The 57671-nt window shown below is 43.0% G+C and carries 50 protein-coding genes (2 of these 50 cut by a window edge); 3 read left to right on the forward strand and 47 right to left on the reverse strand.

Annotated features, from left to right (window positions below; genetic code table 11):
- Together JZY04_RS06850 and JZY04_RS06855 are read left to right on the forward strand one after the other, a co-directional pair.
- A protein-coding gene (locus JZY04_RS06850) for a hypothetical protein (protein WP_032540833.1) crosses the window boundary here: on the forward strand, positions 1-736 show its 3' portion. The gene continues 539 nt to the left of window position 1, outside the view; the window shows 736 of its 1275 coding nt (coding positions 540-1275); its start codon lies beyond the left edge, outside the window; the stop codon is at positions 734-736.
- Between the two features lie 169 nt (positions 737-905).
- Positions 906-2054 (forward strand): hypothetical protein, encoded by a 1149-nt coding sequence (locus tag JZY04_RS06855; protein ID WP_122141629.1) that lies wholly within the window; start codon positions 906-908, stop codon positions 2052-2054.
- Positions 2055-2536: 482 nt separating this feature from the next.
- On the opposite strand, the gene JZY04_RS21235 is transcribed toward JZY04_RS06855, so the two are convergent.
- The 21 genes from JZY04_RS21235 to JZY04_RS06955 all read right to left on the reverse strand — a co-directional run bounded on the left by JZY04_RS21235 (position 2537) and on the right by JZY04_RS06955 (position 34552).
- The gene (locus JZY04_RS21235; RefSeq protein ID WP_005775568.1) at positions 2537-2671 is read right to left on the reverse strand and encodes a hypothetical protein; all 135 of its coding nucleotides are present in this window, start codon (positions 2669-2671) and stop codon (positions 2537-2539) included.
- A 32-nt stretch (positions 2672-2703) separates the two neighbouring features.
- Positions 2704-3819, reverse strand: coding sequence for a Rid family hydrolase (locus JZY04_RS06860; RefSeq protein WP_122141627.1), 1116 nt, complete (start codon positions 3817-3819; stop codon positions 2704-2706).
- A 17-nt stretch (positions 3820-3836) separates the two neighbouring features.
- Complete coding sequence (locus JZY04_RS06865; RefSeq protein WP_122141626.1) at positions 3837-5297, reverse strand: PD40 domain-containing protein; 1461 nt, start codon at positions 5295-5297, stop codon at positions 3837-3839.
- 6 nt (positions 5298-5303) lie between these two features.
- Positions 5304-7067 carry a DUF6057 family protein gene (locus tag JZY04_RS06870; protein WP_122141625.1) on the reverse strand — a complete coding sequence of 588 codons (1764 nt, stop codon included), beginning with the start codon at positions 7065-7067 and terminating at the stop codon, positions 5304-5306.
- Positions 7068-7136: 69 nt separating this feature from the next.
- Entirely contained in the window at positions 7137-8315 is a 1179-nt protein-coding gene (locus JZY04_RS06875) for an AGE family epimerase/isomerase (protein ID WP_122141685.1), read from the reverse strand.
- Between the two features lie 11 nt (positions 8316-8326).
- A complete protein-coding gene (locus tag JZY04_RS06880; protein WP_181996251.1) occupies positions 8327-9706 on the reverse strand; it encodes an MFS transporter in 1380 nt (459 codons plus the stop codon).
- A gap of 25 nt (positions 9707-9731) precedes the next feature.
- Positions 9732-10904: a 4-O-beta-D-mannosyl-D-glucose phosphorylase gene (locus tag JZY04_RS06885; RefSeq protein WP_122141623.1), complete on the reverse strand. Its 1173-nt coding sequence runs from the start codon at positions 10902-10904 to the stop codon at positions 9732-9734.
- Positions 10905-10940: 36 nt separating this feature from the next.
- Complete coding sequence (locus JZY04_RS06890; protein ID WP_122141622.1) at positions 10941-12065, reverse strand: glycoside hydrolase family 26 protein; 1125 nt, start codon at positions 12063-12065, stop codon at positions 10941-10943.
- A gap of 91 nt (positions 12066-12156) precedes the next feature.
- Positions 12157-13161: a uroporphyrinogen decarboxylase family protein gene (locus JZY04_RS06895; protein ID WP_122141621.1), complete on the reverse strand. Its 1005-nt coding sequence runs from the start codon at positions 13159-13161 to the stop codon at positions 12157-12159.
- A gap of 6 nt (positions 13162-13167) precedes the next feature.
- Positions 13168-13869, reverse strand: coding sequence for a vitamin B12 dependent-methionine synthase activation domain-containing protein (locus JZY04_RS06900; RefSeq protein WP_022011978.1), 702 nt, complete (start codon positions 13867-13869; stop codon positions 13168-13170).
- A 2-nt stretch (positions 13870-13871) separates the two neighbouring features.
- Positions 13872-14510, reverse strand: coding sequence for a corrinoid protein (locus tag JZY04_RS06905; RefSeq protein WP_181996239.1), 639 nt, complete (start codon positions 14508-14510; stop codon positions 13872-13874).
- 155 nt (positions 14511-14665) lie between these two features.
- On the reverse strand, positions 14666-15919 hold the full coding sequence (locus JZY04_RS06910; protein WP_122141619.1) for a uroporphyrinogen decarboxylase family protein: 1254 nt from the start codon (positions 15917-15919) through the stop codon (positions 14666-14668).
- 5 nt (positions 15920-15924) lie between these two features.
- Complete coding sequence (locus JZY04_RS06915; protein WP_122141618.1) at positions 15925-18369, reverse strand: glycoside hydrolase family 3 N-terminal domain-containing protein; 2445 nt, start codon at positions 18367-18369, stop codon at positions 15925-15927.
- Entirely contained in the window at positions 18366-19667 is a 1302-nt protein-coding gene (locus JZY04_RS06920; RefSeq protein WP_032540823.1) for a beta-galactosidase, read from the reverse strand. The genes JZY04_RS06915 and JZY04_RS06920 overlap by 4 nt, the downstream gene beginning before the upstream one ends.
- A gap of 121 nt (positions 19668-19788) precedes the next feature.
- Positions 19789-20904 carry a glycoside hydrolase family 26 protein gene (locus JZY04_RS06925; RefSeq protein WP_122141617.1) on the reverse strand — a complete coding sequence of 372 codons (1116 nt, stop codon included), beginning with the start codon at positions 20902-20904 and terminating at the stop codon, positions 19789-19791.
- Positions 20901-24119 (reverse strand): carbohydrate-binding protein, encoded by a 3219-nt coding sequence (locus JZY04_RS06930; RefSeq protein ID WP_122141616.1) that lies wholly within the window; start codon positions 24117-24119, stop codon positions 20901-20903. The genes JZY04_RS06925 and JZY04_RS06930 overlap by 4 nt, the downstream gene beginning before the upstream one ends.
- 2 nt (positions 24120-24121) lie before the next feature.
- Positions 24122-25903 (reverse strand): hypothetical protein, encoded by a 1782-nt coding sequence (locus JZY04_RS06935; protein WP_122141615.1) that lies wholly within the window; start codon positions 25901-25903, stop codon positions 24122-24124.
- A gap of 128 nt (positions 25904-26031) precedes the next feature.
- Positions 26032-27174 (reverse strand): glycan-binding surface protein, encoded by a 1143-nt coding sequence (locus JZY04_RS06940; protein ID WP_122141684.1) that lies wholly within the window; start codon positions 27172-27174, stop codon positions 26032-26034.
- Positions 27174-28841, reverse strand: a complete 1668-nt coding sequence (locus tag JZY04_RS06945; protein ID WP_044300147.1) for a RagB/SusD family nutrient uptake outer membrane protein — start codon at positions 28839-28841, stop codon at positions 27174-27176. The genes JZY04_RS06940 and JZY04_RS06945 overlap by 1 nt, the downstream gene beginning before the upstream one ends.
- A gap of 25 nt (positions 28842-28866) precedes the next feature.
- Positions 28867-32004, reverse strand: coding sequence for a TonB-dependent receptor (locus JZY04_RS06950; RefSeq protein WP_005775546.1), 3138 nt, complete (start codon positions 32002-32004; stop codon positions 28867-28869).
- 379 nt (positions 32005-32383) lie between these two features.
- A complete protein-coding gene (locus tag JZY04_RS06955; protein ID WP_122141614.1) occupies positions 32384-34552 on the reverse strand; it encodes a glycoside hydrolase family 3 C-terminal domain-containing protein in 2169 nt (722 codons plus the stop codon).
- A 177-nt stretch (positions 34553-34729) separates the two neighbouring features.
- Between JZY04_RS06955 and JZY04_RS06960 the strand changes: the two genes are divergently transcribed.
- Positions 34730-35731, forward strand: coding sequence for an aldo/keto reductase (locus tag JZY04_RS06960; RefSeq protein WP_044300150.1), 1002 nt, complete (start codon positions 34730-34732; stop codon positions 35729-35731).
- 70 nt (positions 35732-35801) lie between these two features.
- Here the strand turns inward: JZY04_RS06960 and JZY04_RS06965 are convergent, their stop codons facing one another.
- From JZY04_RS06965 to JZY04_RS07090, 26 genes are all read right to left on the reverse strand, one after another.
- The gene (locus tag JZY04_RS06965) at positions 35802-37349 is read right to left on the reverse strand and encodes an ATP-binding protein (protein WP_122141613.1); all 1548 of its coding nucleotides are present in this window, start codon (positions 37347-37349) and stop codon (positions 35802-35804) included.
- A gap of 147 nt (positions 37350-37496) precedes the next feature.
- Positions 37497-37589 carry a smalltalk protein gene (locus JZY04_RS06970; protein ID WP_005784981.1) on the reverse strand — a complete coding sequence of 31 codons (93 nt, stop codon included), beginning with the start codon at positions 37587-37589 and terminating at the stop codon, positions 37497-37499.
- A 21-nt stretch (positions 37590-37610) separates the two neighbouring features.
- On the reverse strand, positions 37611-38090 hold the full coding sequence (locus JZY04_RS06975) for an HU family DNA-binding protein (RefSeq protein WP_122130248.1): 480 nt from the start codon (positions 38088-38090) through the stop codon (positions 37611-37613).
- Positions 38091-38270: 180 nt separating this feature from the next.
- Positions 38271-38366, reverse strand: coding sequence for a helix-turn-helix domain-containing protein (locus tag JZY04_RS21480; protein WP_367271302.1), 96 nt, complete (start codon positions 38364-38366; stop codon positions 38271-38273).
- A gap of 106 nt (positions 38367-38472) precedes the next feature.
- Positions 38473-39606, reverse strand: coding sequence for a DegT/DnrJ/EryC1/StrS aminotransferase family protein (locus JZY04_RS06985; protein ID WP_122141611.1), 1134 nt, complete (start codon positions 39604-39606; stop codon positions 38473-38475).
- A 159-nt stretch (positions 39607-39765) separates the two neighbouring features.
- Positions 39766-40428, reverse strand: coding sequence for an acetyltransferase (locus JZY04_RS06990; RefSeq protein ID WP_122141610.1), 663 nt, complete (start codon positions 40426-40428; stop codon positions 39766-39768).
- Complete coding sequence (locus tag JZY04_RS06995) at positions 40425-41057, reverse strand: MBL fold metallo-hydrolase (RefSeq protein ID WP_122141609.1); 633 nt, start codon at positions 41055-41057, stop codon at positions 40425-40427. The genes JZY04_RS06990 and JZY04_RS06995 overlap by 4 nt, the downstream gene beginning before the upstream one ends.
- Entirely contained in the window at positions 41057-41806 is a 750-nt protein-coding gene (locus JZY04_RS07000; protein WP_122141608.1) for an SDR family NAD(P)-dependent oxidoreductase, read from the reverse strand. Before JZY04_RS07000 ends, JZY04_RS06995 begins: the two co-directional genes overlap by 1 nt.
- Positions 41807-41814: 8 nt before the next feature.
- Positions 41815-42576 carry an SDR family NAD(P)-dependent oxidoreductase gene (locus JZY04_RS07005; protein ID WP_122141607.1) on the reverse strand — a complete coding sequence of 254 codons (762 nt, stop codon included), beginning with the start codon at positions 42574-42576 and terminating at the stop codon, positions 41815-41817.
- Positions 42577-42580: 4 nt separating this feature from the next.
- Positions 42581-42799 (reverse strand): acyl carrier protein, encoded by a 219-nt coding sequence (locus JZY04_RS07010; protein ID WP_005820767.1) that lies wholly within the window; start codon positions 42797-42799, stop codon positions 42581-42583.
- A gap of 2 nt (positions 42800-42801) precedes the next feature.
- Entirely contained in the window at positions 42802-43866 is a 1065-nt protein-coding gene (locus tag JZY04_RS07015) for a 3-oxoacyl-ACP synthase III family protein (protein ID WP_122141606.1), read from the reverse strand.
- On the reverse strand, positions 43866-44096 hold the full coding sequence (locus JZY04_RS07020) for a phosphopantetheine-binding protein (protein ID WP_005820772.1): 231 nt from the start codon (positions 44094-44096) through the stop codon (positions 43866-43868). The genes JZY04_RS07015 and JZY04_RS07020 overlap by 1 nt, the downstream gene beginning before the upstream one ends.
- A 7-nt stretch (positions 44097-44103) precedes the next feature.
- Positions 44104-44907, reverse strand: a complete 804-nt coding sequence (locus JZY04_RS07025) for a GNAT family N-acetyltransferase (protein WP_005820774.1) — start codon at positions 44905-44907, stop codon at positions 44104-44106.
- The gene (locus JZY04_RS07030; protein WP_122141605.1) at positions 44900-46429 is read right to left on the reverse strand and encodes an amino acid adenylation domain-containing protein; all 1530 of its coding nucleotides are present in this window, start codon (positions 46427-46429) and stop codon (positions 44900-44902) included. Before JZY04_RS07030 ends, JZY04_RS07025 begins: the two co-directional genes overlap by 8 nt.
- A gap of 11 nt (positions 46430-46440) precedes the next feature.
- Complete coding sequence (locus JZY04_RS07035; RefSeq protein WP_122141604.1) at positions 46441-47055, reverse strand: sugar transferase; 615 nt, start codon at positions 47053-47055, stop codon at positions 46441-46443.
- Positions 47052-48182, reverse strand: coding sequence for a glycosyltransferase family 4 protein (locus tag JZY04_RS07040; protein ID WP_005801365.1), 1131 nt, complete (start codon positions 48180-48182; stop codon positions 47052-47054). Before JZY04_RS07040 ends, JZY04_RS07035 begins: the two co-directional genes overlap by 4 nt.
- A gap of 158 nt (positions 48183-48340) precedes the next feature.
- Positions 48341-49444 (reverse strand): glycosyltransferase, encoded by a 1104-nt coding sequence (locus JZY04_RS07045; protein ID WP_122141603.1) that lies wholly within the window; start codon positions 49442-49444, stop codon positions 48341-48343.
- Positions 49445-49446: 2 nt separating this feature from the next.
- The gene (locus tag JZY04_RS07050) at positions 49447-50535 is read right to left on the reverse strand and encodes a glycosyltransferase (protein ID WP_005795216.1); all 1089 of its coding nucleotides are present in this window, start codon (positions 50533-50535) and stop codon (positions 49447-49449) included.
- Positions 50532-51344, reverse strand: a complete 813-nt coding sequence (locus JZY04_RS07055; protein WP_122141602.1) for a phosphorylcholine transferase LicD — start codon at positions 51342-51344, stop codon at positions 50532-50534. Before JZY04_RS07055 ends, JZY04_RS07050 begins: the two co-directional genes overlap by 4 nt.
- A gap of 12 nt (positions 51345-51356) precedes the next feature.
- A complete protein-coding gene (locus JZY04_RS07060) occupies positions 51357-51647 on the reverse strand; it encodes an SDR family oxidoreductase (protein ID WP_122141601.1) in 291 nt (96 codons plus the stop codon).
- Complete coding sequence (locus JZY04_RS07065; protein WP_122141600.1) at positions 51647-52051, reverse strand: SDR family oxidoreductase; 405 nt, start codon at positions 52049-52051, stop codon at positions 51647-51649. The genes JZY04_RS07060 and JZY04_RS07065 overlap by 1 nt, the downstream gene beginning before the upstream one ends.
- Positions 52052-52118: 67 nt before the next feature.
- Positions 52119-52889, reverse strand: a complete 771-nt coding sequence (locus JZY04_RS07070; RefSeq protein WP_005795221.1) for an SDR family oxidoreductase — start codon at positions 52887-52889, stop codon at positions 52119-52121.
- Positions 52886-54229, reverse strand: coding sequence for a Gfo/Idh/MocA family oxidoreductase (locus JZY04_RS07075; RefSeq protein ID WP_122141599.1), 1344 nt, complete (start codon positions 54227-54229; stop codon positions 52886-52888). The genes JZY04_RS07070 and JZY04_RS07075 overlap by 4 nt, the downstream gene beginning before the upstream one ends.
- A gap of 8 nt (positions 54230-54237) precedes the next feature.
- Positions 54238-55311 carry an EpsG family protein gene (locus JZY04_RS07080; RefSeq protein ID WP_250717294.1) on the reverse strand — a complete coding sequence of 358 codons (1074 nt, stop codon included), beginning with the start codon at positions 55309-55311 and terminating at the stop codon, positions 54238-54240.
- A gap of 870 nt (positions 55312-56181) precedes the next feature.
- Complete coding sequence (locus tag JZY04_RS07085; protein WP_250706855.1) at positions 56182-56691, reverse strand: acyltransferase; 510 nt, start codon at positions 56689-56691, stop codon at positions 56182-56184.
- Between the two features lie 11 nt (positions 56692-56702).
- Positions 56703-57671: the 3' portion of a hypothetical protein gene (locus JZY04_RS07090; protein ID WP_122141597.1), read on the reverse strand. It continues 42 nt past the right edge of the window; 969 of the gene's 1011 nt are visible here — the last part of the coding sequence; its start codon lies beyond the right edge, outside the window — the gene reads right to left on this strand; it ends in the stop codon at positions 56703-56705.

Raw genomic sequence — 57671 nt, forward strand, 5'->3', positions numbered from 1 at the left:
TTATAAGTTCACCACAGAAAAAGAGTGCAACGGTTTCACCTTCTACGGTGTAGGAAACGGCACTACCCTCGAATATCTGGAAGCATACAAAGGTACGGATGACGGTTTCGAATGGTTCGGAGGTACGGTCAATGCCAAGTATCTGGTATCGGTAAGCAACAGTGACGATTCTTTCGACTGGACAGAAGGATGGAGCGGAAAAGGTCAATTCTTTGTCGCCTACCAGGAAGATCCCGCCACTTTGGGATATACATGTGACTGCCTGATCGAAGCCGACAACTATGACAAGAACATGGATGCCACTCCGATTTCATGCCCCACACTGGCTAACCTGACACTGATCGGCGCCAACAATGACGAAGGTAAAAGAGGCATCCGCCTGCGTGCCGGAACTCAGGCCAAAATCTACAATGCACTGGTTACAGGCAAAGCCAATAACCTGACTACTGAAACAGAACAAACCGAGAAGTACTTGGTGAATGGTCCTTCGGTATTGAACTACATCGCTATCGCGGGAGATATCAAAGCCAGCGGTGACGGCGGTTACTCTTCTGCCCTGTTCACTGCCGCAGAGAATCACAATGCCATCAACCAGACTTTCAGCTTCAGCAACACCTTCATCGGAATCCAAGAAGGAGGAGCCGACCTCTCGGCAGACAGCTTCTTTGAGAAAGCGGCTTATAAAGGCGCAGTGAAAGCAGACAACGAATGGACCAAAGGTTGGACAAAGTTATAAATCACATATACACTCACAGAATGAAGAGGTAGTGTCGAAACTCTTTTCACCACAGAGTAACACAGAGCATCACAGAGTTTTTCACTAATAATCAACAATTTAAAATTGTCTCTGTGTTACTCTGTGTCCTCTGTGGTGGATTTTGACATATTTACCTGTTTTTCAAACTATGAACAGATACAGACTAAGGATTATCGCACTGACAGCACTGGTTTGCCTGGCCGGCAGTAGCTGTACGGACGACGAGAACGGCGGACAGGGTAACAACATTGTTTACGGTGAAAACATCATCGGAAACGGAGAACAGACCTTTGAGATAAAAGATCATCAATACCTGAAACGAGGCACTTACCTGATGAAAGGTTGGTGTTACGTCACATACGGCTCCACACTGACCATTGAGGCAGGCACCGTCATCAAGGGCGACAAAGAGACCCGTGCCGCCCTGATCATAGAACCGGGCGGAAAGCTGATAGCTCAAGGAACAGTGGATGCACCGATTGTATTCACTTCCGAAATGCCTGCCGGAAAGCGGAAACCGGGCGACTGGGGAGGGCTGATTCTTTGTGGCTATGCCCGGAACAACGAAAACATCATGCAGATAGAAGGAGGTCCGCGCACCACGCACGGCGGTCCGAACAATGCAGATAATTCGGGCATCCTGAGTTACGTCCGCGTAGAGTTTGCGGGGTATCCGTTCAAGAAGAACCAGGAGATTAACGGAATCACTTTCGGCTCGGTAGGAAACGGTACGCAGATAGACCATCTGCAAGTATCCTATGCCAATGACGATGCTTTCGAATGGTTCGGCGGAACGGTCAATGCAGAATATCTGGTGGCCTATCATTGCTGGGACGACGACTTCGATACAGACAATGGTTACAGTGGTACGTGCAAGCATCTCTTAGGTATCCGCCATCCGCGAATAGCCGACATCACAGGTTCTCATGCCTTCGAATGCAGCAACAACGGTACAAACAGCCCGGGCACTCCCACCACAGCCGCCACCTTTGAAGATGTCACGATCTATGGTCCCGCCTCGGGAGACGCTTCATTCGTAAACCGTCCCGACTTCATCAATGGCGGCGGACTGCGGCCGGAGAATGAAAGTATGTTGGGATTGTTCGGTTCGGCACTGTATCTGGGGGCCAATACGTCAGTAACCTTCCGGAACTGCCGGATCAACGGATATCCATCGGACATAGAAGGGACACCTGCCGTAATGGAAAATGTAGTGTTCAGTGAAAAGGAAGAAATCAACTATCCGGAGTGGACAAAAGGATGGTGTAACTTTAATCCGCAGGAAACGGAGTATTGAATTCACCGGAATGAGGTGAATCAAAACCCTTTTCACCTCTGTGTTACTCTGTGTCCTCTGTGGTGAATCTCGGCACACTTCCTGCGGTTTTGACATTCTGTCAAAATGATACTTCAATCCTCTCAGATTGCTTTCTTTCGGCCCGTCATAAAGCCGCAGGACTAAAATCGCCTTCTATGGCGATCGCTGTTTTTACTTTTATCACCCGAACAGCCGATGGACGAACAAGATAACACCGTTTCTGCAAAAAGCAGGACCCATAGACGAAAATTGCCCCAAAGATCCGTTTCTTTGTCATTTTCACTTCGTTCGTTCCGGAGTAGCAACCAGGAGAATTCCACTCTCTTTTGGAGCTCCGATCGGAAACAATAAGAGTAATCCGGAAAAACATTAGGAGATATTTCAAAAAGAAGTAAGCATTTGCCCCGAAAGAAGTAAGCATTTTCGGCAAATGCTTACTTCTTTTTCCGGAAAGCCCGGCTCTATTCTCTCAACACCCCGGCTTTCGGAGCCTTCAAGCCCGGCTTTCCAGCTTCCAAAGCCCCTTTGAGGAAGGCTTCTTCTTCCGGATCTATCAAAAAAAAGAAATGCGCTGTTTGGCAAACAGCGCATTTCATATCTTTTAGAAAGCGAAATAGAATAAATTCTATCAAAACGATTGATAACTGGAGTTATCGTTTCCGGCTACTGCCATACATTCCATCTCGATCAGCCAGGTAGGGCGGCACACGGCAGCGGCAACGAACTGTATGGGTATTTGCGGAAAGCGTTCGGCAAACATATCCCGGACAACCGGATAATCGGAAGCGTCACGAAGATAGACAATTATTTGCGCCACATCGGCAAAACCTGCCTTACCTTCTTCAAGCAACTTCTCCACATTCTCCCACATCCGCCGGGTCTGTTCCCGGATATCACCTACATGAACGACTTCACCACGGTGATCGATACTGGCCGTCCCACTGATAAAGAGGTGACGACGGTCACCATATTCCACACAGGTTCCGCGCTCAAAGGTCACTCCATACAAAGCCGTCGGACTCAGGTGAGTCAACGCATGGAGGTAGGTCACCTGCTCCGGATTCAACCCTTTCACCGCATAGGCATCGAGCAATACATGAATCTTCGGATCGGCATGACGCCCTTCTATACCGGTACTGGCTATGTAATGCGTATGCTCGGTCAGCCCCTGCCCGACGAAATTCTCCCGGCGGGCTTTGACAATACCGGCATAATTTACATCTACGTTCTGCACAAAGATCCAGGTACGGATGCAGTCGGCTGCCAGCCTACAGCCTTCTCCTTCCAGACTGCTTTCATAAGCCTCGAGCAACTCACGCATCTGCCGTTCCGAATCGCCACGGGCAATTCCGGCCCCTGCCATCCAGTGATGCTGATAGGCTTCATTCTGTCCCGAAGTGAGATAAATCCATAAAGCAACCTTACTTCCATCCAACGGAGGTTGTTGCACGACAGAGATTGCGCAAGGAGTCTGCCCCTGCAAAGTTACTTGCAGGGTTGCCCACTGATTGGCTGCATCACTCAGGAAATAACGCCGGAACACCGGCATCAGGCCGGCCGGCAATTGCTCCCGGAGCAGCATATCCAGCGTGCCGTGCAAAGCGGTCAGCTGCTCCGCATAACTCCGTCCGTCCGCTTCCGCATGAAGCATGATATGATATTCCAAGGCCTTGCCTTCGCCACCAAAGCAGGAGACTTCGGCCGTTACCTTCTCTTGTTCCTGTTTATATCTTCTATATTTCATGTCCTGTCTTTTTTCATTTACTTCACCCGGGTGCGTTCTTTCGATATCAGTCCTTTCTCCATTTCACGTTTGTCCCATCGCACCGGAGCGGAAACAAACTCCGGTATATTATACGAATAGATCAATTGGTCATAGAATGTATACGGATCTTGCTGCGGCAAAAGGAAAGGCTTGCCGATGCGTCCCTGATCATCTACGGAAGCAAGATAGAGCCGGGTATACAGTCCGCCATCCCTCCGGCTGCTGAATACAAACCAGTGCGAATTGCTGCTCCAATTGTGATAGCTTTCCGTATCGTCACTGTTCACCTCTTTCAGGTTGCGGAAGGCCCCGCTTCTCAGATCCAAAAGCCAAAGATCGGCCTCCTTATGCCAGATGGAGAAGTTTCCATAATCCGAAAGCGTAAACATCAGATACTTTCCGTCGAACGAAGGTTTGGGAAAAGAAATGCTTTTATCCAGTGTACGGGCGGAGATCAACGTATCGATCCGTTCGCCAAATGTTCCGTCTTCAGGATGGAAAGCAATACTGCACAAGCTGTATTTCACCTCTTTATACCGGGCAGGCATCTCTTTCTGCTCCGCCGAACAGAAATAAAGTGTCCGTCCGTCGGGCGAGAAGGCGGGAAATGTTTCGAATGCGGCGGTACTCAGCAAAGGAGTAGTCAGTATCCGATGTGACTGCGGATGGTAGACTACCACATCCGAAGCCTGGTCAAAAACCTCGATAGGCTTCTTCCCTCCCAGATGGAAAGTCTGGTTGGTCCGGTTCACCGAATAAGCGATGTATTCGCCCGAAGGATGCCAATAAGGATAAACACAGGCAGAAAGCTGTCCGTCAGCCTTTGTATCGAGGAACTCGCTCTCTCCACCGATGGTCATCACCGTGGCTCCGTGTCCGCCTCTGACATGCAGGCTGGACGGATCGGGGTTCGTCTGATTGAAAGCATGGCAATTGACGCAGGCGGCCGTCACCTGAGTATTCTCAAACAAAGGGGTCTGGCGAAACGTAGAAAGTTCGCGCTCATAAATACCCATCTTGCTGTATATTTCGTATCCCGGCGCAAGCAGGCGGTACACCAATCCGTAATCAATGGGAAACGGGCTGATATAGAACGGGAAAGACCGATACGCTTTCCATTCTCCGTTTTGACGGATACATACTTTCACTTCAAGGCTGTCCCCTTTATTGTTCTCCAGCAACTCGCTCCATTTTCCGGCAGGGATCTCCACAGATTCTCCGCTTGTCCGGATGGGATCTCCTTTCTTTCCGGAAATCACGACATCTACCGCCTCCGCCCCGTCAGCAGTCACACGGAAGTTGAGCGGTGCAATGGTAGCGGGAATCGTTACCCCCGCATAGTTGGGCCATATCGGAGGAAGTGCATCTACCGGAATGGGCGATACCACCTTTTGCCGGCAGGAAACCACCGTTAATGATAACAGCAGGATACCTAAACACTGTTTTATCTTATTCATAATCTTTTATCTAAAATGTACATAGAACCAGTAAGTATCTCCAAACCGGGATGCCAACGCCTCCTCAGACCGTGTAGAAGTGTAAATGCGCGCATACTCCCGCAACCGCTCTCCTGTCTCCCGGTTAATCTTCCAGGGGATTTCCTCTCCCGGCGTATGCTTCTGCATACTCCAGCCAAACAGCAGTGCCTCCTGATAACTCTTCGGTATCGAGCGGTAGCCCAGTTTCTCTCCCAAAGGATAATAGTGAACGAATCGTCCCATGTCTTTCTTCAGCAGGGTAATGCCCATCAGATATTCATAGGCCATCCGGTTCTCCGGATTTGCCTGCAACAACAATGACAACGTCATCTCCGGTTCTGCCGGATTGAAAAACAGGTCGGTTTGCGGGGTGAGTTTTCTCAGGCGTCCGTACTCGGGATGTGCATCGATCCGCGCCTCATCGTCCAGACAAGCCAGCATCTCCGTGGCCCAGTCTTTATAAAAAAGGGTATGTTGCAGGATACGCAGATATTTGCCTGCCACTTCATATCTTCCGTTTATCAGATTTGTTTCGGCAAGCCGCTTAAAACAGCGGACGCTCTTCTGATAATCGGGGATGGCTTCCATCGCTTCAAAGACAAGTTGTTGGGCTGTGTTCACCATCCCCAGGTAATAATAGGTTTCGGCAGCTACCAGAGGAATTGTAAAGTCATTGACAAACGACATGAACAGCCCCTCTTTTCCACGCTGGCGATAGTGAAACATGCGGTCGGCCAATTGCCCCTTCATCCCTAAGGCAAGGTTGAGGTAGGAAACCGCCATGGGAGTATCGGGCAAATTCTTCCCGGCCAGGACAATGATACCGTCCCAATCCTGCATACGTACGTGATAGTCGTAGGCCATTACTGCCTCTTTATTCATCGCGATGCTGCGCTTGCCAAGGAGATTCATGGCCAACAGCATCAACAGGAACTGCCCCGTAAGGGCCACAACATAACGTCCCCGGGTAATCTTCCCGGGCAGGCGGGCTACTAACGGCGGAACCAACACGAGAGCTATCCAGGCAACCACTTGTGCTTTCGGAAAAAATAAAGGGAAACGATAACTTCCGATTCCCCACAACAAGCGGTCCATCGGATAAGGAAACAACCACCGGGAGGCCCAGATTGTGACTCCGGCAACAAGAATCGCTCCGCCTGCCGGAAGCCATAAGGAAGAGTGCTTCGTGCCGAAGCGCCAAAACTCAACCATCAAAGCCAGCGGGATGAACAACCAGGCACAACCTCCCGCCAACATATAGAGTACCGGAATGCCTGCCCAAAGGGAGATACGGCGTACGACAGGATTGAAAATACAGGTATATCCCGCAACTGCCCCCAACACCATGCAAGCGGAAAGGGCTCCCGAAAGGAGATAGTTCTCGTCACAAAGAAGAATAAAGAAACACAAAGAGGGCAGCAGGGTAAGCGGATACCACAAAGAGCACTCTCCCATACGTCCGGCAATAAATGCAACCAAACGTTGCATGCCCCACAATACACCTGCCAGAACAGCGGCTCCCGCCCACGAATAATAATAAAACTGAGTGAGGAAATTACCTAAATAATCCGCCACTCCACCGGGATGGGATGCCCGTTCGACAAAATACCCGGACGTGAAAAGAAACATCTGGAACTGTTCCTGATAGTGCAGATGATAAGGATAATATACTCCAAAGAAGATAAAGACACCTGCTCCCAACAGGATGGAGAGAAGCAGGTTCACTCTCTTGACGTGCTTGTTTTTCATATTCGCTAAATTGTGCCCAAAAGTACAAAAAGTTTGGAAAACAATCTAACGAAAGGGGAAACAATGCGTTTATCCGCCCAACAGCTCAATGCACATACGCCCGTTATGATAAGGGCATTTCCAGAATCCGGCTTTGTCATCATCCCGGTTGACAGTACCGTCGGCACGAAGGCTCCAGAACCATTCACCGTGGACATCGTCAATCAGATGTTGCCTGATGAATCGCCAACAGGCCACGGAACGCTGTAAAGCTTCGCAATCACCGAAATAGCGGAACAGGTTGTAGTATCCGGCTACGGTTTCGGCTTGTACCCACCAATGACGGTCGCCATCCACATGCCCCGTAGCGAGGTTCTTTTCATACACCATTCCTCCGTCGGGAGTGAAACCTTCGGATGCGGCCGCAGCGATCTTCTTCACAACAGGTTCCACTTCGGCAAGGAGTTCGGCGTCTCCCAGTACGCGGGCAGCTTCGTGCAACAGCCAGGAGGCCTCAATATCATGCCCGTACGAAATAACGGCATATTTACTTTGCCAGTCATCATCAAAAAAGAGCCGCAGGTGGAATGTATCGTTGTCCAATATCTTCTGCATAAAAAGTTCTATCAGGTTACGCAACTGCCGTTTCAGCCCCTCGTCTTTCCAAACCCGGTATAAGTTGGTATAAGGCTCAAGGATGTGCAGATGGGTATTCATCGTCTTGCGTTCATTGGCATCTTTCTCGCTAAGGCGCATATCGGCTATCTCGTTCCACTCCCGGGTAAGCGCTTCACAGTAGCCGTTCTTTATTCGGTCGAAGCTATGGGACTCTATGTCATAGAACAAACGGACGGCATACTCCAATGCTTCCGGATCTCCGGTGGCCCGGTGATATTCGCTCAGACCATAAATGGCAAAACCGATGGCGTAAATCTGTTTTTTGGTATCCAACGGCTCACCCCTGTAATCAAGAGACCAATAAACTCCTCCGAACTCCGGATCATAAAAACGGTCGATAAGGTAACGTTCGGCCCGGGTTGCCATCTCTTTGTATTCTTCTTTGCCCAACAGGCGGTAAGCGGCAGAGTAGGTCCACAGAATACGTGCATGCAGAATGGCTCCTTTCTCTGCCTGAGGCATCCGTTCTTCCTGTCCGGTGATACGTCCGTAAAATCCACCGTTTTCTTGATCCACCATCCGTTCCATCCAGTAGGGAAGGATGTGGGTGGTGAGTTCTTCCAGCATTTCCTGTTTAAGAATCTTGTCCATAGTATTTTGAATCATGATTGAGCAGTTTGTCTTTTCTTCTCCAATTCCGAGGTCACCTCTTTCATTCTCTTCTCCGACAGTGGGTACATGCTGATAAAGATAACAGACAGTACCGTCCCGACGGCCGGCAACCAACTGAGAAACATCTTAATTCCGTGAATGGCTTCTACACTCTGCACCTCGTTGGCACGAAATCCAAAGTAAGCCAGTAGCCAACCGGTCAATGCACTTCCTATGGCCCATCCGAACTTCTGGCTCATGGACGAAGAGGAAAAGATCAGCCCCGTAGCCCGGTTGCCTGTCTTCAGTTCGGAATAGTCGGCACAATCGGCGTACATCGACCAGAGCAAAGGGAAGATACTTCCGGCACAAATGCTGATGAGTACCTGGAAGACAAAGATCAGAGCGATATCTCCTTTTCCGAACCAGTAAAAAATGACGGAAAGTATGGTAGCCAGGCTCATGGCTCCCATATATGTATTCTTTTTGCCAATGCGGTTGCTGACCGGTGCGGCAAGAATCACCCCCACGATATTGGCAGCCTGCCCCACTGCCAGATAAAGCCCGCTCAACACAAAAGAGACCCCGAAAAGGGAGACTGTTGAATAATCCTCTTCTACCACAAAGTACTTAAAATAATAAACCGTAGCTCCGTCACGGATGGAGTTGAAGACCAGGGCCGCCACTCCGGCACCCAGCAAGATCCACCACGGGCGGTTGTGAAGCAGATCCCTCAAGTCATCTTTCAGAGAACCCTGCACTTCCCGGATCGGTTTCACCCGTTCACGCGTCAACGCAAAACAGAGATAGAACAGAACCGCACACATCACAGCGATCACCACTACACTCAACATCCAGCCACGCCGTTTATCCTCCGCACCTCCAAACAGATTTACCATCGGCATGAACAGCAACAAAGCGATGAAACTGCCGATATAGGCAAAAGTCATGCGATAGGTGGACAACGTGTTCCGCTCTTTCGGATCGGGACTCATCACTCCCAGCAGAGAAGCATAAGGCACATTGATAGCCGAATATACCATCATCATCAAAGAATAGGTGATGTAGGCATAGACAAGTTTTCCCGTATCGCTCAGTTGCGGAGTGGTGAAGGTAAAGATACCTATCAGCGCAAAGGGGACAGCAAGATACAGCAGGTAAGGACGAAACTTGCCCCAGCGGGTCTGGGTACGGTCGGCAATCACTCCCACAATAGGGTCGAAAGCCGAATCCCACACCCGGGTAATCAGAAACATGGTTCCTACCACAGCGGCCGGCAGCCCGAACACATCGGTGTAAAAAATCATCAGATAAGAACCGAACAGTTTCCAGAACATGGATGAAGCCATATCGCCCAATCCGTAGCCGATCTTCTCTTTCAGTGTAATCATGGTGGTCATTCTATTCTTGGTTTTCTTATTTCATCAGTTTCAGGTTCCGTTCAATCAGGTTTTTGAGTACCTCCACCGAAGCCGAGGAACAAAAACCGTCCTGAGGGGTATGCAGGCAATAGTCCACCAACCGTTCGACAGTCGAGGTGGCCACGTGCATCCGGGTATCCGACGAGGCATAGTAGATAAACACTTTCCCGTCATCATCGGCTATCCAGCCATTCGAAAAGAGTACATTCGATACATCACCGACGCGCTCTTCTCCTACCGGAGCCATAAAGTAGCCGCCCGGAGAGGCTATCAGCCGGGTAGGGTCTTCCAACGAAGTCATATACATATACAGCACATACCTCAGTCCGGCGGCACAATTGCGTACCCCATGAGCCAAGTGAAGCCATCCCTGAGGGGTCTTGATGGGATGCGGCCCTTCACCGTTCTTCACCTCTTTGATGGTGTGGTAATAGCGTTTGTCGATAATCTTCTCTTCACTCACCTCTGCATGAGTCATGTCGTCAATCAGTGCCCACCCGATACCTCCTCCGCTACCTGTATCTATGAATCCGTCTTGCGGACGGGTATAGAGTGCATACTTTCCATCCACAAACTCGGGATGAAGCACCACATTGCGTTGCTGGCTCTTTGTTTTCAGATCCGGCAGACGTTCCCAAATTTTCAGGTCTCTGGTGCGGGCGATACCGGCCGTGGCAGTAGCCGACGACAAGTCACCGGCAGGAGCATCATCATCATGCCGCTCGGCACAGAAGATGCCGTAAATCCAACCGTCTTCGTGAGCGGTGAGACGCATATCGTATACATTGGTTGCCGGAATCACATCTTCGGGCAAAGTCACCGGATATTCCCAGAAACGGAAATTATCAATGCCATTCGGGCTTTCGGCAACAGCAAAGAATGATTTGCGGTCGACTCCCTCTACCCTCACCAGCATCAGATATTTCCCCTCCCACTTAATGGCCCCGGCATTCAGCGTTGCATTCACGCCGATACGCTCCATCAGGAAAGGGTTCGTCTCCTCATTCAGATCGTATCGCCAAAAGACAGGCGTATGCGCAGCGGTCAGCACAGGATAACGGTAACGCGTTATCACTCCGTTTCCTTCTTCTATCGGTTCGTTCCTGCGTGTTAACAGTGCTTCATGCCCGGAGAGCAATTTAGCAACTTTATCATTAAACAGACTCATAATGGACAGTGTTTTTATCGTTATTTATTTGATTTTCTATTTATAAAGGTCTTTCACGTCCGAGACAAACAAAGTTTTCGGCTCACGGTAGAACTTCACAAAGTCATCGGCAGACACCTGCCCGGGATAAGGAGCATAATAGTGATTCACCCGTTCACGTGCATTGCGCCATACCAGCACATAACTGATAGGGTACTTGCTGATTACCGGATAGAGTGTCTGTGTCCACCAGGTAGAATCGGGAATAGCTTCGAAACCGGTTTCGGTGATGGCGATAGGCTTATTGTGCGACTGCCCCACTTCTGTCAGGATGGCAAGTGACTTATCCAGTTGCTCCATATACTGCGTCCGGTCGAACTGATAGGTGTCAAAGCCCACCAGGTCGATGATGTCATCTCCCGGATAACGTTCCAGATAAGCTGCCGAATCCTTTGGTTCCGATCCCGGGGAATAAGCATAAAGCAAGTTCTTTACTCCTTTGGCATGCATACGTTCATACGTCATCCGCCAGAGGGCTTTGTATTGTTCAGCCGTACAAAGGTTTTGTCCCCACCAGAACCAGCTTCCGGTATGTTCGTGCCAGGGACGGAAAAGAACCGGTATCTTTGTCCCGTCTTCTGTTTCCAGAGTATTCATAAAGGCCGCAACGGCGTCGAGCCAACCCACGAACTTGGTGTGATGTGTTCCACCGGGAAGTATGGAGGCAACGACCGTCGTGTCACTCACATCCCATGCGTCTTTGCCGGTCGACGGATTGTCGAGGTGCCAGCTGAAAGAAACCATTCCGCCACGCTTGTACTGGTTAATCGTTTCCTGCCGTATTTTACGGAACTGCACATGATCCAGACTTTTCTCACCTTCCAATTCTATATGTCCCAGATCGAACGACATAACCGCAGGATAGTCACCGCACACACTTTTCACGTCACTGCGCCCTTCGTCACCTTCCCAGCCCACACCGTAAAGCGGATCGTCATGGTGACCGAACATGAATCCTTGTCCGGGAATCTGCCGGAGATTATTCAATAAGTTCATCGTTTCCGCTGTACGCAGGGTATCAGCAACTGTTTCCGACCCCGTTTTCTTTCCCGAAGGAGAACAGGCGCCCAATCCTGCCATCAGCAGTGCACCTGTAGCCAATATCTTTATTCTCTTAATCATAAATCGTTTATTTAGCAATGAATACTTCACAAAAGTAGGAGGGATTCCCCCCGGAAACAAGTACAATATTATCCAATACTGGTATTATCATTCATCTCCCCTTATTGTATTTCTCTACAGCCAGATAAAAAGCCTGAATGTTATCAAAAGGTACTTCGGGCGGAGTGTCGCAACCGGTAGAGACAATAAAGTTAGCGTATCCGCCTGTACGGCTCAGAAGTTCTTCTGTCTGCGCGAAAACTTCCTCGGGAGTTAACATCCCGAATACGCCCACAGGGTCCAGATTCCCCATCACCCATACATCCGAAGGGCACTCGCGGAGAGCGGCAAGCATATCCGCTTTATTACCGAAATGATATCCTTGGGCACCGGTAGCCAGCATAGCCGGAGTACAATGTCCCGTATTACCGCAATTATGCAGGATAACCGTAAACGAATCGTCCTGCACGGCATCGATAATGCGTTTCACGTAGACAGACGAATATTGCAGGCAATCTTCATTCGAAAGAAGCCCCGCAGCCGGTTCCGCCATAATGACCCCGGCTACGCCGGTCTCCTTAATGGCAAGACAATAGCGCAGAATGAACTCCGTACATTTTTCAAGCAATAGCCGGGCTGTTTCGGGTTCTGTATAAATAGCCATCATGATTTCCGTCATATCATACAGACGTCCTGCCAAAGAGTAAGGACCGATACATCCCGCCAGCACGGGCTTATCTATCCCTTTTGCCGCCAGGCGGTCGGCCTGCAAGTATTGAGGCACACGCCCGGATTCAAGTGAAGGAACCTGCAAGGCCTCTACATCCGCATATCCGGCAAGCAGGCGCCCGGACACGCTGGGTACTTCATTGGAAGACATACTGAGTTGTGCTCCAAAGGCTTCTGCCTCTACTGTAAGATCCATAATGGTGGTACAAGCCACCGATTGCGGAAAACATTCATTCAAGGCACGGATGGCGTGATAATGGATTTCTCCGTTCGTTACGGCATCCAGCACCCGTTTACCCAGTAACTCGATGCCCGGATGGGTCATGATGGGCATTGCCACCCGTTTCTCTGATACTAATTTATCTTTTATATATTGTGACAATTCCATAGCATTCTATCTTTTTAGTTTATTTCTGTTTTTATAGCAATCGGCTTTGCCGCACAGTTCGCATCCATATTTCCGCTTGACCATGCGGGGACCATAAGCAAGAATACCACTGACCGACTTAATGGGTGACATCAGGGAAGAATCACTCAACCGAATCCCACAAGGAGATTCGGGCAGGCAACTGAAAAGTAACTGTTGCTGTGTGACATGCCACCCGCAATAACCGGGACTGTAAGGATGGCTCACCCCATAGCCTAAAGCGAACATCTGTGTTTCCACCTTCCGGCACACCTCACGGACGACAGCTTCGGCAATCGCCGAACCATAGGCATCCAGAAGAAACTCCCGCAGAATGTCACCCCGGGCGCACGTTTCATGCTGAAAAGCCTCAAACTCACGCCCCGCAGTGGCCACAAAGAGCGCATAGCCCGCAGCATCTTTCAGATAGGGAGTAATAACGGCTCCCGTCTTCAGGCAAATCCCATTCACTCCCACTTCGCAAGTACCGGCCGGTTCGGAATCGAACAGGATATACAGAAACCGGGGGATACAAATGCCGGCAATCTCTTCTTCGAGTGCACGGCACATTGCCCGCATCTCTGCGTCGGGCACGTAACCGGCACCCATCGAAAGACTGATGTCCTCCGGATCAAGCCTCAACGAGGTGAAAGGGAGGCATCCTTCAACGATATGGGGATTCATAAACATGTTCAGCAGGCGTTTATCAACTTTTTAGCCATGATTACGGCTGCATTGGCATTACTGGTATAGGCATCGGCACCGATAGACCTGGCAAAAGCATCGCTGACAGGCGCACCTCCCACCATCACCTTTACTTTTCCCCTCAATCCGGAGGTTTCAAGGGCATCGATTACCTCCTTCATATAGTTCATGGTAGTGGTGAGCAACGCGGACATACAAATGATGTCTGCCTTGTTCTCCAGTGCCGCAGAGATGAATTTGTCACTCGATACGTCTACTCCCAGGTTGATGACTTCAAATCCACACCCTTCAAACATGGAGGCGACCAAGTTCTTACCGATATCATGCAGATCTCCCTTGACCGTACCAATCACAATCCTGCCGATGTACGAATCGGCCTTCCCCTGCATCAGTGGTTTGAGTATATCGAGGGCACCACGCATGGCACGTGCGCTCATCAGGAGATTCGGCACAAACACCTGTCCCGATTCAAAACGTGCACCGATGGCTTCCATGGCCTTGATCATATATTCATTGATGATCTCCTGAGGTACGACTCCTCCGGCAACCGCTTCTCTGGTAACGCTGACTGCCTGTTCCAATTTACCCGCCAAGATGGCTTCATATAATTCATTGAGGTTATTCATGGCATTTATCATTTATAAGATTAATAATGTATATATATATGTACTCTTTCCCAACGAACCTCTGACATAGATTCATTGCATTGATGTATCCTCATCCGGCAACAGTTGCCGGCAGATTTTCATATTGTCAATAATTATAGCCCCACAAACGGTCCTCAGCGGAAATCCTTTAAAGCATCGAACATCGCAACTACATTCTCGACGGGAACATTGGCCTGAATGTTATGGACGGCATTAAAAACAAACCCTCCGTCACGTCCCAATATCTCACACTGCTCCTTTACATGGCGACGTATCTCGTCCGGAGTACCGAAAGGCAGTATCTTCTGCGTGTCGACCCCTCCTCCCCAGAAAGTCAGCCGGCTGCCGAACTCCTCTTTCAACCTCCGGGAATCCATGTCTTTGGCATTAATCTGAACCGGATTGATAATGTCGAATCCGGCTTCGATCAGCCCGGGCAAAATGGGAATGATAGCTCCGCAAGAGTGCTTGAATATTTTCCAGGTGGTATGCTGATGTATCCAGTCGTTCATCCGCCGATAGTGCGGCAACCAAAGTTCGCGGAAGGTATCTATGGAACAAAACTGCGACTCTTGTGAACCGAAATCTGTACCACATGTCAGCACCACCTCTATTTTATCTCCGAGTGCAGCCCAAAGTTTCTCATAATTAGCAATGGCAATATCAATCTCTTTCTCAAATACCTGATGCAGATAATCCTGCCGCATGGCTGTAGACATATACCACTCCACCACACTCCGGATCCCCTTCGGCTGCTTCAGCCCCATACCGGGAACAAAAGCAACGTCTCCCAAGGCTGTGCCTCCGAAACTGGCCACGACGGCCCGGCCAGTCTGATATGCTTTATCTGTCTCCGAACGGTAATAAGCCAGATCTCCCTCCGTCAGCAATCCGAACTCTTCCACATTGTCTTCCGGATTCAGTTGTTCTTCGTCAATGGGGTACTGACGCTCGATGGCATTAATAAAATAGCATCCTTTGGGCATCACGGCACTGGGGGGATAGCTTTTATCTCCTCCGGCATACACATAAACATCTCCTTGAGCATCGGGAGTAAGATCCATCGCTTCAGGCACCAGCACCAGTTGTCCCCAAGGTGTTGTCTGTTCACGCATACGGGTTACATCCAGATCGAAAATATCTTTAGGACCTCCTATACCGATACAGTCCACCCCGATCTTTTCAGCCAGTTCCGCATCTACTTCCCCTAACATTTGAAAGGCATCCACAATCTTTACCGGCCGGGGTTCCAGCCCATAATAATTCCTCAATGCTTCTACAATGCAGCAATGAATGCCTGTAACCGCTGTTGCACCGAAATCGACCGGTACACTACCTGTATTCCGGTGATTGAGTGCACTGCGCACTTTATCTCTTGATCCGTTCATAGCATTTACATTTTAAAAGTATATTTTCGGTTTATCTCAAATTCCTGCTGACAGGCAATGTCTTCGGAAGAGCCTCCTGCCATGACTGTAAAACGTCCCGGTTCCACGGCCCATTCACCGTCCCGCATATACAGGGCCAACGACTTCTTGTCGAGAGTAAAAGTTATTTCCCGGGTCTCACCTGCTTTCAGGCGTACACGGCTGAAAGCACGCAGCTGTCTGTCAGGAGTTGTAAAGCTGCCGACTTCATCCCGCAGATAAAGCTGCACCACTTCGTCACCATCCACTGTACCCTGGTTGCGTACAGTTACCGATACATCTACCCGGCAGTGATTGCTTTCTTCACTCACCCGAACCTTCATGCCGGTATAGGAGAACGTCGTATAGCTAAGGCCATAGCCAAAAGGATAACGGGGAGTACCCGCCTCTTCTATATAGCGACTGCGATTTCCCTTACGTTTCGTATTATAGTATACCGGAAGCTGTCCGACCGAACGCGGAACGGAAAGTGTGAGACGACCTGCCGGATTGTAATCGCCAAATAGCACATCTGCCACAGCATTTCCTCCCTGCATACCCGGATACCAGGTATCAAGAATTGCATCTGCTTCCTGAATGACTCCCTCCATCAATAACGGGCGCCCTTTGATCAGGACCAATACCATCGGCTTGCCCAATTTGCGAACCTCTTCCAGCAATTCCAATTGTCTGCCCATAAGATGAAGTGTGGCACGGTCATATCCCTCTCCACTTTCCATATCACTGACCCGGTTTGCAGAGACCTTGGCGGCTCCTGTCTCTTCATATTCCGAAGAAAAATCCCGGGCACTCGATCCTCCTACTACCATCACCACGACATCGGCACTACGGGCAGCCTCTATGGCATCGGCAAATCCGGTACGGGAAGAATCCCGCACGGCACAACCTTTGGCATAAAGCACACGGGTGTCTTTAGAAACTTTTTGCCGGATGCCCTCCAGAACAGTCACCACAGAACCGTCTGCCTGAGGAGCTGTATAGTCACCAAGCATATTATAACCATTATCGGCATTGGGACCTATGACGGCAAGGGTACGAATATCCTTCTTCAACGGTAACAACTTGTCTTCATTCTTAAGCAGAACGATCGACTGACGGGCAACTTCACGAGCCAGTCCGATATGCTCGGGAGAGGCAACCAGTTGTGCCGGACGCTTATCATCAACAAACGGAGCATCAAACAATCCCATGTGGAATTTGAGAGATAATATGCGGCGTACCGCCTTATCTACTGTCTCCATAGCGACATCTCCTTTTCGAACTGCGGCAACCAGTTGTTCCGCATATACATTCGTCCCCAGATCACTATCCACCCCGGCATTCACAGCTTTCACGGCTGCTTCATAGTCACTGCCTGCAACTCCGTGTTCCCGTAATCCGCCAATAGCATACAAATCGGACACGACGAAACCTTTGAATTGCCAACGGTCTTTCAAAATATCTGTCAGCAAATAGCGGCTTCCGGTACACGGATTACCGTCTATTTCATTATACGAACTCATCACCGACAATGCTCCTGCCCCTACAGCTTCACGAAAAGGAGGGAAAATAGCTTCTTCCAGTTCACGTTCGCCCAGATGGGCAGTACCTCCGTTATGTCCCCCTTCGGTCCAGCCATACGAGGCAAAATGCTTGAGAGTGGCAATTACGCTTTTACGCCCCCTTAGTGTGTCTCCTTGAAAACCGCGAACCAAAGCAGCTCCCATCACTCCATTCAGATAAGGGTCTTCTCCGTAAGTCTCTTCCACACGTGACCAACGCGGATCGCGGGCTAAATCAAGTACCGGTCCATAACCGATATGCGCTCCCTGAGCACTTGCTTCGGTTGCAATAATACGCCCCATCTGCCGGATCAGCTCCGGATTCCAGGTACTGGCCTGACCAATGGAAGTGGGAAAAACGGTTGTACCAATCGCCATATGTCCATGAGGGCATTCTTCCGCCAGGAACAACGGAATGCCCAAACGGCTATGCTCCATGACAAAAGCCTGAAGACGGTTGGAGGCGCGGGCAGCCAATGAAGGATTGAGGCCGGTATGCAGTGTGCGCTGTGTCCATGGATCGGCCCGCATAAAGCCCCAGAGTGCCCCGATATGATATTCGCTGATTTCCTTTTCCAACCGTGCAGTCAGGCGAATTTCCTCTCCCACCCGTTCGTACATCGGCCATCCCAATGAAGTAAGCATCTGGCCTACCTTTTCTTCCAGCGTCATCTGTGACAGAAGGTGCTCCACACGCTCTTCTACCGGAACAGAGGGGTTTTCATAGGTATCCATCTGCCCGTTCTTATTCAGATCATAAAAAAGGAGTCGCGTTGCTTTATCTTTTTTCTTCCCGAACGTATCCTTGCCATGGATCGGGCATACGGGAATCACTCCCAGCAACAGAATACACAGTAATTTCATTTTCATTGTTTCTGAATTATCTGGTTAATATCATTTACCGTCTCTCTAATCATATCCACTGTCGAATCCGTTGCATAAACCGAATTCAACCCTTGTTCTTCCTGCCCGGGATCTCCCATGTAGTCATCTCCTTTTTGCCAGAAGAGGTGGCGGGGTTGTGCAAATCCACCCCATGCCCAGAAATTACATCCTTGAAAAACACCTTTCCCGGCAGCATGCTTTTTGACGATATCAAACACTTCCCTATAATAAAGGTCTCGTTGGACAGTCGGACTGTCCGAGGCAAACTTTACGCTGTCTCTCGGCAAACCGAACTCTTCAAGCACCAACGGCTTGTTTATTTTATAGGCCTCTTGGGCATGTATGTCAATATAAGAGCAAGTATTCTTTATGGCCTGTCCGAGAGTTCCCGGAATATCTTTCTTATCGATCCATCCCCAATTGTTCGGCCAGATATGAATCGTGGCATAATCGATATTGGCATCGGCATGAATGGAAGTCCAAAGTGAAAGATCTCCTTCACAACCGGCCATTCCCTCCGATCCGACCGAGACCAGATGATTAGGGTCCAATGATTTAATAAGTGCCGCACAATCCGCAATCCACGCCGCAAAGCTTTCCTTATTCTCCTCACCGAACGGACGGGGCTCATTTCCTATCTGCCAGGACATGATCGCAGGATCTTCACTGTATTTCTTTCCCGTGTACCGGTTGACACGATTCACGACGTGGGTAACATGATTCCGGAACAGACGGTGTGCTTTTTCAGACTTAGCGTATTGTGCCACATAACCGGAGAAAGCATCCCACCCGGCTATATTCGGCATCGGTACCTCACCGTGTCCCGCCCAATAAAGGTATTGGGAATATCCGCCCGACCACTCCCAACTATTGTTCAGGAAAAGCACAGCATACATATCCCGTTTGCCCAACTCCGATAAGAAATAATCGAGTCCGTCGAAAATAGTATCGTTATATACGCCTGCTTCTATCTGAAGCGCAGGTTCAGCTTTTGTCGGGATACCATCTTTTCCATCGGCCCCGACAAGAACACGCAGGTTATTGATTCCATGGGCTTTCAGGTGATCGAGTTCACGAAGCAACCTTTCACGATTACCCCCCTGCCCCTGTGACCCCAATATGGCTCCATACCAGAAATTGGTCCCAATATAATAGTAAGGTTTTCCATTCACCGTCAGACGCCCGTCTGACACACGGACAAAAGGATCGGAAGAAATCCGGGGAGAAGTACATGCCCCGAACACGACCAGCAAGGTCAGTAGTATACTCGATAGGGTTTTCATAATTATCAGATGTTTTATTTATAAGATTCTTTTCACTCTGTAACTGATATTGCAAAGATAAGCGTCGTCCCCATATATACCTAATACTATCTTAGCATTCCATGATATTATTATAAGCAGGTTAAGGCCAAGTATAGAAATCGGGAATCTCATCTGCAAAAAGTACCAGGGAATCTTCCTTAAACCGGCAAAAATCGGTTGCAGCCGGATGTCCTTTATAAGGAGCAAACCCGGACCAGCTACACACATAGTTCAAGGCTACTCCTTCCGAACGCAGGATGGACAACAATTGCGTATACCACAACGAGTCACGGGTCTGTGTACCGGTCTCGGTAATAGCCGAAAGTTTTGCATGCCGCCGGGCATACTGAGTCAGTATACGTGCTTTCAAAACAACCAGAGAAGTGTCTCCTCCATCCGGACGAAAATCCCAGTAATTATCCATTCCTACCACATCTACATATTCATCTCCCGGATAGCGTTCCAGGTATTCGGCTTCGGTAGTAAAGCCACAATCAGGAGAGAAAGCATACAGAAAGTTATGTACCTGCAGAGAGTCCCTGAGGTAAGTGACCGTAAACCTATATAATTCTTTAAACTCCTCAACCCGGCAATGATTTCTGCCCCACCAGAACCAGTTGCCATCAAACTCATGCCAGGGACGGAATATAATGGGAATCAATTCTCCGTTGTCGGCTTTTGCATTGTGGGCAAAGTCGGCAATGATTTTCAGGTCAGCCTTAAATATAGCATGATGGGAACCTCCCGGTAAGATATGGCGGACCACCCGGGTGGTATCATAAAAGTTTCCACCGGTCACCGGATTGTAATAATGCCAGCAGAATGTAATCACGTTACCTCGGTTATATGCAGCATGAAACTTCTGCCGGATGTAATCCGGGTCTTTTGTTTCCCAACTACGGGGATTTGTAAAATGAAGAAAATCAAAGCTGGCCAAAGCTGGATAAGTTCCCGTCACATCGTATGCGTCACATCGGTTCGCTTCATCCCGCCAGCGTGTGGTATCCGAGTCAAACCCATCCATTTCATAATTATGTTGTCCGTAAACAACCTGTTTCCCGGTCAGTTGGCGCAAGTTATAAAACAAAGCTGCCGTCCGTTCAGTTGCGCCTGAGTCAACCAGCATCTGTCTGGTTTCTGTCAGCAAATTCCTTTGCGGGGGAACACAGGACAAGATGCAGACCACAGTAGCAATGTATATTCCAATTCTTTTCATTGATAATCTATTTGAATGATATCTGATGCCTCACTTTCACAATCCCACCGTGATACGGAAGTCAGGCGATAATAATAAGTCCCTTTTAAAGGAGTTCCGTCAAAATCGAATCCATTATCGGCAAAGGTGCATGTATTTCCAGCTACAAACGTCACAAACGTACCTGCCCCGACTGCAAAATCGGGAGTCTTAGCACGATAGATGCGATACATTTCCGCATTCTCCGTACAAGTCCAGTACATACGGTTATTATCGATTTGTTTTACCACCGGAGGTATCGGTTTATCATTCCCCTGTACTCCCGTCACCACTACCGTATGATTCCGGAACGGAGCAGAGGCCGGATAAAAGGAGGTATTGTGAGAATCGGAAACAGAAATATAGTATTCTATTCCTTCTTCGGTAATCCCGGAAGCAGGCAACGTCAATGTGAAGACAGCTCTGACCCGGCGTTCAAACGGCAACTCTTTCCATACTTTATCTCCCGGTTTCCGATAGTGAAGTGTTCCGGATACAACTTCGGGCAACCGGTCTTCAACCACAGAAAACCGGATATGCAACGGAGCTCCCTTCATTACGGAAGTCACCGGAGAATTAATAACAATAACCGGTGCTTCACGATCTGCATTTCCAGCCGGACACCGGGCAGGTATTCCCAAAGGACTCTTATGCCCTTCAACATCCACCGTGTACACCGAATAGACAGCAACTCCATGAAACATATCCCGATAGCATGTCACACCGGCTGCCAATGTATCAATTTCTTCTCCATTACGACAAACAACAAAAGCCTTTGTCGCCGGTTCTTCATTACGCCAACTGACCAATGCTCCCTCACGGGTTCCCTTGGCTGTGATATGCGAAGGTGCCTGTACCCGCTGTTGCTTACGAAGTTGATTGATTTTCGCTACATAATTCTGTTTGACAAATCTATTCTGAGTACTCATGATATTCCCGTAGGACGAAATATCCTCGATACGATACAGGAAGCTGCGCGCCCATTCATCCATCTTTCCGGGTAAATCATCCCACCGATAAGCTTCAAAACCGGCATTCAACGCAATGTGGCAAGCAGCACCCTGAATGCGCGCACGCAACCGGGAAAGACGCAACCTCTGAAGTGCATCCGGAGTAACCGTCATACAACTATCAATGGTTTTCAATTGTGCTTCAGCTAATTTTTCCGCCCCGGCTATCACATCAAAAGGTTGAAAACGAATATACAATGTATGAATACCTTTCAATCCGCTCACCGGAACCGTCAGCGTTCTCCAAGATTGCCACCCTTCCGTATTCTTTACCTCAAACCGGGCGATAACAGGGCCTTCCAGACGGTCCAGACAAACAGTGGCAACCCCACCCGAAGATGCAGAAGCGACCCGAACGGACATCCGCTCAGGACTATTACTAAAATCAACCGCAGGATACTCCAACCAGTCATCCGCCATAATATACCCTACACACTCACCACCTTCATCACAAGGGGCATTTTGGGTACCTTTCTTCTCTTTGTATCCAGTAGCTTCTATCTTTACGGTTTCTCCATTTTTCCCGATAAAAGCCATCGAACGAAGGTTCATCAACGGATAAGTATGCACCACCTGATTAAATCCGGGTGTTTCCTGACACTCGCCAAAGTCAGTGGCAAAAGGCTCGTTTTGATTGATAATACCGGTAATGGCATCGGCTGCATTTTTCCCGTAACTGGCACATGCAAAATCCCGATATACCTTCTCCGAAGAATCCAGTACTTCACGCTTATACCAAGGGGCCTTACTGATATACCACATTTTAGGAGAAATAGCGTCGGCCAGTCTCCACGTCAGTGCATAAAAACCATTCATATTGGGAGAAGCATCTCCAAAGGCCCGGATGGTTTCCGAAAGATCCACATTATAAGGATAGTAATATTCAGAACTGTTAAAATCCCGTTCCAACCAGGGACATCCCCAGTATTCACGACTGCCATACACACTTCCCGGTTCGAACGCTGCCGAATAATAAGATATGGGAGCACAAATAACATCTTCGGGCAGACTATTCACTGATTCCGGGGTCAGCCCCCACCCCGATACAGCTATACGGGTAGAAGGCGACATCCGCTTCATCTCTTCATAGAATCCATCAAAAACTCTCCGCCAGCGGGCATAAAAAGCTTCATTCTTCTGACCCTCAGACTGGAAACAAAGCAGATAATCCAGTTCCGGATATTCACAGGCAATTTCTGTAACCTGTGCCTTAATTACTTCTCTATTATCCGGCTCAGTCTGATATTCCGGCAAGAGGACATCGATATCCAATCCTAAGCCTATTTTCACACCACGCAAATGTGCATAGGCGATCACCTTGCGGAATATAGTTGCTCCTTTCTCTTTGATCTGGCTATTCGTCAGCGTTTCATTATGTAACCCATAATCAGCTCCAAAATCATAGTCATCATAAATCCCGGATGCTCCAAAAAGATATTCATTGACATCCCATCCGGGGCAACACCATCCGTGTCCGGTCTTTATGGTAGGCATCCATCCACGTGACAAATGACCTTTATACTCAAAATTATGAAACAATTCATTATGCCCGCAAAACCCGTTATAATTATGAATCATAATAAAATTCATCCGCATCCGCGCAGCCTGATCTATGATGTAACGCCAATCATCCCATGAATAAATCGTAGCCGATTGCGGAAAATTAGTCCAGGGAAGAAATCCGCGAACGGTCATTGTCGGCGTACGTTCATCCCGGATAAACGGTAACTTTGTCTGCGGCTTTTTTTTATCGGGATACACATCCCCGTTCATATAGAAACGCATTCCTAAATGATCCTCCAATAACCCATATACGCCATAAAGCAGTCCACTGGCATCCGCACCGGCAATAACCACCAGTTGCCTGCTTTTTTCCTTCACTGTCCGAATGACATACCCCTGTGCTCCGGGCACTGATGCCAGAGACAGCACTCCATTGTCTTTCCAAGAAGTCATCAACGGATGATCCAGTCTTGTAAGCACAAATTCCGTTTTCCTGTCCGGCACCTCTCCATGTCCGACAGATAATAGCCGCCCGGACAACTGATAGTAATATCGTTGAAGCTCTGCTGCCGCATATTCTTCGACCGGTGTACCCGAAGTAACCAATAAAATCTGTGCTTTGATTGTCGATGCTGTCATTGCCAGAATCAAAACAGCCAGCAGGTGATATGCCATTCGTCTCATTTCTATTTTATTTTATTTTCCAGATAAGTTTTAAGTTCATTGTATTCACGCCACACACGCTGGTTCAAAGAGCTAAGAACGCCCAGTTCTCCACGTGAATGAACCCGTTTCACATAAGTATCGAACATCTCTTTGATTGGTGCTGAAAGCAATAACCGGTATGCATCCGCATATTCCTGTGAAGCATCTATTTTCTCACCTTGCGCTTCTTTCTTCTTTAAGGTAAAAGCAGGCATCATAGCCTGATCCACCTCTCCCAAGAGAAGTTCAAAACGAAACATTGCTATGAAACGTTCCAGATTATCCCGCTGCTCCCCTTTTAACTTTTTCAATAATGATTCTCCGGAAGACACCAGTTCTTTCCGTATCCGCACATTATTTTCGTCCAGCAGTCCCCATTCCGGAGTATAGGCGTAAAACTCCGGCGAAGGCACATTCCACTGAATTTGTTTCCGATCCATTCCGGCAAGCAACGGGGTCATTTTTTTAGCCGCATCTTTTCCGAACTCCTCCGTCAGAAATCTGTCATACAACTGCTCCACACTTTCTTTGGCATCTTTATCCGAAGCAAAATGGGCAAACGTTCGGAAATTAAAACGAGGTTCCTCCGTACGCCAGTGGATAGCAACCACTCCGTCCAGATTCTGTTTAGCGGCAAGTTTCACATGTTCACGCATCATATGGACCCTTGGCTGAAAATGCCACAACTGGTGATCGCCTTCCAACCAGGGAACTGCCCATACATTACGGTTCCGGGCAATCTCTCCCAAAAACTCCGGTTGTGGACTTTTCCCCAGATCTGGATTGAGACAACTGAAAATAATATCTTTGGGCAAAGCTCTGTCCAATCCTTTCAGCAATGAAGGTAACTGATGTCCTCCCCCCCAGCCACCAAGGATCAATTTGGCATGCGAACCCTTTGATTTCAGATAATCATAAGTCAGTTTCATATATTCCAGCGCCCACACTCCGACAAAACGGGCCGATGAATCGGCCGCTTCCTCAAAGAAGCTTTCATTTTCCCGATAAGCACGAGCAAAAGGTACATTCCTCAATGCTTTCTGAGTATCGACTCCCATAAACGAATGTTCATTCAGCCACATCCAGATGTAATCAATATCCGGATAAGCTTTCAGGATATCATCAATTGCAGCATAATGTATCTCGGCTGCTATCTGACTTTTCGGATTCGGAATCATATTCGATTCACCCGGCCAATAGAAACAGTCTCCGGCTACATTCAAAGAAAAGTATTCGGGAGGAATCACTCCGAATTCAAATCCCATAGCCATACGAATTCCCCGTTCATGTGCCATTTTCAATACATCACGCATCAGCCCCTGGGCCCTTTCGTAATGCTCCCGGGGAGAGTGCGAGGTAACCGAACCGTCATTACCGAAAGCTTCTGCCCCTGCAGGTAAGTGGAATGCTTTTCCCGTATCATAAGCAAAGTCTTTCACAGCCATCGGCAGATAGCCCCAACGTGCAGTCAGAGAATTATCAAAACAGGCTTGAGGAAGAATATTCTTATATTCTATTTTTATCATAGGTTCCACATAAGTGGCATAACGCTCACCACCCCCCGTATAATTGTGGAAACCAATGAAGTTGATACCATTTTTCTGACATTCATCCAGATAATTCCGGTAATCTGACAAGTTCCATGAAGTAGGTCCTGACAAGAAATTATGCCAGGGAAGTACCCCCCTGATATTAAATTTCTCCTGTGCCTGTATCCCCAGACAGAAGAACAAACCGATAAACAAATATTGAATTTTCCGCATTGTCATTCTTTTTTTATTCATATTGCGGAGTGAGTTAAAAAGAGGGATAGTTATAAGAAAACTGCCCCTCTTTTACCAACTCTACCCTACATCAGGCAGTCAATAAACTACCTTTCACTAAACACACCTTAATCTTTGGGAACAATACGGAAATTATCAAAGCAGATATCCGTATCTTCCGCCCAACTATTACCCATAATCTGTAAAACTCCATCATTAGGAATGTCCCCTTTCCACATTTCTCCCAGGTCAATAGAAACCGTTTTCCACTCTCCGTTCGTATTCAAGGCGAGTCCCGATGCAAAAGGTTCCCAATCGTAATTAATCTGCGAGAAGTAAAATCGGATCTGTCTTTTGGTCAATGGCTTGATTGTATTTACTTCAAACTTCAGCAAATATTTATCCTGATCGGCAATAACCTCGGGAAAGTATTCGACAGCACACTGTGCAATAGTAGTCACCTCGTTCCAGTCCCAATCATTCGCATCTCCCTTATTAATCTTGAAACGGGAGAATTGTCCGCTGTACGGAGCAGGAACGGGACCATTTATCACATATTTACCACCTCCCCAACCGGTGAACGGGTCAAAGTCACACAGCATATTGCCCTTTTCCATATATTTACCGGGAACCATGACTTCTCCACAAACCGGGCTGACTAATTTAATTTTTGAACCTATTACGGCATCCTCCGGCAACACAAAACTCAGACTGTTACCGGTTGCTTTTGTTATCTCCGCTTCTTTTCCACCAAAGAACAGCTGCCCCGATTCGGTCGTTATCTCATAAAGATCAAAATAATCGCCAACCACCTGCATCGTATCACCTGCCGGCGTAAATTCATTGAACATACCGTTCACCTCCAATTCAGGAATAAACACCGATATCGGAGTAGTTACGGTAGAATTTCCGTTTCCTAAAGTTATCAGGTTATTTACATCTCCCGGAATTACCCTGGGAATCGGAAAAGTTATTTCTCCGGAAGTGATATACGCATCTCTCAAATCAACCTGTACATCATTTACCAGAATCGAATTAACAGCATTCAATCCTGTACCTTGCACAATGATATATTGTGCAAGATTAGCCTGATCGATCCCCTGTTCGCGATCGAGTACCGTAGATACCCGGGTGACAGCCAGAGGGGCATATTCCACTTCATCATCTTTACACGATGCAAACAGACCACAGCCCAGAATCACCCATACGAATAAAATATATCTAAATGTTTTCATTGTATCTTCAATTTTAAATGTTACGAATGTATTCATTACCATCCCGGATTGTTAGAATCAATCTTATCATTAGAGTTCACCTCACTGGTAGGTATCGGATATAGAAGATTACGCTCCAAACGACGTTTAGTCACATTATGCTCATCCATATCGATGGCATTCATCACATCCAGATAGATACCCCAACGGAAAAGATCATAACGGCGGTCAGCTTCATAGGCCAATTCACGGGCACGCTCTTCCAGTACAGCCGAACGGAATTCATCCTGATTCATTCCGGAGAACGGAGTGGCATGGGCACGCGTACGAATGCGGTTCACCTGATTATAGGCCTCAGCGTCCGGTCCGCCATTCAATTCATTGACAGCCTCAGCATAAACCAACATTATATCCGGCAAACGGAGTAACGGAAAGTGAAAATCACTGTTTTTTTGTTTCCGGTCTGTAACAAAAGTAAATTTCGTCAATTTCGCCAATGTCCACCCCTGACCTTCATGATAGACTTCCGTACCATCAAAAGCATTGCCCTGACTGTCATATACCTCCTTATTCTCTACTTTATCTGCATACCAACGGGGATAATAGTTATAGATAACCTTACCATTGGATATTCCATCCGACGCATATCGGTGAATAACTCCATCGACAATACGCGTATCCTGTTCTTCGAAAAGCAGATACCAGTGATCGCGCATACCATACCAGTTACCTTCCATCGTACCGTCTTCTTTGAAAATGCCCACATAATCCTGACAGATCGTGTTTCCAAAGTCCTTATCACCGCTGATGGCCTGTGCCATCCAGATGTGTTCTCCCTTATTACGGTTTCCTATGGCCCATACGTCCATATAATTATCAAACAGGGTATATTCGTTTATCACCTCCCAAGCTTTGTCACGTGCCAACGCATAATACTTGGCCGGATCAAAAGACTCATAACCTGCAACAGTCTTTGCAATGTGCGTGATAGGTTGTGGTTCAAATATATTCGGATCTCCTCCCTTAACCACGATAGGCACACCGGACATCGCCCCGGAAGCCATAGTAACATATACTTTCGCCAATAACGCTTTGGCAGCTCCGCTCGAGGCACGTCCCGCTACAAACCCGGCATCATCTTTCGAATACATTCCTTCAGCTTGTTCCAGCAATTCAATGATATGTGTGTATACGTCCGATACCGAGGCACGAGGCTGGCTCATAGCTTCCCCTTCCGATATCGATTTCCGGAAAATAGGCACAGGACCGTAATTTCTCACCAGGTTAAAATAAGCCCATGCTTTAAGGAAGCAGAGTTGTGCCAAAGCGTCCTGTTTACTCTCCGGAGTCAGGTTATTCATAGCCGAGATCTTGGATATACCCAGATTTGCCCGGTGAATCAACGTATAGCTGCCCTGCCACATATGATCTATTCCCCAGAATCCTTGTGGATTACCTGCTCCGACATTACCAAATGCCCATGATGCACCCGACGCATAGTCACAATCCATATTGGTCAGATAAAGATAAGAACCCGGAGCAATAAAGCTGGTGATCACTGTATTATAAGTACCTGTCACAAGCTGGGAAGCCGCACTCTCACTGTCTCCCAACTGTTCGGGTGACACAAAATCATAGGCCTTTTCTTCCAGCAAATCATTGCATGAACATGCCAACAGGACTGTCCATAGCAATAAAAACGATTTGAATATTATTTTTTTCATGACTTTTCTTGATTTGAGTTAAACATCAGAACGTACACTGTAAACCAAATGAGAAGGTGCGACTACTTGGATACGAGAATAAATCCACGCCACGGCGAGAAGCATCACTACCGAAAGAGTTTACATCCGGATCATACCAGCTATATCCCGAAATGGTGAATACATTGCTGACAGAAGCAAACAGATTGATCGATTCAATTCCCTTAAACGGAGAGACAAACTTATACCCCAGATTAATATTCTTCATTCTCAGATAAGATCCGTCTTCTACATAACGATCAGACAGTTTCATCGTTCTTCCATAGCCGGCATAAGCTTTCGGCCATTTGGCATTCTCCCGGTTTTCGGGTGTCCAGCGAGATTCATATATATTCAGCGGAATATTACCAATACCACTCATAGTCACCTCGAGTAAGTTCGCATTGAAAATATCACCTCCGACACATCCTTGCAGGAAAAAGCTTAAAGAAAAGTTCTTATAAGTAAAATTGTGAGTCATACCGAAAGTGAAATCCGGATTCGTATCCCCAATTACCTGGCGATCGGCATTTGTAATACCGGCTACTCCATCCAAATCTTTATATTTCACCTCACCTACCATTGCTTTACATACGGCTTCTGACTCTTTTGCATAAAACGGGTCGGCTCTTACTTCAGCAATATTATCATAAAAACCATCTTCCACAAATCCATAAATGGTTCCGATCGGCATTCCGTTGCGCTGCAGGAATACATTATCAGCCTTACTCCATCCCTGGGCAAACTGATCTCCCGGAAGTCCGCTGATCTTGTTACGGTTAAAGGAAATATTAGCATCAAAATCCCAGTTGAAGTTCTTACCGGTGATCGCATAGAACTTTCCGGTAATTTCAAGTCCCTTATTCGTTACATTTCCAAAGTTAGTCGTCATATTCGAGAAACCTGTACTTTGTGGTATCTGTATATTCTGCAATAAGTCAGATGTCTTTTTGTAATACAGATCGACAGTCAAATTAATTCTGTTCTGCAGGAATCCCATATCCACACCCACATTATACTGGCTCGTGGTCTCCCACTTCAAATCCGGATTGGCAGGTCCTCTCCAGGTAAGATTGGCAAATCCACTGGAAAGTGCACCGTTAATCGGATAATTGGCCACAGTCAGATAGTCACGGGTAGCATAGGCGCCTATCGCCTGATTACCAGTCTGCCCGTAACTTGCACGGAACTTCAGGTTACTAAACAAATTCAGGTCCTTAATAAACTGCTCTTCCGATGCTCTCCAGGCAATAGCTCCTGAAGCAAAGTTAGACCATTTGTTGCCCGGTGCAAACTTACTGGAACCATCCCGACGGAAAGAGGCAGTAAACAGATACTTATTCATCAGGTTATAGTTGGCACGTCCCAGGAAAGACACCAGAGAAGTCATTCCGCGTCCACTGGTCGGCTTCTGCGGATTCACAGCGGCACTCATATCAAAGTCTTCCGTCAGGTCCTGGGGGAATCCGGTAGCTACCATTGCTTTATTACCATAGTCCCCTCTTTCATAAGAGAAAGCAGCAACCACATTCAACGAATGATTCTTATTGAAAGTTTTGTTGTAAGTCGCCATCGTTTCAAGTACCAGATTCTTCGCCCAGTTATCAGCTTTTGAGGCGTATCCGTTTGTCGGATCTTTACCTTCCACCGTCTCTCTGTTATAGTACACATCACGTTCGTTTATATTATAGGAGAAACCCACATTCTGACGAACTTTCAAATCCTTATACGGTGTGATTTCCACAAATGAAGAAGAGAAGAAACTATTCGTTGTCAATTCATCTTTAGCTGCACGGGTATATACATAAGGATTCGATGAGAACCAGTTCAACTGGGCATTATTCGTTTCATCGTCCAAGGGTGCTGTAGCCGGATAGAACAAGGCCCCCCGGATAATACCATCACTGACAGAATTGGTTTTGGCAAGCTTGTTCAATGAGTTGGTAAAACTCATATTCGTACCGATTTCAATCCAGTCGTGTACCTTACGAGCGAGATTCGCACGGAATGAATAACGTTTGTATCCGGAGTTATGAATGATACCGCTCTGATCCAGTATATTACCGGAGATTGCATAATACCCCTTATCATTCGAACCGTTCACGCTCAGATTGTATTCCTGAGAAAAAGCTGTTTCAAATACTTCATCCTGCCAGTTTACACTGGGATACGTACCATTCCGGTAATCTTCCGGTCCCGGAGAATAAACCGATTCACCGGTATTCGGGTCCACTTTCGAAGTGCCCGGATAAGGAATAGCTTCATTTGCATTCTCGTATTCATTAAACATCCGTGCTGCTTCATTCCTATACAATGCATATGTATATCCATCCAGCATATCCAGTTTCTTCACTACCTTTGAAATTCCGAAGTTAGCACTGAAACTGATATTGTCTTTTCCCTTCGCACCACGCTTAGTGGTAATCAATACCACTCCGTTCGCACCGCGTGATCCGTAAATAGCCGTAGCTGAAGCATCCTTCAGGATCTCAATAGACTCGATATCCGACGGATTAATCGTCGACAGCGGATTGGCCGTCTGCATCATACCATCTTTACCTGTTCCGGGCATTCCACTACTGGTAAAAGGAATACCATCTACAATGTAAAGCGGTTCTGTAGAAGTTGAAAACGAGTTCGCACCACGAATCTGAATACTCACGCCTGCTCCGGGAGCACCATCATTCTGGTTGACCTGCACACCTGCAATACGCCCCTGAAGTCCCTGGTTGATACTGATCGGATTGGTTTTCATCAAGTCTTCGCTTTTGATACTAGTGACCGATCCTGTCAAGTCACTCTTCTTCATTGTACCATAGCCTATGACTACCACCTCATCCAGCAGTTCAGTATCTTCCTTCATTGTCACATTGAGTATTTTCTGTCCGGGTTTTAAAGTAATCTCCTGTTCTTTATACCCCACACACGAGAAGACCAGTACCTTCTTGCCACTCGGAACGTTTACACTGTATTTACCGTCCACATTGGCAATAGAACCGGTTCCGGCACCTTTGACCAGTACATTGGCTCCAATCAATGGAGATCCATCGTTAGCATCGGTGATTACGCCTGTAACAATGGTTTGCTGAGCCATCATATGGCTGCTCATCAAGAGCGCCATCAGAAACAACATCATGTTCTTCATACTATTACACTGATTTAAAATGATTAATTTTGTGATAATGCAAAAATAGAGTCAACCGGGAGAACAAACAAGTATGATTTTATCATTCACTTATGCAATTCAGACAAATACTCTTTATTTCTTTTCTGCCTTCAATGCATCCGTTATTCTACCATAGTTTATCTAAAAGACGAAATCGAGACCTGTTTTATCCCAATATCGGAGAACTTTCTCAAATGTAAAATTAGTGCAGTTATCATTAACAATCCAGTATTATTTTATCCGATAGTGATACAATCAGCACACCCTTACATCAGAGAACAAGTACATAAAGAAATTACCTTCAAACAATCTTTCCTTAAAAAAAACACTACTACCTCAGAACCTGTAAAAACCAACCTTATTGTATCTTAACCTCAAAACCTTTCGTAACACCCTTTGCCAGTCCCGGTTGTCCGGAACCTATAAACAGCGTATACTTTCCGGTAAGCATCCTCCAGTTTCCATTTTCCCAGACCGACAACTCCCGGGGAGGTATATTAAATTCAACTCTCTTCTTTTCACCTGGAGCAAGTTTCACCTTTTTAAACGCTACCAATTTTTTCAACGGATATGTATAGACAGGAGTATTTTCTCTGGAAACATACACCTGGACGACTTCTTCTCCGGTCCATTTACCGGTATTGGATAATTCAACCGAACATTGCAACGTTGTGCCCGATTTCAAGGTATCACTTCCTTGTATACCATCGAACCCAAATGATGTATAACTCAACCCATGACCGAAACCATATAAAGGATCTTCCTTCATATAACGATAAGTACGCCCTTTCCACATATCAAAATCCAAGATATCCGGCAACTGATCTTCCGCCCGATAAATAGTCATAGGTAACTTACCCGATGGATTTTCGTTCCCAAACAATAAATCGGCCAGGGCTCTACCGGCTTCCTGCCCGGGGTACCAGGCCTGCATAATCGCCGGTATATGCACATCCGCCCATTCAGAAGTTAGCGGATTTCCCGAATGGAAAACCAATACGATCCTCGGGTTCACTTGATAAATAGCTTTCAGCAGTTTCTCCTGTTCTTCCGGTAAATAAATAGAAGTCATATCATGATTCTCTCTTGCCATTTTTTCATCACTTCCCAAAGCTACAAGAACCACATCGACTCCTTTTACCGCAGCCACAATAGAATCCCTGGAAGCTCCTATACCGTTCAAATAGTTGACTTTTCCTCTTTTACCCATCAAATCTTTCACCCCTTTCAAAAGTGTAACCGAATAAGGAGGCTGTCCACTATATCCACCTAAATAATTATGATCGGCAAACGGGCCTACTACAGCTACCGATTTAGCCTTCTCCTTACTTAAAGGCAACAGATTTTCATTTTTCAATAGCACAACCGACTTGACAGCCGCTTCATAAGCAAGTTCCGCAAACTTCTTGCCGGCCAATAGCTTCTTATCGTAATGATTATAAGGCACAAGTTCCATCGGATCAAATTCTCCCAACTTAAACCTCGCGGTCAGCACCCGCGTTAAAGCCTGATCAATAGTAGCTTCCGAGATTAAGCCCTGTTTCACTGCCTGAACCAATTTCTCTTTATATGTAGTGCCACATTCCAAATCACACCCACTGTTGACACCCAGCGCTGCCGCTTCCTCCAACGAATTCACGACCCTATGCTGCCAATTCATCACCCCAATGGCCCCGCAATCAGAAACTACAAATCCGTCAAATCCCCACTCTTTTCTCAGCACTTCACCGAGCAGCCAACGGGAGCCACTGGGAGGCACACCGTTAAAAGCATTATAAGCCGTCATTACCGACTGCACGCCTGCCTCTTTCACGCAAGCTTCGTAAGCCGGAAAATAATATTCATACAACTGTTTCGTCGGTATTTGCGAAGAGCTGGAAAAGCGATTGTTCTCTTCGTTGTTAGCCACAAAGTGTTTGATTGTTGCGACAGTTTTCAGATAAGCCGGATGATCACCCTGTAGCCCCTTCACAAAGGCTACTCCAAGCCGTGAAGTCAGATACGGATCTTCACCATAAGTCTCTTCATTTCTTCCCCAGCGCGGGTCACGAGCCATATTGATAGTAGGCGACCAGTAAGTGAGCCCCTTTCCTATTTCCAGATATTTCAGTCGCGCCTCCGTAGAAATAGCAGAAGCCACCCGCTTTACCAATACCGTATCCCAGGTAGAAGCCAGATTAATAGCCTGTGGAAAAACAGTCACTTCACCTGCACGAGCCACTCCATGGAGACATTCATTCCAATAATTATAAGCAGGAAGGTTCAGCCTGGGGATGCTATCACTTTCGCTCACGAGTTGAGATGCCTTCTCTGCCAGTGTCATCTGTTGGATGAGTGTTTTCACGCGAACGGCAATCGGTTGCGACAAATCTCCGATAATCCTCTCTTTCACACCGCGGACTTCCACTTTTCCTCCTGCATTAAAAGCCGGACAATCCTCACACCCTCCATTGTCTTGAGCTCTCAACATTATACCGGCAGAAAGTAGAATCCCTATCATTACTATTTTTGTTTGCATGTCTTTCATATTCTATCTCCACTGTTTTTAGTTCATACGCTTTTCAATAATGCAAAATTATCGGGATTCCATCAAACCATCCAGTATTATTTTATCCATTCATAATACAATTATTATTTTGATAACTTATATTGCTTTATAAATCGATTATCTTTGCACATAGTTAATCCTCAAATACTCCAGAATATGATCAATCCTATTTATTCAGCAGATAAGGCGAGATACTCCGGCGGAATGAAGTATCGCCGTTGTGGCAAAAGCGGCATACTGTTACCGGAAGTTTCCCTGGGCCTTTGGCATAACTTCGGTGATGTAGATACATTAGCCAATAGCCTTCGAATGGCTCACTTTGCATTCGACAAAGGCATCACACATTTCGACCTGGCTAATAACTACGGTCCCTCTTATGGCTCAGCCGAGGAGACGTTCGGGCTAATCATGAAGAAATCCTTTATGCCCTATCGTGATGAGCTATTCATATCCACCAAAGCCGGACATGACATGTGGGAAGGTCCTTACGGGAACTGGGGCTCCCGAAAATATCTGATGAGCAGTCTCAACCAGAGTTTAAAACGCATGAATCTGGAATATGTAGATATTTTCTATACCCACCGTTACGATCCCGAAACTCCACTTGAAGAAACTCTTCAGGCACTCGTCGACATTGTCCGGCAAGGTAAGGCCCTCTACATCGGTATTTCCAAATACCCCAAAGAAAAAGCAGAGTTTGCCTACCGATATCTGGAAGAGCGAGACGTGCATTGTCTACTCTATCAGGGACGATATAACCTGTTTAACCGTGAACCGGAAGCACAAGGTATCCTCCGGCAAGCCCAAGAGAACGGTACCGGCTTTATCGCCTTTTCTCCTCTGGCTCAGGGTCTGCTCACTAACCGGTATCTAAATGGAATTCCTGAAGATTCAAGGATAGCCCGCGGAGGTTTCCTGAAAAAAGAACAACTGACCGATCAAGTATTAAATAAAATCAAAGCATTGAATGAAGTGGCAGGCAGTCGCGGACAAACCTTAGCCGAAATGGCATTAGCCTGGATATTGAAAGATGATCTGGTAACCTCCGTCATTATCGGCGCCAGTTCCGTCAGTCAACTGGCAGACAACCTGAAAGCGACGGAAAACTGTAAGTTCAGTACAGACGAGATTCAACGTATCGGGAACATTCTTCAATGAACTCTTTTTCACCACAGATTAACAGATCACACAGATGTGTAGTATTCAGATTATCATATGGAATTTAGAGTCAATCCACGACCCAACAATCAATATTCCTTGTCTTCGAGCTAAAGTTCACTCCTGCCTTTAGCAGTTGACGGGGATCATTGGCAAACGGAGCAGCATATTCCTTTTCTTCTATCTGTTTCAAAGCCTCTTCCGCACTCCCGTCAAATTTGAACTCCATCACATAAATGTATCGTTCTGTCTTCAAAACCATATCGATGCGCCCGTTAGAAGTATGATACTCCGCCTGGACATAAAAACCAAGTAACTTATAAACAATAAAAAGAACATTCTGATAATGCAACTCCAAGTCACGTACCAGTTCATAAGGAGTATCGGCGAAGAAACTTTGCAGACGGCGAAAGAAAGCATCACAATCTCCCTGTTCCACTTCAGAAACGAACCGGGTTATATGAAACCCTGTTTGTCCTTTATCAATATTTGCATAAAAAGGAAGTAAATACCTGATAAATCCTTCCTCTACTTCCCGATTGGGAAATCCCAGATGGTAGATATCAAAACGTTCATCATACCCTTTTATCGTCAGATAGCCACTCTGATAAATCACCGGCAGAGGATTCTTCGAAGTAGAATCTATGCAATTCAGCATATCTGATGTCGCCTCATCGTGCGCCAGCTGTTGCAAGTCATATTTATCACGCAGTAAAAGTTTTACCAAATAAGACGGAGTACCTGTTTCGAACCAGTAACTGCCAAACTTCATCTTATAAAAAGTATTCAGTATACTGAACGGATTATATAAACCAATAGAATTTTCCGTGAAATGATAACCATCATACCGTTCCTTCAGCTCCCGGCAAGCATCTTCGTACGACATCTTTTGATATTTCGCCAACTGACGAATTTCCGGTTCCAGATAATGATGGATTTCCTTTTCTGTAATTCCACACAACTCCACATAAGGTTCGTCCATGGAGATATCGTTCAGATTATTCAGGTCACTAAACACACTTACCTTACCAAACTTGGTAACTCCCGTCAAAAGGGCAAAGCGGATATACCCGTCCATCGTTTTCAGCACAGAATAAAAACCTTTCAGTGTATCACGATACTTCTCTCCCAACTCCTCATTACCGATAGCCTGCAACATCGGTTTATCATATTCATCAATCAAAATCACCACCCGCTGCCCCGACTGTTCACAGGCACGCTGCACAATACCCTTGAAACGCAAAGGAATAGAAGTTTCAGAAGGAGCAGTCCCGTACACCATTTCCCATTTAGCCAACGTATCGTTCAATATCCGATCCAGGCTTTCGGGCGTATCATACTTTTCCGTGTTCAGATCCAGATGTAAAATCGGATATTTTATCCAGTCTTTCTCCAATTCCTCCATTGCCAATCCACGAAACAAATCCTTTTTCCCTTGAAAATAAGCTTCAAGAGTAGATATCAGCAGACTCTTGCCAAAGCGACGGGGACGGCTCAGGAAATAATATGAACCCGTTTTTACCAATCTACAGACTAATGCAGTCTTATCTATATAAAGATAGCCTTCCCTACGTATTTTCTCAAAGTTCTGTATCCCAATCGGGTAAAGTTTAGCCATAACGCATTTCTATTAATCGTTTCACTCACAAATATACAAGATTATTCTTAATTATCGGTTTTGCTAACCATAATAATAAATGCCGGTACCCATTCTTCCGAACAGATACCGGCATTTATTTTTTCAACCGAAACGATCGGTCAGTTATCAGAGCAGTCCCTGCCCTCCTATCACTCCGGCAATGGCGCTTGCCACAGCTATAATCACCTTTAAAAGGATATTCCAGCTATTCTTCTTCATATATTTATCTGATTAAAGTTATTATGCAGTCGGATCATCCACAATGTCTCCATCACCATTTCCAGAGCCATTACCGCCCGAAGTGCCGATACTGCCTATCTTCTGAAACTCAACACCCTGAAGCAAAGCACGGGTAGTGCCAATAGCGGCAGGCCGGGTATATTCCGGTGTGAAGTGACAGAGAAGTGCTCCCACCTGGTTCGGATTGACATCCTCCTCTTTGTCTACTCCCCTTCCACGGCTACGCGCCTTCATCGTAAAAGTACCCAATCCTTCCAGGCGTACCGTCTTACTGTTCAATAACTCGCTGCGCATTGCCGTCATTAAGTTCCGGACCACATTATGTACATCACCCGGGGTCAATGACGACTTCTCCGCAATCATCTCTGCCAGTTGCTGGGTGGACACCGTTTTACCTATCTTCACCAGATTCAAATGCCACTTCTTGTCACCGGCCTTAGTTGCCATGGTCGATTGCACTGCTTTATAAAATAAAGTCATATTCCTATATCTCCTTTTTTTAATGTTATTACTACTGATTTTATTCACATTTCGTTGATCAACGCCACAAAGGTGAACATTTACAGGAAGATGACAAAGGAAAACAGGGCATCCGGAACCGATCCCTCAAGGAAAGTTATAAGTATCATATTATCAACAATTTCAACGCATGTACAAAACCTAATCCACACCGACTTTCTCTGACAGATCCACCTGTGTTAGTCCGGTTTCCCTACGCATTTGTTTTACGTATTCTGCTATCGTTTGATTTTCCATATTATACCTGTTGGGGCACAAGTATAATAAAAGACTCCCACTTTTATACCCGATATGGTATAAAAGTGGGAGCACAGCATTTATTTATACCCCAACGGGTATATTTTTACATATCTTGTCTGATCGTATCTACTACTCTCCTGATATCTTCATCCGTCAATGTCGGTCCTGAAGGCAGACAAAGGCCGATATCAAATAAGTGTTCACTCGTACCGTTTCCATAGAATGGAGCATCTACAAATACAGGCTGAAGATGCATAGGCTTCCATAACGGACGAGTCTCTATATTCTCAGCATCCAGTTTCAAACGAATGTCCTCACGAGTCTTACCGGCAACACTCGGATCAACCAGGATACAAGTTAACCAGAAATTTGAATCAAACCTCCCATCAGGGTTTTGAAGAACCGTTATACCGTGAACGTCCTTAAGCAACTCCGTATAAAGAGTATGTATAGCCCGCCTTCGGGCAACATGTTCATCGAGGACAAACATCTGCCCACGACCGATACCCGCACAAATATTACTCATCCGATAGTTGTAACCGATGTGGGTATGCTGATAATGTGGAGCGGCATCACGAGCCTGCGTAGCGTAGAACTTTGTTTGCCGGGCCTCTTCCTCCGTGCGACAAATCAGAGCACCTCCACCGGAAGTGGTAATCATCTTATTCCCATTGAAAGAAAGCGCTGCCAGTTCGCCAAAGGTTCCACATCTCTGTCCGTTCAATTCCGAACCCAACGCCTCGGCAGCATCTTCCAGAACCGGAATCCCATAACGACCGGCAATCTCCATGATCTCGTCCATCTTAGCAGGCATGCCATAAAGGTGAACCGGAATAATCGCTTTCGGAAGCTTACCCGTCTTGCGCAAACGATCCTTTATGGCCTCCTCGAGCAATACCGGATCCATATTCCAAGTATCTTTCTCACTGTCCACAAAAACAGGTTTGGCCTCCAGATAAGAAATCGGATTGGCAGAAGCGGCAAAAGTAAAACTTTGGCAAATCACTTCATCACCGGGTTTTACATCCAGAAGAATCAAGCCCAAATGGAGCGCAGCCGTTCCAGCACTCAAGGCCACCACATGGCGGTCTTCATGCAAATATTCGGCCAAAGATTGCTCAAAAGCATCCACGTTAGGCCCCAAAGGGACAACCCAGTTCGTATCAAAGGCCTCTTTTATAAAGTCTTGCTCACGGCCACCCATGTGAGCAAGCGAAAGCCAGATTCGTTTGTTCATAACGAAATTATCTATGTTTATTTGATTTTCTTACGTAGTAAGGAATAAAAAAAAGATAGCAATACAAATATTTTTAAACAAAACAATTTAATAAAATGGCACATTGTTTTTCAACTATCCATATGATTAAATATACAATAATTTTATATCAACATAAATTTATTCACTAGACGGGACAAACATCAGTTTTTCTTTGTATCGATAAAACAAAGTTGAATCATCACCAACATTCTTATCAACAATCATCCCTGCCTGAATTTTATTTCTATTTCCAATAATTATATCTGGAACAGTTGTTACTCGAATACCCATATAATTGGCATCTCCTACAATGGTATGTCCACATAATAAAGCTGTTGCAAAAAAATTAAAATCACCGACTTTTGAATCGTGACTAATAATACTTTGAGAAGTTAGCAAATTAAAATTCCCTAAAAGGACATTTGGACCAATCATAACAAAAGGGCACAATATATTTCCCTCTCCAATCTTAGCTGTTTTTGCCACAATTGCGGTAGGATGAATCAAAGTCATAAATTTACCATTACGAGCTTTTATTATCTCCACTATTTTTCTTTTAACTTCACTATTACCCAAAGCCAAAATAAAATGATCCTCCTCTTGAACTTGATAATCTTCTAACAGCCCTAAATATGAATGGGCTAATTGATATTCTTTCCAACTATTAATACCCGACACTCCATATGTCAAATATCCCTTTATTTCAAAAGTACAATCATTTCCCCAACTTCCATCCTCCAAATAAGAGGTTAATTCAGCAGCTACAGCCCCAGTTCCTATAAATACAATTTTTTTATTCATAAAGCCAACTTCATATCATAAGTATCTAATTCAAAACATTCACCATGTCCAGGACAGACGACCATTTTTTTCCCTTTCATTTTCTCTATTACCTCCAATGTATCTATTAATTCCGATCTAGATCCTGTATACAGTTTCGTTACCGTACGTATACCTTTTATCAAAGTATCACCTGTGAATAAATAATGGTCTATTTTAAAAAAGACTCCAGCATTAGTATGGCCCCTTGCATTCTCAAAGTAAATATCATATCCTTCCCACAAAAATTTGAATTGTACATCTTCTAAAAGAATATCAACTTTAGATATAATAAATCCTTTTTGATTATAAAACAAAGAATGATTTCTTTTTGCATCTCTGATAGCAAAAGCGCATTGTTTAGAGCATATAATCCGAGTGCTGTACTTATTCACCAAATAATTACATCCCCATATATGATCAAAATGCTCATGAGTCAAAATAATGTATTCAGGAATAAGTTTATTCTTCTCTAAGACCATATCTATTACAGCACAATTTTCACTCCCCGGATCCACAACAACACATCTCAGGCCTACAACTTTATCAAAAAGGATAAAGCAATTAGAATTCACAGGCTCATTTTCTATTCGTAATAATTCTAATGCCATCAACCTGTTATATTAATAATCCGTCCACCATCTACAACCAATTGTTGCCCGGTTATCCATCTTGCCTTATCAGATAGCAGAAAACTCACTGCATTATAAACATCTTCAGGTCTTCCTAACCCTAAAGGATATGTCGCAAGCATCCTTTTTGCAACCTCTTCATTCTCAAATATAGATTGCGTCATTTGAGTTTGAACAGCCCCTGGCAACACAGAGTTTATCCTCACATTCGGTGCCAACTCTATAGCCAAACATCTCATTAAACCATCCAACGCAGCTTTAGAAGCCGCATAACTACTGAACGCCTTTGCACCACGGTTACTTATATTACTTGAAATAAAGACCGCACTTTTAAGAGATGATTTATTAACTTTCTTCGAAACTAAAAGTTTAATGATTAGAGCCACTGAAAATACATTGGTATTAAATGTTGTATATAGATTGGACAAGTTTACCAATTTTAATGGTAACATCTTCATGAAACCAGCACAATGAACAAAATGAGATATTGAGATATCTTCCAAATCAATAAAAGTCCTCAATTTATCTTCTAATGTATGCGTATCTTCTAAATCTGCGGCCCAAATTAGATGAGAGCCCTCCTTATCACAGTCCTGTAAGACAGACATTAATTTGTCTTCATTTCTCCCATTCAAAATAACATTATAATTCTCTGATAATTTAATAGCAATGATTCTACCTATTCCAGACGAAGCTCCAGTGATTATAACATTCTGTCTTTTTTTCATATCATATTTTATTGGGCAGTAAATCCACCATCCACACTAATAATTGCTCCTGTTATCCATTTCGACATATCAGACAATAAAAATAAAACTGAATTAGCCACATCTTCCGTTTCTCCCAGTCCCAATGGATGTAAAGTACTTAGATGATCAACATAATCTTCCGAAAAAGAAGAAGATACATTCTCCATCATCTTAGTTTTTATAAACCCAGGAGCAATACAATTTACACGTACTTTCTTAGGTGCCAACTCGATAGACAATGCTTTGGTAATTCCTTGAATAGCCCCTTTAGAAAGTGCATACCCAACATTGGCAGCGGAACCAACCAAACCATAAACCGACGAAATCAAAACAATAGTGCCATGCTCACCCGCATACACATTTCTATTCATCAATATTTTTGCTAATTCAACCGCAGCATAAGCATTTACAGTATAAAGTTTTTCACAATGGGCTGCTGATACGGTTTTCAACGGTGAAATATATGGAAGTCCCGCGCAATGCACAAATCCATTCAACTTTCCGAACGAGCTAATAGAAGATAGGATACATCCTTTAAACTCTTCTGGAAAAGACAAATCCATTTTTAGAATCATTGTTTCTCCTACACAGTCTTTCTTCGTTATTTGGAGCCCATCTTCATTTATATCTACTAAAATTAAACGTGCTCCACATTTAGATAACAAAATACTAGTAGCACGCCCCATTCCTGAGGCTGCACCAGTTATCAAATAGCTCCTTCCTGAAAGATTTAATAAATCTAATTCCATAATTCTATTTAGACTTTGAATCTATAAGTTCCTTTAATCCTCCAACAGTTTTTGCCTCAGTAATCTCTTTGGCATTTAAAGTGATCTTATAACTTTCATCAGCAAAAGCTATAATCGAAAGAATAGTTAAAGAATCCCAAGCCTCAAAAGATTTTAATTCATCTGACACGTTCACCGTATCTTCTTCAAGTAATTCTGCAATTTGTTCTAAAAATTGTTCCATAATTAATAATTTATTTGTTCACAAAAAGATAAATTCCCAACTTTCATTAATAAGCTCCCCCACGTCAACCCAACTCCAAAACCTGCAAAACAAAGGTTCAGTTTCTCTTTTAATAATCTCTTCTCTAAATTAAAAGTAATATTTGTAGGAATAGATACTCCACTGGCATTCCCAAAGTTTTCCACAATATTACTAGGAAGTTTTTCATGAGGAACTCCTATTTTATCAGCCAATTTATGTAACATAAACCTGTTCGGCTGATGAAACATGTAATAATCTACACAATCTTTATCTATAGCTGCATCTTCTAACAAAGACTTAATCATGGAAGGGACTTCTAACTGAACAAAATTAAAAACCTCATCGCCTTTCATTACAAGATTATCCCTTGAACGAAAATTCCCATTAACATCTTCTTTCATCACAGCGGTTTCAACCGACGATGGTTCTCGAAAGCCCCCTGCCGGAATCATTAGTGCTTCAGCCCTACTCCCATCCATTTGTATTCTACCATAAATAACAGAATCACAATTAGAGCGTTCCACAATAGTAACAGATGCACCATCCCCTATCAAAGGATTACTATTACGATCTCTTTTAGACACTTTCTGACTTAATACATCAGCATTCAGCAAAACGACTTTATTTATCTCTGGCTGATCAAGCAGCATAAAAGACTGAATTAAACCTATAATAAATCCAGCACAACCTTGATTAATATCCAAACAAATCATATCCCGCTTTAATCCCAGTTTTCCTTGGATAATATTACTTGTAGGTGGCATAAAATGATCAGGAGATTGCGTTACAAGAACTAAAGCATCTATTTCATCTCTACTTATCTTTTCGCTTTCAATTAGATAGTTCAAACCATAGCAGCATAAATCAGATACACAAACACCCTTTTCCACAATACGATGCTTATTATATCCCATAGCTAATTTCAATTTCAAAGATTTTGCATGTGAGAAATTATAATTATCCATTTCATCTTCAAACAAAACTTCTTTATCAGGCAATATTGTCAATATACCCGATATTTTTTTATTATGAAATAACAACTTCATTAGACAACTCCATTCTTTTTTAGAAGTCCGATAATACTCTCTAAAGAAGAAAAATTTTCTGGCAATACATCAACACCATCAATGGAAATGCCAAAAGTAGAATCCAATTCATTTACCAAATTAATTACATCAAACGAATCTAGCATACCTTCTTCTATAAAGTTAACCGGTTCATTGAAATCAAATTCAGGCCTTAGACCATTTAGAATTACTACAATCTTTTCTTTCATATATATATTATTTTTTAATTAAAACATAATCATATAGTTTCTCTGGGGAAAAGCCATAATGCAAATACCGTTTTATCGCATTCTCATTTCTTGAGATTACCCAAAACATCTGCCGTTTCGATAAAGCACCTTCATGCATGAAAGCATTGAACAATTTTGCTCCAATCTTTTTCTCACGAAACTCTGGTATGACAAACCAATATCTTAAATAAAGTGTTACTCCAGTAAGTTCATAAATAATGAAACCACTTATAGAACCATTCTGTTTATAAACCAGTACTGTCCCATTTTTTACAAAATGGCCTAATTCTTCTTCTGATGGTATTTGTTCTGACAGTGGATCAAAACAAGCATCAAGCAATATTTTTATCGTTTCAACATCACCCAGTACTCCCTTTTTTATGTGTTCATCTATAGGAAGAGAAACATTCGGATATCCTGTCCTACTCATCCGATAGAGCAATTCATACTCTTCAAATCCCCAAAGTACAAACTTGTTTTTAAGTGGTAATATAGAGTCATTTCCCACTAAGTCAACGACACAAGTACCTATGTAGTTTCGAAAGAATTTTACTAAAGCTTTATTTAAAGCACGCATATCAGTTGAGATAAAATAAAGATAAGAGTAAGTCTCATTCCGCTTAATCAATAAAAAGCAATCATCAAATGATTCATAAAAGAAGGCATTACGATCTATCCATAAAGAATGCTTAAAATGATCAAGAAAAAAATTTGTAATAAACCCCTTTCTTTCACTCCTTATCTGCTGAATTAGCATTTGGACGTCATTGATCGATTGTAAATTATCCATTAATCTGTTTATTATAGAACAAACGATCAATTTTACCATTGGTATTACGTCGTAATTCATCCAATCGATAAAAAGCTGTAGGTAACATATACTTAGGAAGTTCCTTTCCTATTTTAGTCCTAAACTCCGCTGGTGAAATTTCTTCTGCCGATTCGTAGAACAGAGTTATTTCCTTATGCACAAAATTATAAACAATACATCCATTGTTCACTAACTTTAACTTATTTATTATAATATGTTCTATCTCTCCCAGTTCCGTACGATATCCCATATGTTTTACCAAACTATCTTTTCTGCCTTTGAAAACAATCTCTCCCAAGGCATTAACATATACAATGTCACCCGTACGATAGATAAGCTCAGGATAAGCACTATTTAATGGATTTTGCACAAAAGCAGCAGCTGTCTTTTCCGGATTATTATAATACCCCATTGCTAAAGAACTTCCTCTAACACACAACTCCCCCTCTTCATTTACTTTTGTAACAAGTTTATTATCCTCATTGAGTATCAACACATCCGTATTCCGGCAAGGGAAGCCAATAGGTATAGGTTCTTCATCTTTTATATCTCTATCTACAATATAATATGTGCAATCTAAAGTAATCTCAATAGGCCCATATAAGTTAGCAAACATAGTATTTGGCAATTGTTTTTTCCAATAGTTAAACTGTTTAGTCGGAAATACTTCTCCTGCGAACCAAACAGTTTTCAAGTCAGGTAACTTTATTGAGGTCAATAGATTCATGTTAGCAATATTAACCATGATAGTAGGTACCCAAAAAAGAAACGTAACTTTATATTTTTCCAATAATTGTAATATAGAAGCAGGAAAAGCAGACAAATGCTCTGGGATTACTACAATAGTATTCCCCTTTGCCATCAACATACAAAGTTCAAAACTATATATATCAAATACTAATGGAGATAATGAGCCTATCACTTCATCGTTTGAGAACTTAAATACATCTAACGCCCATTCAGTAAAATCAAAGAAGCTTCTATGATTTAGTACCACTCCTTTAGGGGTACCGGTAGATCCAGACGTATTAATAATACACAAGGGATCAGTATCAACTAGTTTTTGCAAACGAATGTCTAATAGCTCCTCATCAATAGACAAGTCCCAATCCACCTCATCTAAGTTTACTACTTGTATAGAATCAGGTAGAATTCCTGATATATTTTTAAGATATTGATTATTAGTAACAATTATGGCTGGAGTGATTAAATCTATTATATTTTTTATACGTTCGGAAGGTGTTTTCACATCTAAATTCATATAAAAATTACCAGAATAGATTATAGCTAAGTCCGCACAAACACTTTCAATACTTTTATTCAAATAGACAGCTATTGGCTTTTTCAGAACATTGGCATTCGATGCAAAATTGTAAGCTAATGTATGAACTTTATCATCTAATGAAGAGAAAGTTATTTCTCTATCTCGATCTATAACAGCAATTTTATTAGGAAATAAGTGTACTGTTTCTTTAAAATACTCAATAATATTGATCTTCATTTTACCATTATTTAATTATTACCATTAAACGCTTCCATAGTTGCACACGAATCTGAACTAATTCCTTCGCGTGTGAATACTTTCTTTACTGTTAAAAACAGAATTTTCAAATCAAGAGAGAAGGAGCAATGATCGACATACCATACATCCAATTCAAACCTTCTTGTCCATGATATAGCATTACGCCCATTCACCTGTGCCCAACCAGTAATACCAGGTCTTATTTCGTGTCTCCGAGCCTGTTCAGTATTGTATAAGGACAAATACTGAGGAAGCAAAGGGCGTGGTCCGATTAAAGACATGTCTCCTCTCAAGACATTAATTAATTGGGGTAACTCATCTATCGAAGTAGAACGTACTAGTTTACCAATCCTAGTTAGTCGTTTATCATCCGGAAGTAAGTTTCCTTCTGCATCACGTTCATCTGTCATAGTTTTAAATTTGATGACTTTAAAGATTTTACCATGCCTTCCGGGCCTCTCCTGAAGAAAAAAAAGACATTTTCCATTATTAGCAAAACACAAAATAATGGCTATAATAAGCAACAGAGGAGCAAGAACAATTAGCACACAAAAAGCAACAAAGAAATCCACTAACCTCTTTGTAAAATTATAATACGTATTCATTCTAATGATTGATATTCTTTTAATAACGCTTCCCAAACTTTATTTTGTTCATATCGGCTTACAACCATGGGACGAGCCTGCTTTGCCATACTCAACACTTCCCTATCCTTATGTTCATAAAACCATTTCATTGTTTCATACAATAATGTTTCATCTTTAGGTTTTATTATTTTTCCATTAACTCCATCTTCTATTATTTCATTACAGCCACTAATATCCGTCACTATAGCTGGAAGTCCCATTGCCCCAGCTTGAAGAACTACATTAGGAAACCCTTCTCGATAACTCGGGAAAGTAAGGACATCTGCAGCTGCAAAACAAGGGCGTACATCTTCTTGAAAACCCACAAAGGAAATAGCCTCATGATTATGTATTAATTGATAAGTATTTTCTTCTAGTGGATCTAATTTAGAATCAAATGAACCAACAAGCAACAAACGAATTCCAGAATATCGTTGATATAATCTAACAAAAGCATGAATTAATTCATTTATACCTTTATCTTTCACTAAACGGCCGACAAAAATATATGTAAATGAATCACTCATAAAAATATCAGCACTCAATATGACACCACGAGATCGCTGGAAATATTCTATATCAATACCATTAATATTACCATTAAGAATTACATGCAAAGTTTTATTGGTAATTTTTTCTGCTAACAAAGTTCGCTTTACTCCCTCACCTTCAGGTATCACTTTCGTTGCACACCAACATGTAATTCTTTCCATAATCATAAGTACATAACGCAATGTCCCAGTGGTTGTTTCGAACCTTAAACCAGTTACGGTATAAATACGATTTGGTACCCTTGTAATCCAGGCTGCTATCATTGATAGCAAACTTGCCTTTGGCGTATTAGTATGAACAATATAAGGACGTTCTTTAATAAATAGCGCAATTAATATTATTAAAGATTGAATATCGAAAAGTAAATTAATTTCGCGTTTCATTGGTACATCAATGACCCTTACACCTTCTCTCAATGCTACGGAAGTCAAATACTTATTACCAGACGCTACTCCAACAACATCATAATAATGATTAAAAAAATTCAGTTGTCCTTTTAACAATCCAAATAAACTATCTGAGATAGTTGTGATCCGAAGCAATTTACGTTTCATTATATGTAAGCACTCACTGTACGTCTATAATGCCCTAAGAGATATTACAGCACACATTGAGCTATCTTATTGATTAAACTTTAAGTTATTTTGTAATATTTACAGGTAAAAGTGACGCATAATCCGTCTCGCCACCGATGGTATCGCTCCATTAGCCATCAAGGCTTCACTTGTGCGGGCAGAGAGCATGTTAAATCCCTTTTCAGACTGACAAATAAGTCGTTATAAGAATCAACCATCTTCTTTATGTCATACATCTGAGCGCGTTCCCAACATTTATCTGCTATCTGTTTATAAAAATCCTTATCTTCTGCAAGCCTTTTGATAATAGAAGCGAGTTCTTTGTCATCTCCATGTGGGAAAAGTAGTCCATATCCGCTTACGACCTCCCTTAAACCGTCAACATCACTTGCGATGAATGGCTTGCCGACAGACATCCCCTCCACGTTTGACAGAGAAAGACCTTCAAAATGTGAAGACATCACTACTATATCTGCTGACTGTAAGACTTCAGGTATGTCAGCTCTTATTCCCATAAACTTAACAGTTGATTCAAGATTGAGTTCTTTAACCAAACACTCTAACTCTGGACAGCGTTCTCCATTTCCAACAAGCCATAATTCAAATCTATTTTCGTCAAGATGACTGAATGATTTGATGAGCGTATCTTGATCCTTTTGATACCTAAATCCAGCCACCATCACAACAGTCGTTTTCTCACTTCGTATGCATTCAAGAGGCTTTGCGTCATGGAATTTTTGTACATCTACGCCATTGTAAATAGTACATACGTTTTTCAACGAAGGATGAAATGCCTTAAGGTTTTCCTCTGCTTGATTGGATATACAAATCACTTTGTTATATCGTTTATACATCCATCTGTCGATAGGAGCATAACACTTCCAATCGCGTCTGCGATTGGAAGTGTTATGCTCGGTGGTAACGAGCAGCACCGAGCATAACATGCTGCCTATGGCAGCAAATAGCTGTGGAGCAGTGTTATGTGTATGTACTATATCATAGTTTCTCATTATCTTTACCAACTTGAGAATCACAAGGGGATTATAGACATTACAGTTTTTACTGAAGCTATAGACCTTAATGCCAGCCTCTTCGAGAGATCTCTTGAAATGTGTTTCCACTCCATCGAAAGCCAGCACATCCACTTCATGCCCCTTGTCTCGCAGCAATGGAGATATTTCAGAAATAAGTTTCTCCGCTCCACCTATTTGAAGGGAAGTTATGACCTGTAGTATCTTCATAATCAGTCTTCTATAAGTCTAACATATGAGTTAATAAAATTATCTTTATCAAATAATGTTTCAGCAATTTGTCTGCTATTTACACCCATTTCAATAATTTGGTTTTGTGTTAACTGAAAGAATTTACAAAAAGCGTCACACATGGAATTTACATCTGTTGGGGCAAACAGGAAACCATTAACCCCATCATGTACCATTATGTGATTGTCACTCACATCACTACACAAAACAGCCTTTCCACAACATATATATTCTGAAATGGAATTTGAAAATCCTTCGTATAAAGATGGTAAGCACATTGCATGGAACTGATTCATATAATCAGCGACGTTACTCACAGCTTCCTTTACTTTAAACACATCTGCAATATGATATTCTTCAATCAATTGATGTATGTGAATAGAGCCTTTTATGAATTCTCCCTCTTTCTTATCACCATACCAATATACGCAAAATTGCCTATCTGAAAAAGTCTTTAATTTTGAGAGCATAAAACAGAATCTCTCGTAGTTCTTTTGAGGAAAAAGTCGTGCAAATACACCTATTTTGATAACTTCAGTGCTTTTAGGAACAGGCTTTACCGAATACTCTTCTACGTCTGTATAGTTTGTGATTGTTGTTATACGGTCTTTCCATTTTTTATTTAGTCCTTTAAGATATTTTGCCTGTGTGTGACTATTTGGGACAACATGGTCAGCCCTGTTATATAGTATGTTGTAATTGATTATCTCGCGAAAGCTAGGAACTATCGTCGTATTTCTTTCACTCACAATAATCTTAGGCTTTCTTGTTATAAAGAGGGGGAGCAATAATATGAAATTTGGCACAGACCTATAACTGATGATACAATCAGTCTTATGTGTAAAAAAGAATTTTGAGATAATCAATTGCTTAATGATATTGTTCTTCCCATCAACATTGAGGAGAATTCTCTTTATTCTTTTATCTAGGACATAATGGTCTGGAATGTTGTTGTATGTTACAATAGTAACATCATAACCCTTTTCTGCCAAAAGGTTTGAGAGAATTGTCAACTGGTGCTCAGCTCCCCCTCCTGTTAGGTTCGAGGTAAAGCAAGTAATTCTTTTCATTTCTCTTGCCTTTCAATCTTTACTACTTTACCTGAATGAGTTGTACGTTTTTCCTCTGGTGGTAACTCCATATATGATTCATAGAGTCGTGTTAAATATTTGTCATACTCTACAAAACCTTGGAAATATGAATCCTCAAACGAATAATATGAATTGTTTCCATACCATTCCGTTGGTATAATTTCTTTTTCTTTCCAACGTCCATAAAGATTCCCTAAATAATTACCTGATGAAAGTGCGTGAGCTTTTCTCTCAATATAATTATATATCGTTTTTTTAGAAAAAGGTATAAAGAATCTAATTATTCTCTTAATAAACTCTTTTTTCTTACTACCATTAGCTGCACGTGTATATATTCTCGCATATTTATCAACAAGCCACAACAGGTTCTTAACATCGTGATTGTGAGGATCACAGCTGTCGAGAGGGAATATATCGATATTTAATCCAAAGAAATCTTGTATTTTGCCGTAATACTGATTATTTTGACACTTGGTTGTTGTATCTTCTATTTTATAAAATGGTAGTGTTATGTTCCTTGAATTATAAATTGTACGGCATTTATATTTAGAAGGCAAATCCCGTTCAAATATTCCAATAAGAGTGTCAAAATATTTTCTCGGCACCCCAAAATCCATATCATCATCCCAAGGTATGAAACCTTTATGACGAATAGCCCCCAACATGGTTCCTCCCAACATATAATATGGAATATTGTTTTTTCTACAGACTGCATCAAATGCTTTTGCTATTTCAAGTAAATGATGATGCAGTTCTTCAAATGTCAATTCCTTTATAACCTTTATCATTTTATCTCTTTACTATTTAAAGTTATAGCCACCATTCACCTCTATCAAACTGCCATTTATAAAAGGATTGTCTATGCAAAATCTGAATGCATCAACAATCTCATCAATAGTAGCAAAACGGTGAATAGCTGTCTTCTTATATATGTTTTGTTTAATCTCTTCCGGTTTTTCTTTCTGCCATGGTGTCTCCACAAACCCAGGGACAATGGTATTTACCGTTGTTCCTGTTCCCTCAAACTCCTTCACAAGATTCTTACAAAGGGCATGAACAGTCGATTTGATGACACCATAAGCCAAGACCATTACATGGGGAGTACACCCATCTGCGAGCCTGTGAAAAGGATACGACTGCCATCGGGAATGATAGGGAACGACTCTCGACACATAATATAATGCGAATTGACAGTTACTTCCATCATCATATCCCAATCCTTATCGGTATATTCAGTAAATGACTTACGTATGCTCATACCTGCATTGCAATGCAAACAATCCAAATGATCTGTCTTGCTTTTCACATAATTGATGAACCTATACACTTCCTCACGATTCGTCTGATCGGTTTTGATAGCTTTGAAGTTCGCAACATGTTCTGTGAAATCTGGACCAATGTATGTTGCAAAAACATAATATCCTTTGCTAACTAACATCTTGGCAACACCTAAACCCATTCCAGAAGTGCCTCCTGTTACAACTGCGTATTTCATGCGGCTCTCCTTTCTGCAAACGATTCGCTCTTTAATTGTAAAACAATATGGTAGAAGTAAAAAATTTCTATTTCACTTGTGCAGTTGGGTGTGGGAGGGGTAATCGTTCTGATTTCATACGATTCAATTTATATTCATAACTGTGTCTTCCCTCTTCTCTAAAGTCAGCTTTATAGCGTGCGAGCACTTGCTTGAAGATTTCCTCATACTGAGGGATGAATAAATCATCCTTTGCTTCGAGATGTTCAATAATCTCGTTTGCCAATGCTTCTGTAACAGAAAGGTCTGTCTTCCCATTATTGAAACTCGTGCCCCTGATAGAACCAGGGGAAACATTTAGTATGCGATTAGTACTTCCGCCCTTCTCAAGCTCGACATTCAGACTCTCAATAAAAATCTTGAGTGCAGCCTTTGTCGCACCATAAACGGCAAAGAAAGGTGAAGACATAAAGCCAGCAATGCTTACCATTACGCCACAACGAAAATCCTCTTTTCCTACGAGCTTGTCCATGAAATGATGGATGATTCTTATTGGAGCCATAGCATTCACGCTAAAAGAACTTGTTATGTGCTGCTCAGCAATATCCTTGAAGAGGCTCGGCTTTCCAAATCCAGCTGTTATCATAAGGGTATCTACATCTTTAAAGCTATCAAATATTGAGTAATCTTCAGTAATAAGGTCAAACTGTATGCTCTCAAATTTTTGATTCAAATATTGCTCTGCAATAAGGACTTTATCAACAATATAGACCCTTTCGCAATCTTCACGATTTGACAATTGGGTTGCAATCGACAAGCCAATGCCATTTGCACCTCCAACAATTAATGCTTTTCTCATATTTCATTAAAATTATCTTTCTTATTGAATTTCTCTATTACCTCAGCTATAGCAATACTCTCTCTCCGACGGAGTTTGTATGAACTCTTGCGATGATTCACAATCATTGACATAAACTCCTGTATCTCATAGCGGAGTCCTTCACCATCATAGCTGTAGAAATACTTCTTGTTCTTTGTCTGGTCTTCATATCGAATCTCAAAGAAGTCAGTTAGCCACCATGGAGCAGGAACATATACATAACCCTTCGTGCCAGAGATAATCATATTACCCTCAGTCTTCACTCCAATCCCCAAAGTCATTGAAGCAGTTGCGTGTGGATAGCAGATGTTTGCCTTTGTATATATATCAACTCCATTCTCTACTTTTGAATAGAAGTCCACCTTGGTATAGTTCTTTCCTAACAGCTTCACGATAGCCATCATGTTAAGTGGGGCATGCTCGTTCATCGCTCCACCTGCCAGAGAGGCATCGAGTTCACGAGTGGGAACGTCAACCATCTTTGAGAGTGATGTCTTTACATCTACCACATCACCAATCACTCCACTCTTTACCAGCGTCACAAGATGATTGAACGACGGACTGAAGGCGGTCTTGCTGGCCTCCAAGAGGACAATGTCGTGAGCCTCGGCATAATCATAAAGCTCGCGGGCCTGTTCAGAATTGAGCATAAAAGGTATCTCACAGAGCACGTGTTTGCCAGCATAAAGAGACTTTTTGGTGTAATCATAGTGGGTAAGATGAGGCGATGCCACATAAACAGCATCCACTTCCTCGAGGAAATCCTCAAAACTATCCGAAAATGGCTTTACACCAAACAATTTTCCAAAAGCAACAGCATTTTCCTTGTTGGGGTCGAAAACAGCTGTCACATTTGCACTATTGACCACCTTACTTTCAGGAACAAAACGTTTAGCTATTCTTCCTGAGCCAACAATACCAATGCGGTACACCTCTTCTATCTGCTCTCGAAGCATAGTAGAAGAGATGCCTTCGGTACGAGGAAGATAAACAACCTTGCAATATTCGTTGAGATAGTCGAATTTACCTTTCCAATCGGATCCGATGGCGAATATATCAATATCATATCGCTGGATATCATCAATCTTCTGACCAAGATAATCTTCAATAATTACCTCATCAGCATAGCCTGTCGCCTTGACTGCCTCAACGCGCTCCAAAACGTTATTACGTACATTGAGCTTCCCTCTACCTCTGTCGAAGCTGTCGCTGGTGACACCAACAATAAGGTAGTCGCCAAGTTCTTTTGCTCGACGAAGAATGTTAATATGACCCTCGTGCAGAAGGTCGTATGTGCCGTATGTTATTACTCTTGTCATTTCCTATATTACCAATTGTTGATACAGGATATCAAATTTACTAAAAAGCCCTCCTTAAAATGGCTAAGCAAAATCGCTACATTTTGCTCGCCATTAATTAGATGCAACAGCAATGTCATTATACAACACAAGAAAGCGACAGTCAGTACCGACTTGTTTTTACTCTCTTTATACAAACTTACCGCTGCCACATAATTTATAAACAACAATACATGAAATAAACGTTGAACTTGGGGTGTATATATAGCAATAACTATAAGCAAAAGCGAAATAACATTTATACTAAACAACTTATTAAACAACAAAACTGACATTTCATATTGTGGATACTTAAATCTATTGAAAGAGAAGTATCCAAAAGACTTTATACTCTTTTTTGCAATAAAATAAGATTTTATATAGATAAAGTACCCTAAGCTCAATACAAAAAAACATCTAATAGTCAAACCAATCAAACCAAATATATTTGACTCACCTGTCTGTTGAAACTTATCATTAAGAGTATCTGGAATAGGAAGGAAAGCGATAATTTTGTATAATAATCTTGTTTGAGCTGTTACAAAAAGCACTATAAATGCAATTAAAACAACAGTAGATAGAATCTTTCTATCTTTTATACAAAGAAGATTATAAAGTAAAAAAAACAAGCATGATGTATGAAGAGTAGTCGCTATTACTACCAAACTAGAATACATTAGATAATCCCACTTCGACTCTCCTCTAATCAAATAAGGCAACGCAAAGATAACCACACACATTCCTGCCAGCCATCGAAATAGTTCAGCATCAGCTGTTGCTGGAAAAATCAAGAAGAGAGCTATAACACATGCAATTTTATTTGTAAATACTTTAATGGTTGACCATATAGCAAAAACTTCAAATAAGCAAATAATTGCCCTTGCTGCATCAAATGATAAACCATATTTATTACCTAACATGCAAAATAAGAAAAAAGAGGGTTCATATCCCAACAATTCAAGAATATTGCCAGAACCTACAGCATCATAAGATTTAACATAGACTAAATAATCTTGATCTGAATGCTCAAATGCCAGCAAAAGATAAAGGGTTAATACTAACAAAATGTTGACACCTTTGTTATTGGATGTAAAAGCTAATAATAATACTATTATGATGTATATAATTGTCAACTCCATTTCAAACCTTCGCTGAATATTTTTAAGAATACTACATTATATAAAAACGCGAATACTATACTGCCACAAATTAATAGAAGCCAATAAGATGTGCTTAAACCCATAAATTGAATGAGAATATTTTTGGAGATATCTAATCCAATATATAACCCCAATGTGTACTTCCCAATATAATTAAGTAAAATTATAACATTATAAAGACGACTACGAGACATATAAGAAAATAGTTGAGCAAAAAGAACTGCTATCAATAAAGCCCAAATCCAACCTTTATATACAGCCGAGAAGATACCAAAGGTTTGTAATACTATGTACAAAATTATCAGAATTAAATAAGGCATGATTTTTTTGATTCTTTTACCTCACTGCTGATACATAAGAGTACGAGACAAGCAACTTTATATCGTATTTACTATAGTATTATCTCCTACTGAGCAAATATAAATTATCATAACAATAACAAGTAAAACACCTAAATTTAAATATTCATACGAAGAACTGAGAAGTTTATAGAGTAAAGGAGTAATAATGTATAATGGAATAATACATTCCTATCCCTGGAACTAAAAGGAAAATGTCAACGCCCCAATTGCCTAACAATAATATACTTAAAACGACATCTGACAACTGTGCGCCATCCATTCGCACATGACATAATAAAACCATAATGATAGACATCCCATCAATGGAGTCCTATACTGACTTAAAATGCCTAAATTATATCGTATTGGTATAATCTTAGATAAGTTCATAATACTATATTTGAGAGTTATTTCTTAAGCAACTCTTTTTTGATTAATTTTTCTTCTGGGATACTTTTAAATATGCCTTCTTCTCCTCTGAGTTTTTAAATTTTCCTTTAGTGTTCAGGTTGTAAAAGTGATTCCTGTTTAGAAAATCGTTAGTAGAACAAATGATTTTTGCAAGATTTCCGCCAACTACACAATTTTTGGGGACGGATTTTGTAACCACACTTCCCGCTGCTATCAAACATCCTTCACCTATTGTTACTCCTGGCATTATATGAGAATTTACTCCTATATAAACCCAATCGTTAATTGTTACTTTTCCGTATGTATCAAACTCTGGACAAATATTGCGTACTGCTTGACCTCCACCATGCGTGTGTATATAGACATTTCTTGTTATTTGACAATTATTACCTATTGATATCAAATAAGGTTCACTACTCCACTCTCTTGTAGCAATAAAACAATTCTTACCTATTTTTACGCCAATATGTAAAGCATACTTTTCTGGAGATACAAGAAAACGCCAGTATAAGTTAACTAATCTTACAAACAAATTCAACACAATTAACTAAATAATTTATTTAACTCTTCTTCAACTCTTTCTACCATATTCAAAGGAGAAAATTCACCATGATAGCCATAATCAACGAAACCAGTTCCTTCAGTAATGAAATCAATGTTTATATTATTCATATCTTCAAGGACTTGAATTTTATTTCTATCATAAAACTTAGATTTCCGTACACAGTTACAACTCGTTATTAACTTCTTTCCATAAATAACAGCTTCTAAAAAACGAGATGTATAGCCTTGTTGGTTATTCTGCGTAATATCAAGCATACACCTTGTGTTTACGGAATGATAAAGCATTTCCCTGTATGACATAAAAGTATCAGAATACACTATTCCTGGTAATTCTGTTCTCTCATTTTTTGGCACTTGTGTAAGGTAAAAAAATACTTTAAGACCAGCTTTTGTTAACTGATTATATGCTCTTGACAATAATGGAAGCCGATCTTTTGCTTTTCCTGCAAAAAAAACATCGGACTCAAACTCTTTCTCTCTTGTTATTTCTATTGCAGACTCAAATTCGTCAAAATGTGGGATATTATATTCTTTTGATTCAGCCTCATCATAAGTCATTTCTAAATCAAAAATTGGATTAAAATGCAAATCTGGTCTCATTCTTTTCCCGACTGAAAGAAAGTCCCTGTGCATATGTACAATTTTACAATCAGGATACTTCTTCTTGAGATAATGTAAATAGCCTAACGGTAGGCTACGACTTATTATTATAAAGCATATAGGTAGTCGTACAGAAAAGTTATTTTTAAAATATAGCGGATACCAAAGATTCTGAAAAGGTAACTTTATATGTTTTGAAATTTTTTCAGATGTGTGTAGGGCAAAAAGCAACCGTACCCAATAAAGGTGTTTATCCAACGGATATGAAACAACTCTTGCCTGCTCTAAATTTTCCAAATCTTTTGTACAAATTGTATAGTAACCGTCATTGTCTACTCTTAACTTGTT

Origin of the sequence: Bacteroides sp. 11BF (genome assembly GCF_019633765.1) — a bacterium.
Lineage (GTDB): Bacteria > Bacteroidota > Bacteroidia > Bacteroidales > Bacteroidaceae > Bacteroides > Bacteroides hominis.

Excerpts from the sequence above, each read along its gene's own strand:
- JZY04_RS07045 (WP_122141603.1), bottom strand. The coding sequence starts at position 49,444 with ATGAAGATACTACAGGTCATAACTTCCCTTCAAATAGGTGGAGCGGAG.
- JZY04_RS06925 (WP_122141617.1), bottom strand. The coding sequence starts at position 20,904 with ATGAAAAGAATTGGAATATACATTGCTACTGTGGTCTGCATCTTGTCC.
- JZY04_RS07015 (WP_122141606.1), bottom strand. The coding sequence starts at position 43,866 with ATGAAGTTGTTATTTCATAATAAAAAAATATCGGGTATATTGACAATA.
- JZY04_RS07030 (WP_122141605.1), bottom strand. The coding sequence starts at position 46,429 with ATGAAGATCAATATTATTGAGTATTTTAAAGAAACAGTACACTTATTT.
- JZY04_RS06875 (WP_122141685.1), bottom strand. The coding sequence starts at position 8,315 with ATGGACAAGATTCTTAAACAGGAAATGCTGGAAGAACTCACCACCCAC.
- JZY04_RS06920 (WP_032540823.1), bottom strand. The coding sequence starts at position 19,667 with ATGAAAACCCTATCGAGTATACTACTGACCTTGCTGGTCGTGTTCGGG.
- JZY04_RS07065 (WP_122141600.1), bottom strand. The coding sequence starts at position 52,051 with ATGAAATACGCAGTTGTAACAGGAGGCACTTCTGGAATGGGTTTAGGT.
- JZY04_RS06855 (WP_122141629.1), top strand. The coding sequence starts at position 906 with ATGAACAGATACAGACTAAGGATTATCGCACTGACAGCACTGGTTTGC.
- JZY04_RS21235 (WP_005775568.1), bottom strand. The coding sequence starts at position 2,671 with ATGAAATGCGCTGTTTGCCAAACAGCGCATTTCTTTTTTTTGATAGAT.
- JZY04_RS06945 (WP_044300147.1), bottom strand. The coding sequence starts at position 28,841 with ATGAAAAAAATAATATTCAAATCGTTTTTATTGCTATGGACAGTCCTG.
- JZY04_RS07060 (WP_122141601.1), bottom strand. The coding sequence starts at position 51,647 with ATGGTCTTGGCTTATGGTGTCATCAAATCGACTGTTCATGCCCTTTGT.
- JZY04_RS06870 (WP_122141625.1), bottom strand. The coding sequence starts at position 7,067 with ATGAAAAACAAGCACGTCAAGAGAGTGAACCTGCTTCTCTCCATCCTG.
- JZY04_RS07055 (WP_122141602.1), bottom strand. The coding sequence starts at position 51,344 with ATGATAAAGGTTATAAAGGAATTGACATTTGAAGAACTGCATCATCAT.
- JZY04_RS06910 (WP_122141619.1), bottom strand. The coding sequence starts at position 15,919 with ATGAACGGATCAAGAGATAAAGTGCGCAGTGCACTCAATCACCGGAAT.
- JZY04_RS07005 (WP_122141607.1), bottom strand. The coding sequence starts at position 42,576 with ATGGAATTAGATTTATTAAATCTTTCAGGAAGGAGCTATTTGATAACT.
- JZY04_RS06930 (WP_122141616.1), bottom strand. The coding sequence starts at position 24,119 with ATGAGACGAATGGCATATCACCTGCTGGCTGTTTTGATTCTGGCAATG.
- JZY04_RS07035 (WP_122141604.1), bottom strand. The coding sequence starts at position 47,055 with ATGAATACGTATTATAATTTTACAAAGAGGTTAGTGGATTTCTTTGTT.
- JZY04_RS06960 (WP_044300150.1), top strand. The coding sequence starts at position 34,730 with ATGATCAATCCTATTTATTCAGCAGATAAGGCGAGATACTCCGGCGGA.
- JZY04_RS06915 (WP_122141618.1), bottom strand. The coding sequence starts at position 18,369 with ATGAAAATGAAATTACTGTGTATTCTGTTGCTGGGAGTGATTCCCGTA.
- JZY04_RS06865 (WP_122141626.1), bottom strand. The coding sequence starts at position 5,297 with ATGAATAAGATAAAACAGTGTTTAGGTATCCTGCTGTTATCATTAACG.
- JZY04_RS07010 (WP_005820767.1), bottom strand. The coding sequence starts at position 42,799 with ATGGAACAATTTTTAGAACAAATTGCAGAATTACTTGAAGAAGATACG.
- JZY04_RS06965 (WP_122141613.1), bottom strand. The coding sequence starts at position 37,349 with ATGGCTAAACTTTACCCGATTGGGATACAGAACTTTGAGAAAATACGT.
- JZY04_RS06935 (WP_122141615.1), bottom strand. The coding sequence starts at position 25,903 with ATGCGGAAAATTCAATATTTGTTTATCGGTTTGTTCTTCTGTCTGGGG.
- JZY04_RS07020 (WP_005820772.1), bottom strand. The coding sequence starts at position 44,096 with ATGAAAGAAAAGATTGTAGTAATTCTAAATGGTCTAAGGCCTGAATTT.
- JZY04_RS07000 (WP_122141608.1), bottom strand. The coding sequence starts at position 41,806 with ATGAAAAAAAGACAGAATGTTATAATCACTGGAGCTTCGTCTGGAATA.
- JZY04_RS07040 (WP_005801365.1), bottom strand. The coding sequence starts at position 48,182 with ATGAAACGTAAATTGCTTCGGATCACAACTATCTCAGATAGTTTATTT.
- JZY04_RS06900 (WP_022011978.1), bottom strand. The coding sequence starts at position 13,869 with ATGTTTATGAATCCCCATATCGTTGAAGGATGCCTCCCTTTCACCTCG.
- JZY04_RS06940 (WP_122141684.1), bottom strand. The coding sequence starts at position 27,174 with ATGAATACATTCGTAACATTTAAAATTGAAGATACAATGAAAACATTT.
- JZY04_RS06955 (WP_122141614.1), bottom strand. The coding sequence starts at position 34,552 with ATGAAAGACATGCAAACAAAAATAGTAATGATAGGGATTCTACTTTCT.
- JZY04_RS06970 (WP_005784981.1), bottom strand. The coding sequence starts at position 37,589 with ATGAAGAAGAATAGCTGGAATATCCTTTTAAAGGTGATTATAGCTGTG.
- JZY04_RS06950 (WP_005775546.1), bottom strand. The coding sequence starts at position 32,004 with ATGAAGAACATGATGTTGTTTCTGATGGCGCTCTTGATGAGCAGCCAT.
- JZY04_RS07025 (WP_005820774.1), bottom strand. The coding sequence starts at position 44,907 with ATGGATAATTTACAATCGATCAATGACGTCCAAATGCTAATTCAGCAG.
- JZY04_RS07070 (WP_005795221.1), bottom strand. The coding sequence starts at position 52,889 with ATGAGAAAAGCATTAATTGTTGGAGGTGCAAATGGCATTGGCTTGTCG.
- JZY04_RS06895 (WP_122141621.1), bottom strand. The coding sequence starts at position 13,161 with ATGGAATTGTCACAATATATAAAAGATAAATTAGTATCAGAGAAACGG.
- JZY04_RS06880 (WP_181996251.1), bottom strand. The coding sequence starts at position 9,706 with ATGATTACACTGAAAGAGAAGATCGGCTACGGATTGGGCGATATGGCT.
- JZY04_RS06985 (WP_122141611.1), bottom strand. The coding sequence starts at position 39,606 with ATGAACAAACGAATCTGGCTTTCGCTTGCTCACATGGGTGGCCGTGAG.
- JZY04_RS21480 (WP_367271302.1), bottom strand. The coding sequence starts at position 38,366 with ATGGAAAATCAAACGATAGCAGAATACGTAAAACAAATGCGTAGGGAA.
- JZY04_RS06890 (WP_122141622.1), bottom strand. The coding sequence starts at position 12,065 with ATGATTAAGAGAATAAAGATATTGGCTACAGGTGCACTGCTGATGGCA.
- JZY04_RS06905 (WP_181996239.1), bottom strand. The coding sequence starts at position 14,510 with ATGAATAACCTCAATGAATTATATGAAGCCATCTTGGCGGGTAAATTG.
- JZY04_RS07075 (WP_122141599.1), bottom strand. The coding sequence starts at position 54,229 with ATGACAAGAGTAATAACATACGGCACATACGACCTTCTGCACGAGGGT.
- JZY04_RS06990 (WP_122141610.1), bottom strand. The coding sequence starts at position 40,428 with ATGAATAAAAAAATTGTATTTATAGGAACTGGGGCTGTAGCTGCTGAA.
- JZY04_RS06860 (WP_122141627.1), bottom strand. The coding sequence starts at position 3,819 with ATGAAATATAGAAGATATAAACAGGAACAAGAGAAGGTAACGGCCGAA.
- JZY04_RS07050 (WP_005795216.1), bottom strand. The coding sequence starts at position 50,535 with ATGAAAAGAATTACTTGCTTTACCTCGAACCTAACAGGAGGGGGAGCT.
- JZY04_RS06975 (WP_122130248.1), bottom strand. The coding sequence starts at position 38,090 with ATGACTTTATTTTATAAAGCAGTGCAATCGACCATGGCAACTAAGGCC.
- JZY04_RS06885 (WP_122141623.1), bottom strand. The coding sequence starts at position 10,904 with ATGAGTCTGTTTAATGATAAAGTTGCTAAATTGCTCTCCGGGCATGAA.
- JZY04_RS06995 (WP_122141609.1), bottom strand. The coding sequence starts at position 41,057 with ATGGCATTAGAATTATTACGAATAGAAAATGAGCCTGTGAATTCTAAT.